The following is a 54037-nucleotide window of genomic DNA, read 5'->3' as shown; positions in this document are numbered from 1 at the left end:
GGGTGGCCGCGCTGGCGACGGCGAGCCGAGCTTGCGAGGCCTCGCCGTTGAGGGCGCCGTTGCAGCCCGCGAGAGGCTCGGGGTCTGCTACGCGCGCGGCCACCCGACCCGGACCACGAATGACCCGACGAATCAGACGTGGCTTCGAGGCTCGCTGCGCTCGCACCTCAGCCGACCTGCCGCCGACGTGCCGGCGTACGTCAGCCCTTGAGCTTGTAGTCCTTCAGCAGCGACCGCCCGATGATCATCTTCTGGATGTCGGCGGTGCCCTCGCCGATCAGCATGAAGGCGGCCTCGCGGTAGAGGCGCTCGATCTCGTACTCCTTGGAGTAGCCGTAGCCGCCGTGGATGCGGAAGGAGTCCTGGACGACCTCGTTGCAGTACTCGGCGGCGAGGTACTTGGCCATGCCGGCCTCGACGTCGTTGCGCTCGCCCTTGTCCTTGATGCGCGCGGCGCGGACCATCATCGCGTGCGAGGCCTCGACCTTGGTCGCCATCTCGGCCAGGCGGAACAGGATGGCCTGGTGCTCGGCGATCGGCTTGCCGAAGGTCTCGCGCTGCTGGGCGTAGGCGATGCCGAGCTCGAAGGCGCGGTTGGCGATGCCGCAGGCGCGGGCCGCGACGTTGACGCGGCCGACCTCGACGCCGTCCATCATCTGGTAGAAGCCCTTGCCCGGCTCGCCGCCGAGGATCTGGTCGGCGGAGACCTGGTGGCCCTCGAGCACCATCTCGGTGGTGTCGACGCCCTTGTAGCCCATCTTGTCGATCTTGCCCGGGATGGTCAGACCGGGAGCGGTCTCGCCGAAGCCGGCCTCCTTCTCGAGCAGGAAGGTCGTCATGTTCTTGTAGACCGAGTCGGCGCCCTCGTCGGACTTCACCAGCGTCGCGACCAGGGTCGAGGTGCCGCCGTTGGTCAGCCACATCTTCTGGCCGTCGATCGTGTAGCCACCGTCATCACCCTTGACGGCCTTGGTCTTGATGGCCGCCACGTCGGAGCCGAGGCCCGGCTCGGACATCGAGAACGCGCCACGCACCTCGCCGGTCGCCATCCGTGGCAGGTACTTCTTCTTCTGCTCCTCGGTGCCGTGCTGCATGAGCATGTAGGCCACGATGAAGTGGGTGTTGATGACGCCCGAGACGCTCATCCAGCCGCGCGCGATCTCCTCGACGCACAGCGCATAGGTCAGCAGCGACTCGCCGAGCCCGTCGTACTCCTCGGGGATCATCAGCCCAAAGATGCCGAGCTCCTTGAGGCCGTCGACGATCTCCTGCGGGTACTCGTCGGCGTGCTCCAGCTCGGTCGCGACGGGGAGGATCTTCTCCTCCACGAACGTCCGGACCGCCTTGAGGATCTCGGTCTGGTCTTCGGTGAGGCCTTCGGTCTCGCAGAGGCGACCCATCGTCGGGTCCTTTCGTCGTCGGGTACGTCGTGAAGTTGCTCGGATTGTCCTCGGACACCGTAGGTGCGCGGGTCATCCCCCTTGCGGCCGCGGACGGTGAGATACGTCACCGGCCCCACCAGTCTCCTACGATGACCGGGTGCCGGACCTCCCCACGATCTCGGTGGTCTCGGCGGACGACGACGGCATCACGTTCGCGACGCCGGACGACCAGGCCGACGTGCTGCTCGACGTCCGCTTCGACGGCCGGCGGATCGGCTCGTTCTGGGCCCTGCGCGACACCCGGTCCGGGCCCGACGGGCGCACCTGGCGCTGGCCGCGCACCCTCGCCCAGGTGCTCGACGGCCGGACGACGCTGAGCCTGGCCGCGCACGGCGCCGACGAGTCGCTGTGGTCGTCCGACGTCCGTTTCGGTACGTCGGACACCCGGCTCGACGTCGTGGACCCGCGGGGCAACCCGCTCGCCCTCGACAAGGACCTCCGGCTCGTCCAGCTCCTCGGCTCGCGCAGCCCCGAGCAGCTGGCGCCGCTCCTCGACAGCATGACCGAGGTCGTCGCCGCGCTGCGCCGCGCGGGCGTCGAGCCGTTCGTCGCCTACGGCACGCTGCTCGGCGCCGTGCGCGAGGGGACGTTCATCGGCCACGACTCCGACGCCGACCTCGGCTACGTCAGCCGGCTCGACCACCCGGTCGACGTGATGCTCGAGTCGTTCGAGCTGCAGCGACGGCTGACCGCCGAGGGGTACACCGTGACGCGCTACAGCGGGGCGGCGATGAAGGTCGCGGTCCGCGAGTCCGACGGCACGGTGCGCGGACTCGACGTGTTCGCCGGCTTCCTGCGTGCGGGCCGGCTCCACCTGATGGGCGAGGTCGAGACGGCCTGGCGCCCCGAGTGGCTGTGGCCGCTGGGCGAGGTCGAGCTCGCCGGGCGTCGCTTCCCCGCCCCGGCCGAGCCCGAGCGGCTGCTCGAGGCGATGTACGGCGGGCACTGGCGGGTCCCCGACCCCGCCTTCAAGTTCGAGACGTCGCAGGCCACCCGGCGCCGGCTCGGCGGGTGGTTCCGCGGCAACCGGTTCAAGCGCGAGTCGGTGTGGGTCCCCCACTACGGCCAGCCCCGCGCCCGCACCCGCACCGAGGTCGGCGACGTCGTCCGCTGGGCCCACGCCCGCGAGCCCGCCGGCACGACCCTCGTCGACGCCGGCTGCGGCACCGGCGCCGACGTCGTGTGGGCCGCCGAGCAGGGCCGGACGGCGTACGGATTCGACTACGTGCCCAAGGCGTTCGGCCCGAGCGCCACCCGGTCCACGAAGCTCGGCCTGCCCGCGACCTTCCTGTTCGGCAACCTCACCGAGCTGCGCTCCGTCGCGGCGACGACGGCGGCGCTGCGCACGGTCCGGGGCCCGACCGTGATGACGGCGGTGCACGTCGCCGACGCCACCAACGCCACCGGCCGGACCAACCTGCTGCGGATGGCCCGCACGCTCCTCGTCGGCGGCGGACGCCTCTATCTGCAGGTGCTCGTCGCGCGCGACCCCGCGGGGCGCCGCACCGGCCTCCGGCCGCTCGACCTCGACGCGTTCGTCGCCGAGGCCGCCCGCCACGGGGGCCGCCCGGCCCCACCCGACCCCGACCACGACCTCCCCGACCCGCCCGCCCACCTGCGCCGATTGGTGTTGCAATGGACCTGAACCCCCGCCGGGTGCTCGCGCAGCGGCGTACCGAGCGCGACACCGAGCGCGACACCGAGCGGAGGGCCCTCGAACGGCGACTCGAGGCCCTCGAGGCCGACGTCCAGGAGAGCCGCGCGCTCAACCTGCGCGTCGCCGAGCTCACCGACGTCGTCATGGAGCTGCTGGTGCCGCTGGCCGACAGCGACGACCCGCGGGTGGCGGCGATCGTCGAGCGCTACCGGCTCGCGATCAGCCCCGACCGTCGCGGGGGCGACTGACCGGCAGCGCGAGGAGGGCGGCCAGCCGGTCGACCGCGGCCGTCACGTCGTCGGGCAGCGGCGCGGCCAGTGACTCCGGCACGTCGACGCCTTGCTCTGCGCACAGGGCCAGCGCCCCGTCGTGCAGGGCGACGGCGGCGCGCATCACCTCGACCGCGGGCGGGGCGACCGGGAGGTCACCCGCGTCGAGGTCGTGCCCGGCGCCGACCGTCACCGGCAGGTCGGCCGGGTCACCGACCAGGGTCGCCCGCTCGGCGACGAGCGCGAGGGTGCGGGCGTTGAGGCCGACCGCGAAGGCGGCCGTGGCCTCGTCGACCCTCGGCCGGGTCTGTTGCTCGCGCAGCGGCAGCAGGTGGTCGCGGGTGAGGCGGCGGACGACCCGGCGGTAGGGCCGCGGGGCGCCCCCGTCACCGAGGCCCGCGCCGTTGACCAGGCGCATCAGCTCGCACGAGCCGTAGCCCAGCTGGGGGTTGTCGAACGCCGTCGCGTCGGTCGTGGCGGGGTCGACGCCGAGCAGGCCGCACAGCCGGGTCCACAGCAGGTCGCGCGACGCCGCCGGTCCCCTGGGGACGGTGACGACCGCGAGCCGCTCCGGGGGTACGACGTCGCCCCAGGTCCGCAGCATCCGCGGCACGTCCTGGGTGCGGCGGAACGCCCGCGCCCCCGGGAGCGGCGGGCGCTGCCGCGGCGAGCGTGCGCCCACGACGAAGTCGGGCCACGACACGTCCTGGCCGTTGCGGGTCAGGCTCTGCCACTGCGACGGCAGGGCCTGGACGGCGTCGCGCACCGTCAGGACCACCTGCAGGTCGAGGCCCGTCGCGCTCTCACGCACCAGGGCCGCGCCGCGCGGCACCATGAAGCTCAGGAACTCCATCGACAGCACGGCCCCGCGGCGTCCCGGCTCGGCGGTGCGAGCCCGCGCCTCGTCGAGCAGCGCCGTCCAGCGCGGGGCGCCGTCGAGGGTCGCGCCGCCACCGCCGCCCGACCCGAGCGCGACACCCTCGAGCTCGAGGAGCTCGCGCGTCGCCTGCACCACCCGCTTGTGCTCGGGCACCCACCAGCCGGCGTCCTCGAGCGCGCGCCGGTTGTCCTGCAGCAGGTGCTGGACGTAGGTCGTCCCGGTCTTCATCGCCCCGACGTGGAGCAGGAGGACGGGTTCCGGGGGCGGGTTCATCGGTCGCGAGTGTAGGGCGCGTTCGGGCTCCGCCCGTGGGCGCGCCACGTATCGTGAGGGCCGGCGGTCCACGCGCGACCCCGGAGCCCGCGGGAGGAACGTCCATGGACCCGAGCAGTCGCTCGACGGCGGCCGCGACCGCCGTGATCCTGGTGCTGGTGGGCCTGGCGATCGTCGTGCTGCTGACGGTCGGGGGCGGCGGAGGCGGCCCGGCGTCGGACCCGTCGGAGGCCGGCCCGTCCGGGACCTCGACGGGCGCCGTACCGTCCACGACCGCACCGCCGGCCAACCCGACCAACCCGACCGACCCGTCCGCACCCGCCACGACGCCCTCGGGGAGCCCGACGATCCGCCAGGACGGCACGGTCTGCGTGCCGCAGGTGACCGAGAAGACGATCACCGTGATGACCTTCAACATCAAGTCGGGTCGGGTGACCGGCCGGGTCGACATCGGCAAGGTCGGCGACCAGATCGCGGTCTACCAGCCCGACATCGTGATGATGCAGGAGGTCGAGAAGGGCCGGCCGGTGTCCAACTACATCGACGAGCCGGCGGTCCTCGCCGACCAGCTCAAGATGCAGTGGACCTTCGGCGGCAACGACCGACGCTCGGCCACCAACCAGCTCGGCAACGCGACCCTGTCGCGCTTCCCGATCCTCGACTCGGTCAACACCCAGCTCCCGGCCCGGCCGGGCAAGCACCGACGCGGGCTGCTGGCCACGACGATCGACCTCGGCGGCATCGAGGTCGAGGTCTTCAACACCCACCTCGAGCACACCTCGGGCGCCGACCGGGAGCGCCAGATCGCTGTAGTCGCCGGCATCGTCGGCGCCAGCAAGGCCCCCAAGTTCCTCGGCGGCGACTTCAACTCCGGCCCCGTCGGACCCGTCCTCGGCCGGGCCCGCACCGTGGTGCGCGACTCGTGGACCGAGGTCGGGTCCGGGGCAGGCCTGACGGCCCCGTCGGGCCGGCCCCGGGTCCGCATCGACTACCTGCTCTACTCCGGCGGCGGCGACGTCGCGGTGACGCCGCTGCGGATGGAGGTCCTGCCCACCAACGCCTCCGACCACCGGGCGGTGATGGCGAGCTATCGCATCACCAAGGACGAGGGCGAGATCTGCCTGCCGGTCGTCGCCGAGGACTGAGGTTCCCCAGCGACGTCAGGGGAAGATCGAGGCGAAGATCCGTCGGCCCTCGTCGATGCCGAACCGGCCCGTCGTCACCGTGATCCTGGAGACCTGGGTCAGCAGGGCCGACGTCAGCTGCCGGTTGGAGCTGTAGCGGGTCGTCCAGGTGCCGTTGGTGTCGCTGGTCATCATCAGCGCACCGAGCTTGGCCGAGCGCCACTTGGGGCGGCACGCCTTGGTGCAGGTCACGAGCCAGCTCGACGCGTCGCCGTCGTTCTTCACCAGTCGCTGCAGGGTCTTCTCGCGCTGGGTGAGGCGGGGGCCGACCTTGACCAGCTGGACGTGGACGCCCCGGGCCACCGCGCCACGCAGGTCGCGGGCGAGCTGGGGCGAGTCGAGCGTCGCCGTGGCGATCCGGACGGCGGCACCCGGCTTGGCCCGCCGTACGGCGGTCGCGAGGGTCGTGATGGCGGCGCGCTGCGCCGTCTTGGTGCCGGACGGGTCGCTGACGACCTCGCGCACGTCGGAGCCGACGTCGGTCAACCAGGTCCAGCCGCCGTAGACGGCGTCGTGGTCGGAGTTGAGCTCGACCGGGTACTGCTGGTCGGTGACGAGCTGGCCGTTGCCGCGGCCCATCACGTAGTCGATCGTCGCGCCGCGGTGGTCGCCGGTCGGGAAGTAGGCGCCGAGCGCCTGGTAGGTCGGGATGACCAGGTGCTGCTCGAGGATGTCCCGCGGGAACTTGGCCCCCGGGTAGTGGATGTTGAGGTCGCCGCCGATGAAGACCTGACCCTGGGTGGCGAGCTTGTCGACGAGCAGGCCGAGCCGCTTGGTCGAGGGACGCAGCAGGTCGGGCATCCCCTTGACCATCGGGGCGAAGTGGACCGACACGACCGACACCTGACGTCCGTCGACGCCGGCCAGGGTGACCCAGTTGGCGTAGCGGCGGCCGAGCTCGACCTGCCGGCCGGGCGGCACGCCGCGCCAGTCGGAGATCATCCAGGAGCCCTGCGCCACGGCCGTCCAGCGGTCCGTGCGCCACACGACCGGGGTCTCGGCGGTGTAGCGGTTGGTCGTGTCGCGGTAGATCGCGTAGCCGGCCGGGGCCATCACGGCGTCGGTCCGGCTGTGGGCCTCGTTGTAGGTGACGAAGTCGGATCCCAGCGACAGCACCGTGCGCACGTCGGCCTGGAACTTCGGCACGCTCAGGCCCGTGTAGAGGTTGGCCTGGACGAGGCTGATCGCGCTCGCCGTACGCGCCCGGGCCGCGTCGGTGCCGCTGGCCGTGCTCTGGGTGTCGTCGGCGCTGGCCGTCGCGGCCGGGCCGGCGGTGACCGTCCCGAGCGAGAGGGCGAGGACGGCGAGACCGGCGGCGAGTCGAGCTGGGGAGAACGAGCGGGGAGCGGCTCGTCGGGGCATGGAGGGACTCCTTTGGGGGGCGAGAAGGCCCCCGCGGGGCCGAGTCACATGAATCACACCATCACCATCGGCCCCACGGCCAGGGTTCTTGAGAACTACAATCTCGTAATTCGCAAGGAGGCGCGCCGGGGTGGGTGCGCTTGGTTTTTCCGAGGTTCGGTGGGTCTTGCTCGGCTCTGGGTCATTCGTTGTCGGGCTGTCCGCGCGCTTCAGGGCGCAGACAAGGGCGGGCTCCGCCGCGCCCTCGTCCATGCGCGGACAGCCCTCACCCGTCCCACCGGTCACCCTTGTCCGACGTTTCTCCCGGTTCTCGTACGAAGTCTCGGCACAGAACCGGGAGTTTCGTCGTAGAACCTCACCTCGCGAGCTCCCCGACCCGGGCCGGCGGTGCGCCAGCCACCGAACCGGCACCTCGGATCGTGCGAAACGGTGGCTCACGCACCGCCCACCCGCGTCGACCCGCCCGGGCGGTGAGCACGCCACCGAACCGGCACCTCGTATCGCCCGGAACGGTGGCTCACGCACCGCCGGGTCGGATGGCCGCGCAGGCGACGGCGAGCCGAGCTTGCGAGGCCTCGCCGTTGCGCGCCGAGAAGCAGACCGCGAGAGGCTCGGGGTCAAGGACGCCGCAGGCGCCGCGCAGCGGCGCGAGCGAAGCGAGCGTCCTTGACGCCGAGACGCGGTCTGCTACGCGCGCGGCCACCCGACTCGGACCACCAGTGACCCCACGGAAGTCACGTGGCTTCGAGGCTCGCTGCGCTCGCACCTCAGCCGACGTACGCGTCAGGCGTTCAGCACACCCACACCGAGCAGGATGAACGTCGCGACACCGAGGGCGACCCGGTAGAGCACGAACGGCGTGTAGGAGCGGGTGGAGACGTAGCGGAGCAGCCAGGCGATGGCGGCGTAGCCGACGACGAACGAGACGACCGTGCCGACGACGGTCGGACCCACGCCGTAGGGGTTGTCGCCGCCCGGGATGTCCTTGAGCTCGAAGAGCCCGGCGCCGACGACGGCGGGGATGGCGAGCAGGAAGGCGTAGCGGGTGGCGGCCTCGCGGTCGTAGCCCAGCGCGCGGCCCATGGAGAGGGTGGCGCCGGAGCGGGACACGCCGGGCACGAGGGCGAGGGCCTGGGCGGCGCCCATGAGGACGGCGTCGCGCAGGGTGATCTGCTTGATCTCCTTGTCGGTGCGGCCGAACCGGTCGGCGACACCGAGCACGATGCCCATGACGATCAGCATCGTGGCGATGATCCACAGGTTGCGGAAGTCCTTCTCGATGACGTCCTTGAGGAGCACGCCTAGCACGACGATCGGCAGCGAGCCGATGATGATGAACCAGCCCATCCGGGCGTCGAGGTGGCCGCGCAGCTCGGGCTTCACGAGCGACCGCAGCCACATCGAGGCGATCCGCAGGATGTCCTCGCGGAAGTAGATGAGCACCGCGAGCTCGGTGCCGATCTGGATGACCGCCGTGAAGGCGGCGCCGGGGTCACCCCAGCCGAACAGCTCGGGGTAGATCCTCAGGTGAGCACTGCTGGAGATCGGCAGGAACTCCGTCAGACCCTGGATGACACCGAGCACGACCGCCTGCAGCACGTCCCACACGGGGCAGAACGCTAGGGCACCGGCCCGCGTGCCCCCGCATCCGCGCCACACCGAGTCGTCTAGGTTTTCCGGCATGCAGCAGCGCACCCTCGGCAGCACCGGTCTCCAGGTGTCGCGCCTGGGGCTCGGCACCATGACCTGGGGGCGCGACACCGACGAGCACGAGGCCCGCGACGAGCTGATCGCCTACGCCGAGGCCGGCGGCACCCTGGTCGACACCGCCGCCGGCTACACCGACGGCGACTCCGAACGGCTCATCGGCACCCTAATCGGCGACGTCGTCTCGCGCGACGAGATCGTGCTGGCCACCAAGGCCGGCATCTCCCGCCGTTCCGGTGAGCGCGTCACCGACACCTCCCGCGGCTACCTGCTGCCCACGCTCGACGCGTCGCTGCGCCGGCTCGGCGTCGACCACGTCGACCTGTGGCAGGTCCACGTCTGGTCCGACCGCACCCCGCTCGAGGAGACGCTGACCGCCCTCGACGCAGCCGTGACGTCGGGGCGGGCGTCCTACGTCGGCATCTCCAACTACGGCGGCTGGCAGACCGCGCAGGCCGCCACCTGGCAGCGCGCCGTCCCCGGTCGGGCCACGCTCGCGTCGACCCAGGTCGAGTACTCGTTGCTCAACCGCGCCGTCGAGCGCGAGGTGCTGCCCGCCTGCGACGCCCTCGGGCTCGGGGTCCTGCCGTGGTCGCCCCTGGGCCGGGGCGTGCTCACCGGCAAGTACCGCGGCGGCACCCCGTCCGACTCCCGCGGCGCCTCGCAGGTCTTCGCCGGGTTCGTCAACGCCTACCTCGACGACAGCAGCGCCCGGATCGTCGACTCCGTCGCCCGCGCCGCCGAGGGGCTCGGCTGGACCCCGCTCGAGGTCGCGCTCGTCTGGGTGCGCGACCGCCCCGGGGTCACGGCGCCCATCGTCGGCGCCCGCACCGCCCACCAGCTGCGCGGCTCCCTCGACATCGAGGACAAGGAGCTGCCGCCCGAGCTCATCGCCGCGCTCGACGACGTGTCCCACGCCACGAGAGGAGCCGTCTGAATGTCCCGTCACGAACGCCGCCCACCGCGCCCCGGGGTCGAGTGGGAGTTCGACAAGGTCACGTTCTCGCGCGAGTTCCCGCGCGGCGTGGTCACCAAGCTGCTCGTCGAGCGCGCCGAGCACGGCGGCTGGGAGCTCGACCGGGTCCGCATCGGCGCCGACGGCGTACGCCGGGTGGTGCTGCGCCGCAAGATCATCCGCGCCGTCCGCACCGCCTGACCACGACCTGACCACCACGGCGCGAGACTGAGGGCGTGACCGACCCCGCAGCCATCATCCGCGCCCTCCTCGACCTCACGGTCTGGACGGTCCACGACGTCGACGAGGCGGGCCGGGTGCTCGCCGGCAACGACGCGTCCGGCAGCCAGCAGCTCGTCGAGATCGCCCCCGACGGGACGCGCACCCCGCTGACGGCGCTCCCCGGCAGCTGCTCGGGCCGCTACGTGCCCGGCGCACGCCGAGTCGTGGTCCAGCACGACACCGGCGGCGACGAGCGGGCGCAGCTGTCCCTGCTCGACCTCGGGGCGACCGCGCTGCCCGCGGGGCTCGTCGACCTCGCGCCGCTCGTGCACGACCCGGCGTTCATGCACCACGTCGGCGACATCACGGCGACCTCCCTCGTCTATGACACCAACCGCCGCAACGGCGTCGACTTCGACGTGGTCGTGCGTTCGTGGGTCGACGGCTCCGAGCAGGTCGTCTGGGACGCCGGCGCCTACGTCGTCCGTACGTCGCTCTCCCACGACGAGCGGTCCGTGGTCGCCGTGGTGCTCACGCTGCAGCCCAACGCGACGGCACTCGGGCTGGCCCGCGACGGAGCGACCAGCTTCCTCACGCCCGACGACGAGGCCGCCCTCCACCACCACGCGACCTTCACCGCCGACGACACGGCCGTGGTTCTCACGAGCAACCGCGACCGCGAGCACGCAGCCGTCGTACGCCTCGGCCTCGCCGACGGGTCCTGGGAGGTCCTCGTCGAGGACGACGCCCACGACGTGCTCCTCTGGGCCGCCCCCGACGGCTCCGCCCTGGTGGTCGGCACGCTCGACGACGGAGCCGTGCGGCTCGCGATCCACGAGCCCGACGGCGCGTTCCGCTGCCGCGTCGAGGTGCCCGACGACGGGCTGGCCGACGTCGTCTGGGCCCGCGACGCCGCCCACCTCGTCGTCACCACCTCGCGCCCGACCGACCCCGGCTCGCTCCACCTCGTCGACGCCGCCACCGGCGCGGCCCGGCTGCTGGTCGACGCGACCGAGGACGTCCCCGACGACCTGCGCGACGGCCTCGTCACCCCGACGCTCCACCGGGTCCCGACGCCCGACGGCGAGGAGGTCCCGCTCTTCCGCTACCCGCCCGCCCCCGGCTCGGACCCGGCCCTGGCCGGCGCGAGCGTGGTCGTCATCCACGGAGGACCCGAGTCGGCGGCCTACCGCTCCTTCGGCGCGATGACGCAGGTGCTCTGCTCGCTCGGCCTCACCGTGCTGGTGCCCAACGTGCGCGGGTCGACCGGCTACGGCAAGCGCTGGTACGCCCTCGACGACGTCGAGCTGCGCCTCGACTCCGTCGCCGACCTCGCGGCGGTCCACGCCTGGCTGCCGGAGCAGGGCCTCGCCCCCGAGCGATCGGCGCTGTGGGGCGGCTCCTACGGGGGCTACATGGTGCTGGCCGGGCTCACGATGCAGCCCGACCTGTGGGCAGCGGGCGTCGACATCGTCGGCATCTCGTCGCTGGTGACGTTCCTCGAGAACACCTCCGACTACCGCCGGGCCTACCGCGAGCGCGAGTACGGCTCGCTCGCCGAGCACCGCGACTTCCTCGAGAGCGCCTCGCCGCTCACCCACCTCGCCGCGTTGAGAGCACCGCTCTTCGTCATCCACGGCGCCAACGACCCGCGCGTCCCGCTGTCGGAGGCCGAGCAGATCAAGGCCGCCCTCGACGAGCGAGGGATCCGCTGCGACCTCAGGGTCTATGCCGACGAGGGCCACGGGCTGGCCAAGCGGCCCAACCGGGTCGACGCCTACACCGGCGCCGTCGGGTTCCTGCTAGACGTCCTGTAGGAACCGGTCGAAGACGCGCGCACCGAACTCGAGCGCGTCGACCGGGACCCGCTCGTCGACCCCGTGGAACAGCGCGGTGAAGTCGAGGTCGGCCGGCAGCCGCAGCGGGGCGAACCCGTAGGAGCGCAGTCCCAGCTTGCGGAAGTGCTTGGCGTCGGTGCCGCCGCTCATCGTGTACGGCGCCACGACGCCCTCCGGGTCCTCGGCGAGGATCGAGCGCGTCATGGCCCCGACGAGGTCACCGTCGTAGGGCGTCTCCCACGGCTGCTGGTGCGACAGGAACTCCCACTCGACGCCCTCGCCGCACAGCTCGCGCAGCGTCGTGAAGAACTCGTCCTCGAACCCGGGCAGGAACCGCCCGTCGACGTGAGCGGTGGCGTCGGTCGGGACCACGTTGACCTTGTAGCCGGCGCCGAGCTGGGTCGGGTTGACCGTGTTGCGGATGACCGCGCCGAGCATCCGGGCGGCGCCGCCGAACTCCTCGATAAGTGCTGGTGCGTTCTCCGGCGTCGCCTCGGTGCCGGCGAGGTCGGCGACGGTGGCCAGGAGGACCTCCATGGTGGGCGTGAGGCGCACGGGCCACTCGTGGGCACCGATCCTCGCCACCGCTCCCGCGAGCCGCGTGACAGCGTTGTCGGTGTTGATCATCGAGCCGTGTCCCGCGCGGCCCTTAGCGGTCAGCTTCATCCAGGCCATGCCCTTCTCGGCCGCCTCGATCAGGTAGAGCCGCTTGCCGCGCACCGTCGTCGAGAACCCGCCGACCTCACCCACGGCCTCGGTGCAGCCCTCGAGCTCGTCGCGGTGCTGATCGACGAGCTGCTCGGCGCCGTGGTGGCCGCCCGCCTCCTCGTCGGCGGTGAAGCACAGGACGATCGGCCGCTCGGGCACCGCGCCCGCCTGCTGGCGGGCCCGCACGACGGACAGCAGCATCGCGTCGAAGTCCTTCATGTCGACCGCGCCGCGACCCCAGACGTAGCCGTCCTGGACCTCGCCGCTGAACGGGTCGACCTGCCAGTCGTCGGCCGCGGCCGGGACGACGTCGAGGTGGCCGTGCAGCAGCAGCTTGTCGGTGCGTGCGCCGTCACCGCCCCAGTGCGCCACGACCGACGTACGACCGGGGGTCGTCTCGTAGAGCCGCGACTCTATGCCGACCTCGTCGAGGAGCGAGGCCACCAGCTCCGCGGCCTTGCGCTCCCCCGGCCCGCCCTGGCCGTCGGGCTCGCCGTAGTTGCTCGTGTCGATCCGGATGAGGTCGCGACACAGGTCGACGACCTCTCCGGCCGGGTCGTACGTCGGGCTCGTGGCGTCGGCGTCCATGTCCCCCATCCTGGCACCTGTCCGCACCACCCCCGATGCGGTCCGTCGGGCGTTGCCTTGCTAACGTTCGACCGCACTCGTCCGGGTGGCGGAATTGGCAGACGCGCTAGCTTGAGGTGCTAGTGCCCGTATTAGGGCGTGGGGGTTCAAGTCCCCCCTCGGACACTCAGAAGGCCCCGGCTCCACGGGGCCTTTTGTTCATCTCGGGTCCCGACACACCTCGATCGTTTTCTTGACTAGTTCAAGAAAAGGGGGCAGGGTCGATGACGTGCCCACCACTCCCGCGACCGAACCCGCGCGGCTCCTGCGCGAGGCCGGGCTCCGGGTGACCCGCCCCCGGCTGGCCGTGCTCGAGGCCGTCACCGCCCGACCGCACGCCGAGACCGACGCAGTGCTCGAGGCGGTCCGCGCCGACATCGGCGTCGTCTCCCACCAGGCCGTCTACGACGTCCTGAGGGCGCTCACCGAGGCCGGCATCCTGCGCCGCATCCAGCCGTCCGGCTCGGTCGCGCGCTACGAGACCCGCGTCGGCGACAACCACCACCACGTGGTGTGCCGCTCGTGCGGCGTCGTCGGCGACGTCGACTGCGCCGTCGGCGAGGCGCCGTGCCTCGACGCCTCCGACTCCCACGGCTTCGTCATCGACGAGGCCGAGGTCATCTACTGGGGCACCTGCCCCGCCTGCACGTCCCGCTGATCCCGACACCCCTACTCCGGAAGGACTCCCGTGTCCCAGCACGACCACGAGACCGTCGAAGCCGACATGAACACCGAGGGCGCCGCCGGCTGCCCCGTCCACGGGGGCCGGATGGGCCACCCCACCGAGAGCGCCAGCAACACCGACTGGTGGCCCAACCAGCTCAACCTCAAGATCCTGCGCAAGCACACGGCGTCCTCCGACCCGTTCGGCGGCGACTTCGACTACGCCAAGGCCTTCGCGACCGTCGACCTCGACGAGCTCGCCCGCGACGTCGACGCGCTGATGACCGACTCCCAGGACTGGTGGCCCGCCGACTTCGGTCACTACGGCGGCTTCATGATCCGGATGGCCTGGCACAGCGCCGGCACCTACCGGACCGAGGACGGTCGCGGCGGAGCCGGAGCCGGCATGCAGCGCTTCGCGCCGCTCAACTCCTGGCCCGACAACGGCAACCTCGACAAGGCCCGCCGGCTGCTGTGGCCGATCAAGCAGAAGTGGGGCGCCAAGGTCTCCTGGGCCGACCTCATGGTCTTCACCGGCAACCGCGCCCTCGAGACGATGGGCTTCAAGACCTTCGGCTTCGCCGGCGGCCGCCCCGACGTCTGGGAGCCCGACGAGGACGTCTACTGGGGTCCCGAGCGCACCTGGCTCGGCGACGAGCGCTACACCGGTGACCGCGAGCTCGAGAAGCCGCTCGGCGCGGTCCAGATGGGGCTCATCTACGTCAACCCCGAGGGCCCCAACGCCAACCCCGACCCGCTGGCCTCGGCCCGCGACATCCGCGAGACCTTCGGCCGCATGGCGATGAACGACGAGGAGACCGTCGCGCTCATCGCCGGCGGCCACACGTTCGGCAAGACCCACGGTGCGGCCGACCCCGAGCAGTACGTCGGCGCCGAGCCCGAGGGGGCCGGCATCGACCAGCAGGGCCTCGGCTGGAAGCAGGGCTTCGGCTCCGGCAAGGGCCGCGACACGATCACCAGCGGCCTGGAGGTCACCTGGACCTCGACGCCCGTCCAATGGAGCAACGGCTACTTCGACAACCTCTTCGGCTACGAGTGGGAGCTCACCAAGAGCCCCGCCGGTGCCTGGCAGTGGGAGGCCAAGGGCGACGAGGCCGCCAACACGATCCCCGACCCCGAGAGCGGCGAGCTCAACCGCCGTCCCACGATGCTCACGACCGACCTCGCGCTGCGCGTCGACCCCATCTACGAGCCGATCTCGCGTCGCTTCCACGAGAACCCCGAGGAGTTCGCCGACGCGTTCGCCCGCGCCTGGTTCAAGCTGACCCACCGCGACATGGGCCCGATCCAGCGCTACCTCGGCCCGTGGGTCCCCGACGAGGTGCTGCTCTGGCAGGACCCCGTCCCCGCGGTCGACCACCCGCTCGTCGACGACGCCGACGTGGCCTCCCTCAAGGCGACCATCCTCGCCTCGGGCCTCACGGTCCCGCAGCTCGTCAAGGCGGCCTGGGCCTCGGCCTCGACCCACCGCGTGAGCGACAAGCGCGGCGGCGCCAACGGCGGCCGCATCCGCCTCGAGCCGCAGCGCGGCTGGGCCGTCAACGAGCCCGACGAGCTGGCACGGACCATCGCGACCCTCGAGCAGGTCAAGGCCGACTTCGACGCTGCCGCCTCCGGCGGCAAGAAGGTGTCCTTCGCCGACCTCGTCGTCCTCGGCGGTCTGGCCGCGATCGAGAAGGCCGCGGCCGACGGCGGACACCCGGTCACGGCCGCGTTCACGCCGGGTCGCACCGACGCGACGCAGGAGCAGACCGACGTCGAGTCGTTCAGCTTCCTCGAGCCCGACTCCGACGGCTTCCGCAACGTGCTCGGCAAGGACGGGCGTCTTCCCGGCGAGTACCGCCTCGTCGACCGGGCCAACCTGCTCGGCCTCACCGCCCCGCAGCTCACCGCCCTCGTCGGCGGCCTGCGGGTCCTGGGCGCCAACACCGGTGACAACGCCAAGGGCGTGCTCACCGACCGCGTCGGCACGCTGACCAACGACTTCTTCACCCACCTGCTCGACATGGGGATCGAGTGGCACGGCATCGACGGCGACGACGACGGGTTCGAGGCCCGCGACCGCGCCACCGGTGCGGTGAGGTGGACCGGGAGCCGGGTCGACCTCGTCTTCGGGTCCAACTCCGAGCTGCGTGCGGTCGCCGAGGTCTACGCCAGCGCCGACGCTTCCGAGAAGTTCGTCCACGACTTCGTGGCCGCCTGGCTCAAGGTGATGGAGCTCGACCGCTACGACGTCCGCTGACCGCTAGCGCCTGATCACAGGACGGCCCGGCTCCTCCCACTGGGGGCCGGGCCTTCCTGTGTCCCCAAGCGTCAGACGCCGGCCCTCATCGGCGTCGTCATCGTCGCCAGACCGGGTCGCCGGCCAGCCGTACGAGCGCCTCGGCCGTGAGCGGCGGGCGGGCGAGGGTCGGCGGACCGTCGGAGTGAGGCCCGGCCCAGGCCTGGGCCCGCACCTCGACGTCAGCACTCACGACGGTCGCGGTGACCGAGGGCGGGGCGGGCGCCGCGCCCGTCGCCCGGACCACCTCGACGCACGAGGCGAGGACGCACTCCGAGGCGGTGGCCCGGCGTACCTCCACCCGGACCAGCGCCGGACCGCCCGGGGTCGCCAGCAGGACGGCGCCGGTCTGGACGGCGCGACGGAGCCGGCCCGGCTCGCGGAGGCTGCGGGTCTGCTCGCCGCGCGGCACGGCCTGTGCCGACGCGCCCGTGCTGGGGTCGAGCAGCTCGAGCAACGTCTCGTCCATCCGGTCGGCCGGTACGGCAAAGCCACCGGTCGGCGGGACCGCCGGGCTCGTCGTCGTTGCGGGCGATCCGTGGCCCTCGACCGTCTGCACGAGGGCGGCCGTGCTCGTGATCCCCACGGCCACGAAGGCGGCAGTCGCGACGAGCCTCGCCGCGCCGGCGGCGCTCGGCCGTTGCCGTCGGCGACGCGACCCCGGGCGCCGGACCGGGCCGGGGCGGGAACGGCGCCGGATCGGCACCTCGTAGCTGCCGTCGAGACCCAGGGTCGGCGACGGAGAGGTCGTCAGGAAGTCCTGCCCGAACGGGCGTTCCCGGGGGCAGACGTCGAGTCGTCTAGACGAAAGTGGGGCAGACGTGACTGTTGGGACAGATGAGGCAGATGAGGCGTCGGAAGTATGCGCCGAGAACGTCCTTTCCATAAAAAGCCTCATATTCTCGTCCGCAAACGGGGACGTTTGCCATTTTCTTTGACAGAATGTAACGACCACTCAGGCAGGCCAAAAGCGGCCAGCCTCACCAAGGGAGAAACCCATGTCGAAGTTCCGCGCCCTCCTCGTCTCGACCCTGCTCGCCACGGCCCTCGTCGGAGGAGCTGTGTCGACGGGTACCGCGACGGAGGCGAAGGCCCCGGCCAAGAACGTGGGCGGCTCCAGCTGGTGCTGCTGACCCGCTAGGAAATCTCCTTTCCTAGCCCATGGTCGGCGCGACTCGCGCCGTCGGGATCGACGATGGGGTCAGACCGGTCGAGGCGCCCGCCTTGCGGAACGCCTCCATCGCCTGGTCGACAGCCCCGTACTCGCGGAGCAGGTTGGCCAGCTCGAACCAGAGCTGAGCCGCTTCGCGATCGGCGCCGACACCCTCGAGCACGACCAGAGCACGCTGAAACCTGCCCACTGCTGTGTCGACCTCACCGCGCGTCGCGGCGATCTGACCCAGCACCGTGAGCGCCTCGGCGCTCAACATCAGGCTGGTCTCACGCATGCTCTGGAAGCAGTCCTCCGCCAGGCGCTCGGCCTCCTCGGCATCACCGATGAGCAGCCGACACCGCGCGCGACCGAGCTGGTTGCGCCCGAGGTCGACCGTGCTGGCGTCGTTGAACTCCATGTCGACCCGCGCTCGCTCGAGGTTGGCGAGCGACTCGTCAACCTGCGGCGGATCCATCTGCAGCTGCAGGAGACCGAGCTGGTTGCGCAGCCGGGCCATGCTGCGGGCGTCGTGCGTCTGCTCGAGCAGGACGACCGCCTTGTGGGCCAGCGGGAGGGCGTCGGTGATGTTGCCCTGGCGCTGGTGGACGATGCTGCTGTTCCAGTAGGCCGAGGCCCGGGCCATCGGCGACTCGAGACGCTCGGCGCTCTCGACCGCCCGCTCGCACATCCGCAGGGCGAAGTTGACGTCGCCCCGCTCGAAGTGGGCGGCGGCGACGGTCACCGCGAGCTGGATGCCCTCGGCGCTGCCCTCGAGGTCGGCTGCGCTGACGAGCACCGAGGCACGCTCGCCGATCTCGCAGGCGCGGGCCAGGTCACCCTCCTCGCGGTAGCACCGGCTCAGCGCGAGGAGCGCCCGGATGCGGAAGAGCGCGTCGGTGCTCAGCGTGAGCAGGTCCTCGAACGTCTTGATCGCCGTGGTGAGCTGACCGATCGACTCCAGTGCCTGCCCCCGGACGAAGCGCGCCTTGACCGTCAGCGACGTCGGGACGTCGGACTCGGCGAGCAGAGCGTCGACGCGGGTCAGCGCTTCCTCGGCCTGGCCGGTGCGCAGGTCGAGCTCGGCGTAGTCGAGCTCGAGGGTCAGCCGGTCGAAGTGTTCTCGTGCGGCGACGTCCTCGTCGGGGGCCAGGAGCTCCTCGGGGTCGCAGTCCAGCCGGTTGGCCAGGGCGACCAGGAGATCGGCGCTGGCGCGCCGTTGGCCCGCCTCGATCCGGGAGATGTAGGCCGTCGACATGTGGTCGCCGGCGGCCTCACCTTGGGTCAGCCCGGCCCGCTGACGGGCGAGCTTGATACGGGTGCCGACCAGGACGGCATCGATGTTCTTGGCCCTGACACGGAGGTCCGGAGTGACCTGTGCTGGCTCTCGTGATGTTTCCACTCCTACAGTATGCCCGAATATGACATGAAAGATGCACGATCTGTAGAGATCGGTCATATCCAGGCTGTTCAGGCAGCCTGACATGCTCGGTGTCATGACCTCAGAGACCAGCACCGCCAGCCTCGCCACGAGCCTCCTCGGGCTCCACCGCGACCCCGCCCTGCTCACCGTCGTCAACGTGTGGGACTCGATCAGCGCGACCGTCGTGACCGACATCCCCGGCACCCTCGCCCTGGCCAGCGCCAGCCACTCGATCGCCGCCTCCCGCGGCTACGAGGACGGCGAGAAGATCCCGGTCGACGAGATGATCGAGGAGGTGCGCCGGATCGTGGCGGCCACCAGCCTGCCGGTCACCGCCGACCTCGAGGGCGGCTACGGCGACGCCGCCGAGACCGTGCGCAAGGCCATCGGCGTCGGTGTCGTCGGCGCCAACATCGAGGACCAGCTCAAGCCGCTGGCCGAGGCCGCGGCCCAGGTCGAGGCGGTCATGGCGGCCGCGGCGGCCGAGGGCGTGCCCGACTTCGTGCTCAACGCCCGCACCGACGCGTTCGTCAAGGGCGCCGACAACCCGCTCCAGGAGGCCGTCACCCGCGGCAAGGCGTTCCTCGACGCCGGCGCGCCCGTCGTCTTCGTGCCGGCCCCGCTCGACGAGGAAGCGGTCGCCACGCTGGTGGACGCGTTCGGCCCACAGCGGCTGACGACGATCGGCCTGCCCGGGACGCCCTCCCTGGCGCGGCTCGAGGAGCTCGGCGTCGCCCGCGTCTCCTACGGCCCGATGTCGCAGCGCGTCGCGCTGACGGCACTCGCCGAGCTGGTCGAGGCCGTGCACGCCGGCGGCGGCGTGCCCGACACGATGCGCCCGCTCAACTGATCGTCGTACCGACCCAGTCCGGATCGCTGGCCGCCTCGCCCTGGACGTCGCCGTCGGCGGAGGTGGCCGCGGTGTCGCCGGCGAGCGAGCGCGACAGCGCCTGGTCGAGGGGCAGGTAGGGCACGCCCGGGGAGAGGGCCTGACGCACGTCGTCGTCGCGGCAGACCATGTCGTGCGTCAGGCTCTTGACCAGCGCGCGGATCGTCGAGCGCGGGATGCCGGTGAGCAGCGCGACGCCCTCGCCGACGACGCCCACCGGCGCGAAAAGCAGCGGCACCTGGGGCCGCTCGAGCCCGGCGGCGGTGGCGAAGCGTGACAGCAGCTCGGCGTAGGTGAGGACCTCGTCGCCGCCCACGTCGTAGGAGCGGTTGCGGGGCTCGCCGTCGAGCGCCGCCGTGAGCAGTCGGACCACGTCCTCCACCGCGATGGGCTGGATCCGGCTCGTCATCCAGATCGGCAGCGTCAGCACCGGGAGGCGCTCGGTCATCCGGCGCATGACCTCGAACGACATGGAGCCACCGCCGATCACCATCGACGCGCGCAGGACCGTGGTCGGCGTCGGGCCGGCCAGCAGGATCTCCTCGACCTCGAGCCGCGAGCGGAGGTGGTCGGACAGGTCCTCGGCCGGTACGTCGGGGACGAGGCCGGAGAGGTAGACGATGCGACCGGTGCCCGCGTAGTCGCAGGCGGCGACGAGGCTCTCGGCCGCGTCGCGGTCGCGCTTGAGGAACTCCCCCGCGCCCATCGAGTGCACCAGGTAGAAGACGGCGTCCAGGTCGCGCACCGCGAGGTGGACCGAGACGGTGTCCTCTACGTCGAGGTGACGCCGCTCGACGCGGTCGGCCCACGCGAACCGGTCGAGGCCGCCGGTGTCACGGGCGCTGACGACGACGTCGTGGCCGGCCGACAGGAGCGACGGCACGAGCCGGGACCCGACGTAGCCGGTGGCTCCGGTGACGAGGACGCGCATGCGACGAACGTACGCGAGACGCGTCCCGCGATACTTCACCCATGACGCTCCGCCTCGGTTTCGTGACCGGCGCCACCCCCGACAAGTGGGCGCGCACCTGGCGGGAGCGCCACCGCGAGCCGCTGGAGCTCGTGCCGGTCGCTGAGTCCGAGCAGCTCGACGGCGTCCGCGCCGGCGAGCTCGACATGGCGCTGGTGCGGCTGCCCGTCGACCGCGACGGCCTGCACTGCGTGACGCTCTACGACGAGGTGCCGGTCGTGGTCGCCGGCCGCGACCACCTCGTCGCCGCCGCCGACGACGCGGGCGTGACCCTGGCCGACCTCGTCGACGAGCAGCTGGTCCTCCCCCACGCCTCGGGCTGGACGCCGGCCGTCGAGCAGCTCGCCTGGCCGCCGATGACCCCGGCCGACGCCGTCGAGACCGTCGCCGCCGGCACCGGCGTCGTGATCTTGCCGATGTCGGTGGCCCGGCTCCACGCCCGCAAGGACGTCGTGACCCGCCCCGTCACCGACCTCGAGCCCACCTCCATCGGGCTGGTCTGGCTCGTCGAGCGCGACGACGACCGCACCCAGGCCTTCGTCGGCATCACCCGCGGCCGCGGCGCCAACTCGACCCGCCGCTGACCCGCCGCCGACCCGGTCTACCAGCTGGTGCTGAGCGGACGCCCCTCGTGGAAGCCGGCGGCGGACTGGACGCCGACGACCGCGCGGTCGTGCAGCTCGGCGAGGGTGGTGGCGCCGGCGTAGGTGCAGGCGGAGCGGACGCCGGAGCAGATCTGGTCGATGAGGTCCTCGACGCCCGGGCGGGCGGGGTCGAGGTACATCCGCGAGGACGAGATGCCCTCCTCGTAGAGACCCTTGCGGGCCCGGTCGTAGGCCGACTCGCCCGACGTGCGGGAGGCGACCGCGCGGGCGGAGGCCATGCCGAACGACACCTTGTAGGCGCGGCCGTCGGCGTCGGCCACCAGGTCGCCGGGCGACTCGTGGGTGCCGGCGAACCAGGACCCGACCATCACCGACGAGGCACCGGCGGCGAGGGCGAGCGCGACGTCGCGCGGGTGGCGTACGCCGCCGTCGGCCCACACGTGTGCGCCCAGGTCGCGGGCTGCTGCGGAGCACTCGAGCACCGCGGAGAACTGCGGCCGGCCGACCCCGGTCATCATCCGCGTCGTGCACATCGCGCCGGGACCGACGCCGACCTTGACGATGTCGGCGCCCGCCTCGACGAGCGCCCGCGTGCCCTCGGCGGAGACCACGTTGCCGGCGACGACCGGGACCTGCGGGTCGAGGGCGCGCACCGCGCGCAGGGTCTCGACCACCCGGTCCTGGTGCCCGTGGGCGGTGTCGACGACGAGGCAGTCGACGCCGGCCGCGAGGAGCTCCTTGGCGGTCACGGCGACGTCACCGTTGACGCCCACCGCGGCGGCGATCCGGAGCCCGCCCGCGGCGTCGGTGGCCGGGGTGTAGAGCGTGGCGCGCAGGGCACCGGTGCGGGTCAGCACCCCGACCAGCGTGCCCGCGGCGTCGACGGCGACGGCGAGGCCGGCCCGGGATGCGTCGAGCCGCTCGAAGACCGTGCGGGGATCGGCGTCGTCACCGACCACGACCGCCGGCGGACGCATCACCTGCCCGGCCTGGGCGAACCGGTCGACGTCGCGGCAGTCGGCCTCGGAGACGATCCCGACCGGGCGGCCGTCCACGACCACGACGGCCGCGCCGTGCGAGCGCTTCGGGATCAGCGACAGCGCCTCGGCGACGGTCTGCTCGGGACGCAGGGTGATCGGGGTGTCGAAGACCAGGTGCCGCGACTTCACCGACGCGACGACCCCCGCCACCACGTCGGCCGGGATGTCCTGCGGGATGACGGTGATCGCACCCCGCCGGGCGACCGTCTCGGCCATCCGCTTCCCGGCGATCGCCGTCATGTTGGCCACCACGATCGGCAGCGTCGCGCCGGTGCCGTCGGCGGTGGTGAGGTCGACGTCGTAGCGACTGGCCACCGCGCTGCTGCGCGGCACCATGAACACGTCGTCGTAGGTCAGGTCGTACGGCGGCCTCGCGCCCAGGAACTCCACGTGAGCACACTCTAGGGTGACGCGGGTGGACAGGACGCTGACGGTGCGCGCGCCGGGCCGGGTCAACCTCATCGGCGAGCACACCGACTACAACGCCGGTCTGTGCCTCCCGGTCGCGATCCCCGCGGCCACGACCGCCCGGGCGACGGTCCTCGACCAGGGTCCGACCCGGATCGCGAGCGCCCAGCAGGACGACACCTGGTCCGGCGTCGCTGCCGACGCGGCTCCGGGTCGGGTCGACGGGTGGGCGGCCTACGCCGCGGGCGTGCTGTGGGCGCTCGAGCAGGCCGGGTACGTCATACCGCCGCTCGACCTGGCGCTGGACAGCACGGTGCCGCTCGGTGCCGGTCTGTCGAGCTCGGCGTCGCTCGAGGCCGCCGTGGCGGTCGCGGCGGTGACGGCCGCCGGTCTCGACCTCGACGACGACCTCCGGCGCGCGCTCGTCGAGGCGTGCCGTCGGGCCGAGACCGAGGTCGCCGGCGCGCCCACGGGCGGGCTCGACCAGTCCGCCGTGCTCCTCGCCCGCGACGGGCACGCGCTGCTGCTCGACTTCGCCGACGGCTCCGCCGAGCACGTCCCGGTCGACGTCGGCGCCGCCGGCCTGCAGCTCCTCGTCGTCGACACCCGTGTCTCCCACGCCCTCACCGACGGCGGGTACGGGTCGCGGCGCGACCAGTGCGAGGAAGCCGCCCGCCGCCTGGGCGTGGGCTCGTTGCGGGAATCGACCCCGGCCGACGTCGCGACCCTCGACGACGACCTCCTGCGGCGCCGGGCGACCCACGTCGTCAGCGAGAACACCCGGGTCGAGAAGGCGGTCCACGCCCTGCGGGCCGGTGACTGGGCCGAGCTCGGCCGGCTGTTCACCGCCTCCCACCTGTCCCTGCGCGACGACTTCGAGGTCTCCTGCGCCGAGCTCGACCTGGTCGTCGACACCGCGCTGCAGACGGGTGCCCTCGGCGCCCGGATGACCGGCGGCGGGTTCGGCGGGTCGGCGATCGCGCTGGTCCCGGCCGAGCGTGCCGACGCCGTGCGCCGCGCCGTCGACGTCGCGTTCGTCCGCGGGGGCCTGGCCGCCCCCGGCCACCTCGACGGCACCCCGTCCGCCGGCGCCGCGCCGGTCTGAGAGCTGCACCAGGGGAGCTTGTCGCGACCGGTCGTTCAGGCGGTGGCGGTCACGCCGATCCGGCCCTCCCGGAAGGCCTGCACGAAGCAGGCGTGGTCGTCGCGCACCCGCACGGCGTACGACGCCCCGAACTCGGTCACCCAGGCGACGAGCTCGTCCTCGCGGCCGCGGACCGCCTCGGTGATGGCGTCCTCGACCTGGAACTCCACGAGGTCCTCGTCGCTGTCCTCGTCGGACGCGCAGTGGATCTTGGCCGTCGCGCGCCCGAGCAGCGACACGACCTGGGCGATGTCGTCGGGCTCGGTGAGGCCGGACCAGTCGAGGTCGACCTCGTAGGGCGAGACCTCGGCGACGACGTAGCCGACCCCGTCGAGGTCGGTGTAGCCGAGCATGGGGTCGGTGTGGACCTGCAGCGCCCGCTGGCTGACGACGGTGCGGTGGCCCTCGTGGTCGAAGTAGCGCTCGACCGCGCCGGCGTCGACGTAGCGGCTGATGGCGGGCACGTTGGCCTGCTTCATCGAGAGCACCACGTCGTTGTCGAGCGCCTGGCTGTAGCCCTCGACCAGCAGGTTGTAGGCCGGCAGTCCCGCGCTGCCGATGCCGAACCCGGACTTGCCGACGACGTCGCGCAGCTCGTAGAACAGGTCGCGCTCGGAGCGCCGCCGCGGCGGGATCGTGCCGAGGTAGGTCTCGAAGGCCGCGACGACCCGCTCCCGCTCGTCGTCCTCGAGGCGGCGTACGGACGGGTGGTCGGCGAAGCGACGGGCGCCGTCGACCTCGACGGTGTTGGCGTCGAGGAGCTCGGCCCGCCGGCGGCGGCGCGCTACGACGAGCGCGGCGAGGATCGGGCCTTCGGTGTTGTCGAGGTTGAGCGCGAAGTCGTCGGTCTCGCTGTCGACGTAGGCGCGGACCTGGTCGAGGTAGGCCCGCACGTAGGCCTCGGTCAGCGCAGCCACGTCGTTCTCGGGCAGCGCCTTCTGCCAGCCCATCAGCGCGAGCGACGCCGCGAAGCGCTGCAGGTCCCAGGTGAAGCGGCCGAGGTAGGCCTCGTCGAAGTCGTTGACGTCGAAGACCAGCCGGCCGTCGGCGTTGAGGTAGGTGCCGAAGTTCTCGACGTGCAGGTCGCCGTGCACCCAGATCCGGCCGGCGTCCCCGGTCGCAAACGGGTCGTCGCCGTCGTCGACCACGTCGTGGAAGAACAAGCACGCCGTCCCGCGGTAGAACGCGTGCGGGTCGCCCGCCATGGTCCTGAACTTGGCGCGGAACGCCGTCGGGTCCGCCTCCATGAGCGGCGCGAAGGCGTCGGCGAGGACGGAGACGATGACGTCGGTCCGGTCGGTGCTGTCGTGGGTGGCACTCATGCCCCCACCGTGCCAGACCCGGGTCGACCGGGCCCGGCTACTCAGTCCGGGTCGAGTACGCCGGTCGGTCGGCCCGGCCCGCCGGGCGGCAAGGGTTCTCGGCATGACGAACCCCACCAACGCCCCCGCCAAGAACACCGCCGCCTTCTTCGCCATGGCCGGCATCTCCTTCGCCGTCGCCCTGCTGTCGCTGATGATGGCCGTCCTCTACCTCGACGCCGAGCCGTGGGCCAAGGCCTTCCTCGCCCTCGGGACCCTGTTCCTCACGACGTCGGCGTTCACCCTCGCCAAGTGCGTCCGCGACAACCAGGAGAGCCAGTCGGTGGTCCACCGCCTCGACCAGGCCCGGGTCGACCGCCTCCTCGCCGAGCACGACCCCTTCCGCGCCGTCTCCTGACCCTCCACCGCTCCCCCACGACGGGCCCGTACCTCCGACCGAGGTGCGGGCCCGTCGTCGTGCTCGGGCTCGGGCGTTGCTCGGTGTGCTTGGATCGTCGGACCCGACCCGAGGAGCGAGCCCGCGTGCCCCACCCCGCGATCGACAAGCTCAAGCAGACCATCACCTTCGTGGCCAAGGCCGGCGACAAGGCCGTCCGCACCGCCGCGCCCGTCGTCCGCAAGGGGGTCGGCGAGGTCCGCAGCCGGGTCCGCGGCGCCGAGCCCGGACCCGCTGCCGCCAGCCCCACGTCTCCCCCGGCCGCCACGGCGTCTCCGGCCGAGGTCGGCGAGGTCGGCGAGGTCGGCGAGGTCAACCAGGGAGGCACGCCCTCCCCCGCCTCGATCGCCAAGAACGTGCCCCACCAGCGGCCGGTCGCCAGGCCCGCCCCCACGCCGGCGCCCTCGCCCGACGACGTCCCCGGCGGCAAGCTGCCGCCCCGCCGCTGACCGAGCCGATGGCCGGGTCGTCGGACGGGCCGCTCCCCGACCCCGCGCTCGTCGTCCTCGTCGGGCCGAGCGGCTCGGGCAAGACGACCTGGGCGGCGGCGCGCTACCGCGCCGAGGAGGTCGTGTCCTCCGACGCCCTGCGCGCGCTCGTCGGCAGCGGACCGGCCGACCTCGACGCGTCCACCGACGCGTTCGACCTGCTCGAGCGGATCGTCGCCGCACGCCTCGCCCGTGGCCTGTCCACGGTCGTCGACACCCTCGGCACCGACGACGACCGGCGTCTCCGCTGGCTGGGCCTCGGGCGTGCGGCCGGCCTGGCCTGCGTCGCGGTGGTGGTCGACACCCCGGTCGCCGAGGCCCGGCGGCGCAACGCCGACCGCGACCGCCCGGTCCCGGCCGCGGTGCTGGTGCAGCAGCAGCGACGCCACGCGGCCGTCGTACCGACGTTGGCCGAGGAGGGCTGGGACGCGGTGGTGACGGTGCCGGGCGGGGGTCGTGGGCCCGAGCCCGGTGCGGGGACCGTGGAGAGGCACACGACCCCGGCGCCGCGCGAGGACCGACGGAGCTCGCAGGGGCTGCGCGTGGTGCTGCAGCTCTCCCGCTTCCCGTGGGGTGCGGACCCGCGCGGGTGGCTGCGCGACGTGGCCCTGGCCGCCGACGACGCCGGGCTGGCGGGGATCGCCCTGATGGACCACCTCATCCAGATCCCGCAGGTCGACCGGGCCTGGTCGCCCATCCCCGAGCCCTGGGTGGCGCTCGGGCTGCTGGCGGGCCTCGACACCGGTCTCGACCTCGGCACCCTCGTGACGCCGGTGACGTTCCGGCCCGCCGGCGTGACCGCCAAGGCCGCCGCCACCCTCAGCGCCCTCACCAGCGGCCGGACGTTCCTGGGGGTCGGCGCCGGCTGGTGGGAGCGCGAGCACGCGGCGTACGGCCTGCCGTTCCCGCCGGCCCACGAGCGCCTGGACGCCCTGGAGACGGCGATCGAGACCATGCGGGCGCTCTGGTCGGCGGGCACCAAGGCGCACGCCGGCGAGCGCGTCACCCTCCCGGAGACGACGTGCTACCCGCGGCCGGCCGGGCCGATCCCGGTGGTCGTCGGCGGCACCGGCCCGCGCACGCTGCGGATCGCGGCCGCGCTCGGCGACGCGGCCAACGTCCCCTCGACGCTTCCCGCCCTCGACGACCACCTCGCGACGCTGCGACGACACCGGCCCGACGTGACCGTCACCGTGCTCGACCTGCCCACCGTTGGCACCGATCGCGACGACACCTGGGCACGGGTCGAGCGGCTGCGGGGGCGTTCCACCGCAGCGTCGTACGCCGCCCGCACGCACGCCGGCACCCCGGCCGAGCAGCGCGACCGCTACGGCCTGCTCGCCGACCGCGGCGTCGACACGGTCTTCGTGGCCCTCGCCGACCTCGAGGGCCCCGACGACCTCGCCCGAGTGGCGCCGCTCACCCGCTGAGCGGCGGTCACCCCACCGGGCGGCGTACGACGTCCCGCAGGGTGCGAAGGTGGGTTGCATGGCTCTCCTCCACTCGATCAGCTCCGTCGTCCGCCTCCCGCTCCGCACGGCAAGCCACGTTGCTGGCGCGGTCGTCGGGCTGCTCCCGGGTCACGGGAAGGCCTCGGCCACGCCGCCCGCGGCACCGCCCACCGACGTCAAGCCCACCTTTGCCCCCGACCCGGGGCCGGCCACGCGTCAGACGCCGGTGCAGAAGGCCCCGGCCAAGGGCCCGGTCGCCCCGGCCAAGAAGGCCCCGGCCAAGAAGGCCCCCGCGGCCAAGGTCGCGGAGCCGGCCACCAAGCCGGCCGAGCCCGCGAAGAAGGCACCCGCCCCGGCCAAGAAGGCCCCGGAGCCGGCCAAGGCCGCCGCGCCGGCCAAGAAGGCCACGCCCGCGAAGAAGGCCACGCCGGCCAAGAAGACCGCCGCTCCCACCCCGGACCCCCAGGCGCCCGCCGCGCCGGCCGCGCCGGCCGCGTCGGTCACGTCCGAGCCGGAGGCCCAGGCCCCGGTTCCGCCCGCCCCCGAGCCCGAGCCCGCCCCGGTGACCGACATCGACGCCGGCGCGCTCGACGACGAGGTCGACGTCACCCCGGCCGACATCGCCAAGGCCATGGGCAGCAGCCTCGAGGACCGGCCGCCCAGCCCCTCCTGACCCTGTCCGAAAGTCGGTGGGCGCGGCGACCACGCCGCCCTACCGTTCAGGCATGAGCACGACGCTGCCCGGCTCGCTCGACGAGGCTCTCCGCCTCGAGCGTGCCGGGCAGCGGCACAAGATGTTGACCTTCTGGGGCCACCGACCGGCCCGACCGGGACTGGTGGACCAGGCGTGCCTGAGCCAGTGGTGGCCCGCGGCGTTCGAGGTCGACGGCCAGCGGTTCCGGACCGCAGAGCACTTCATGATGGCCCACAAGGCGTGGCTCTTCGACGACCCGTCGACGGCCTCGCGCATCCTGGAGGCGCGCAGCCCAGCCCAGGCCAAGGACCTCGGCCGCCGGGTGGCGCGGTTCGACGACGCCGTCTGGGTGGAGCACCGTCACGGCATCGTCCGGCAGGCAAGCCTGGCCAAGTTCGGCGCCCACGCCGACCTGGCGGCGTACCTCCTCGGCACCCGTGACCGCGTGCTCGTCGAGGCCAGCCCCGTCGATCGCGTCTGGGGTGTCGGGCTCGCCTCGGACGACGAGCGCATCGACACCCCGAGCCGGTGGCGCGGGCTCAACCTCCTGGGCTTCGCCCTGATGGAGGCCCGCGGGGTGCTTGCTGCGGGGGGCGCCGACCGACGTGGAGATTCACCGCCTCAACGGTGAAACTCCTCCTTCTGCGACGAAACTTCGTGCAAGAAGGAGGAGATTCACCGGGTCAGCGGAGAATCTCCACGTCAAGCAGACCCCACAACCGGCGAACCGGCACTACTTCAGCTCACCACTGGACAGCCCGAGGACCCGACGAGCGACGATCAGCTGCTGGATCTGCTGGGTGCCCTCGAAGATGTCGAGGATCTTGGAGTCGCGGGCCCACTTCTCGAGCAGCTCGGTCTCGCTGTAGCCGACCGAGCCGGCGAGCTCGACGCACGACAGCGTGATGTCGGAGCCGACGCGTCCGGCCTTGGCCTTGGCCATCGAGGCCTCGAGCGAGTTGGGCTCGCGGTTGTCGGCCATCCACGCCGCCTGCATCATGAGCAGGTAGGCGCCTTCCCAGTCGGACTCCATCTGCAGGAACTTGGCCGCGGCCGCGCTCTGCAGGATCGCGGGCCGGTCGTAGTCGACCTCGATGCCGGCATCCTTGAGCAGGTCGCGGGTCAGGTCGAGCGAGGCGCGGGCGCAGCCGACGGCCATCGCGGCCACCAGCGGACGAGTGTTGTCGAAGGTCGCCATGGCGCCGGCGAAGCCCTGCTTGGTGTCGACCTCGGCCGAGCCCAGGAGGTTCTCCTTGGGCACCCGGCAGTTCTCGAAGATGATCGTCGCGGTGTCGGAGGCCCGGATGCCGAGCTTGTGCTCGAGCCGGTCGACCCGCATGCCGGGCGTGCCCTTGGCGACGACGAACGATTTGATGGCGGCGCGACCCAGGTCGCGGTCGAGCGTGGCCCACACGACGATGTGGTCGGCGCGGTCACCGGAGGTGACGTAGATCTTCTCGCCGTTGATGACGTACTCGTCGCCGTCGAGGACCGCGGTGGTCTTGATGTTGGCCGAGTCGGAGCCCACGCCGGGCTCGGTGATCGCCATCCCCGCCCACACGCCCTCGAGCCGCTTCTGCTGCTCGTCGTCGGCGACCGAGGCGATGGCCGAGTTGCCGAGGCCCTGGCGCGGCATCGACAGCAGCAGCCCGACGTCACCCCAGCACATCTCGGCGATGGACATCACCGAGGCGAGGTTGGCACCGTTCTTGACCGTCTTGTCCGTGTCCTTCTCGTCACGGCGTACGCCGGCCGCACCGGCCCCCTCGGAGGCGCCGGACTCGGACAGGCCGTCGATCATCGCCGCCAGCATGTCGAGCTCCTGGGGGTACGCGTGCTCGGCACGGTCGTACTTGCGGGAGATCGGGCGCAGCATGTTCATGGCGACCTGGTGGGCCTGGCCCACGAGCGGCTTGAACTTCTTGGGGTCGTCCAGGTTGATGGCCATTACACGAGCACCGAGCCTTCCATGATTCCGATCGCACGCAGGTCGCGGTACCACCGCTCGACCGGGTGCTCCTTGACGAAGCCGTGGCCCCCGAGCAGCTGGACGCCGTCGAGCCCGATCTGCATGCCCTTGTCGGCGCACGCCTTGCGGGCCAGGGCGACCTCGCGGGTGAAGTCCTTGCCGGCGGCGGCGCGGGCCGCGGCCTTGTAGGTGAGCAGGCGCATGGCCTGCAGCTCGATGGCGATGTTGGCGACCATGAACGCGACCGACTGGCGGTGGGCGATCGGCTCGCCGAAGGCCTGGCGTTCCTTGACGTAGGGGGTCACGTAGTCGAGCACGGCCTGGGCGGTGCCGACCGACAGCGCGCACCACGCGAGGCGCGAGAGCCGGACGCAGTCGGTGTAGGTCGAGCCGTCGGTCTCGCCGAGGACGGCCTCGGCCGGCACGGTGACGCCGGTGAGCGTGAGCTTGGCGTGGGAGGCCGCGCGGACGCCCATCGACGGGTCGCCCTCGACCTCGAGGCCGTCGGCACCCGACTCGACCAGGAACAGGACGGGCTTGCCGTCGAGTGCGGCGCCGACCACGAACAGCTCAGCCTGTGCGCCGCGGGGCACCAGGGTCTTGACGCCGTCGAGCACGAAGCCGACGGCGGTCCTGCGGGCGGTCGTCGAGGGGCTGAGCACGTCGAAGAGGACGGTCGGCTCGGTCAGCGCCAGTGCGGCGGCCGGTGCGTCGTCGCCGGTAAACGCCGGGAGGTAGGTCTGCTGCTGGGCGTCGGTGCCCCACAGTCCGAGGGCCGTGGCGACCGAGCCCGGGGCGAGGCTCGCGACGGCGAGCCCCATGTCGCCGTGGGCGAGCGCCTCGGCGACCAGGGTGCCGGCCATGGCCGAGCGCTCCTCGGAGATGCCGCCGAGTGCCTCGGGGATGCCGAGGATCGGGAGCCCGATCTCGAGCCCGGCCTTGAGCACGGCCTCGGGGGCCTCGCAGGTCTCGTTGGCCTCGGAGGCGGCCGGGCGGACGACCTCGACGGCGTAGTCGGTGACGACGTCGACGAGCATCTGCTCGTCCTCGGTCGGGGTGAGGTCGAAGACGCCCTTCGGGGCCGACGCGGGCACCGGGCGGGTGCCGGAGACCCCGGGCTTGCCGGCCCGGGCGAAGGTGCGGCTGGCGGCGGTGAGGACCTTGAAGCCGTCGCGGGTCACCGTGAAGACGGCCTGCTCGGCCGGCTTGCGGAGCCGGACCCGGTCGATGAGCTCGCTCTGGGCGAGCCGGTTGAGGCCGGCGACGAGGTAGCCGATCGGGTCGCGCGACTCCGAGCTCGGTACGCCGTGGCGACCGCCCTGGCGCAGCCCGTCGAGCCTGAGGCTGGAGATGAGGGACATGCCGAAACTGTAACTGAGAGTTACACACCGCGCTACAGCAGCCACCCGTGCGGCGGGTCACACGGGGTTCCCTATGATCCTGGGCATGCCCGACGACGCTCCTCACGCGCCCCACGGACCCCTTCCGACCGGCGGCACCGTCCGCCCGATCACCCGCTGGGGCACCCCGGTGATGCACCGCCCGCAGGCCCTCGTGACGTCGTACGACGACGACCTGCGAGCCCTGGCCGCCGACATGGTCGCCACGATGTACGCCGCCGACGGGGTCGGTCTCGCCGCCTGCCAGATCGGGGAGGACGTGGCGATGTTCGTGTTCGACTGCCCCGACGACGACCGCGAGCGCACGGTCGGTCTCGTCTGCAACCCGGTGCTCACGCTCCCCGAGGGCAAGGACCGCAACCTCGAGGAGGACGACGAGGGCTGCCTGTCCCTCCCCGGTGCCTTCGTCGAGTGCGCCCGCCCCGACCAGGCGTCGGTTTCGGGGTTCGGCCTCGACGGCCAGCCCGTCTCGTTCAGCGGCACCGGGCTCCTCGCCCGCTGCCTCCAGCACGAGAGCGACCACACGTTCGGCACCGTCTTCGGCGACCGGGTGCCCACCAAGCTCCGCAAGAAGCTCCAGAAGGCCCACGACGCCCAGGCCGAGGACTTCCCGCCCGACTGGCCCGTCGGCGAGAGCGGCGACCCCCACGACTGACCTTCGTTCAGGGGGGCGCCGGGTCAGTTGCAGGGACCGCCGACGATCCCGAGCCCCGAGACCACGTGGTAGGCCGCGACGGTGAGCAGGACTACGGAGAGGCCGGCGAGCAGCGGGAGCGGCATCCGCAGCCGCTCGGGCCTGCCCCGCTGGCCCAGGGCGCCGGCCACGACCAGCGCGACGGTGACGACGCCGAGCGCGATGGCGCCGACGTCGAGGTAGCTGCACTCGGTGACCCGGCCGTTGACGACGGTCTCGCTGCTGACCGAGAGGCTGGCCACGAACCCCAGGGCGGCCGTGACGACCGCGACCTTGAGCGAGGTGGGGACCACCTGCCACAGCGGTGGCCGGGTGTCCTGGAAGGACGCCGGCGGAGGCGGGTGGGCGGACGGCGGACCTTGAGGAGGCGTCGGGTTCGTCATGCGGGGAGCCTCCCCACGACCTCCGGCCGCCGAAACCCGTCGGTCCGTCAGCGGCGGGCGGTCACGTAGCAGGCGACGGCGCTGGCGGCCGCCACGTTGAGCGAGTCGATGCCCTCGGCGACCCCCCGGGCCATGGGGATGGTCGCGCGCCGGTCGGCTGCGCGCTGCCAGGCCGGCGAGAGGCCGTGGCCCTCGGAGCCGAGGACGAGCGCGACCTTGTCGAGGCCGCGTACGGCGTCCTCGATCGGCACGGCGTCGCCGGCGAGCGTCAGCGCGACGGTGGTGAAGCCGGCCGCGGACAGGTCGGGCAGCGCGGTGCGCCAGTCGGGCAGCCGGGTCCAGGGCACCGAGAAGACTGCCCCCATCGCGACCTTGACCGCACGGCGGTAGAGCGGGTCGGCGCAGCGGGGCGCGAGGAGCACGGCGTCGAAGCCGAGCGCGGCGCCGGAGCGGAAGATCGCGCCGACGTTGGTGTGGTCGACGACGTCCTCGAGCACGAGCACCGACCGGGCGCCCTCGAGCACCTCGGCGACCGACGGCAGCGGGCGACGGGCGAGCGAGGCGAGGGCGCCGCGGTGGACGTGGAAGCCGGTGACCTGCTCGGCCAGCGCCTCGGACAGCACGTAGCAAGGGGCGTCGGTGGTGGCCAGGACGTCGGCGAGGCCGTCGAGCCACCGCGGTGCCATCAGGAAGGACCGCGGCGTGTGGCCGCCCTCGACCGCACGGCGCACGACCTTCTCGCCCTCGGCGAGGAAGAGGCCGTGCTCGACCTCGAGGAGCTGACGCAGCTGCACGTCGCGGAGGTCGCGGTAGTCCCGCAGCCGGGGGTCGGCCGGGTCGGTGATGTCGACCAGCTCAACCATGCGCGCTCACGTCGGGCATCCTCCCGTATGTTCGCAGCATGGTTCTCGAGCGCCCCATCACCCCTGACCCCTATCCCCTGCTCCCGGCCGTGCCGTCCTTCGGCGTGACCAGCACCGACGTGACCGACGGTCAGCCCCTCAAGGACGACCAGGTCGCCGACGCCGGCAACACCTCGCCCCAGCTCTCCTGGGACGCCGTCGAGGGCGCCGAGAGCTACACCGTGACCTGCTTCGACCCCGACGCCCCGACCCCGAGCGGCTTCTGGCACTGGGTCCTCGTCGACCTGCCGGCCGACGTGACGTCGCTCGACACCGGTGCCGGGGCCGAGGGCGCCGCCCTGCCGGGCGCGGCGTTCCACTGCCGCAACGACACCGGTGGCTCCTCCTTCGCCGGCGCCGCGCCGCCCGAGGGCGACCAGGTGCACCGCTACTTCTTCGTCGTGCACGCGGTCACGGCGCCCGAGCTCGGTGTCGACCCCGACGCCTCTCCCGCGGTCGTCTCGTTCAACCTGGCCTTCAAGACCGCCGGCCGCGCGATCATCCACGGCACCTACGCCCACTGATCGACCGGTCGCGGCCCGGCGGCCTCGACACGCGCCATGTGGTCGTCTAGGAGTGTGGTCCGGGCGCCTCTGCCCGGGTGGGGCGAACTAAGTGTCCGAGCCCGGTCCGGAGGAGCGGACGCACCGCCAGGATGGCGGCATGACGCGCTGCCCGTGGTGGATCCCCGTTCTTGTCCTGCTCCTGACCGAGGCCCAGCTGGCCGTGGCCGAGTTCGTGCCCGGCATCGACCGGTTCGCCGACAAGGCGTTCGGGGCGCGGCTGGTGGCCTACCCGGTACTGATGCTGGTGGCGCCCGCGATCTGGTGGCTCCTGAGCCGCCGCCGCGGGCGCCCCACCGACGACCCGCCGTACGGCGCGTTCACGCTGATCATGCTCGGCTTCCTCGTCGACGTGACCGGCAACAGCCTCGACCTCTACGACACCGTCACCTGGTGGGACGACCTCAACCACTTCGCCAACTGGCTCCTCCTGCTCGGCGGCATCGGCCTGCTGCTCGCACCGTCGGTCCGGGAGCGGTGGGTCCTCGTGCTGCTGGTCGCCGGTCTCGGTGCGGCGCTGGCCATCGGTTGGGAGCTGGGCGAGTGGTTCACCTTCATCCGGCACGGCACCGAGATCGAGACGGCCTACGAGGACACCCTCGGTGACGAGGCGCTCGGTACGCTCGGCGCGCTGGTGGCCGGGCTGCTGCTCGCGTGGCGCCAGCCCGACCGCACGACGGCGGACCGGGTCACGTCGCGCGGCTGAGCAGCAGCACGGCGCGGTCGTCGTCACCGCGCGGCACCTGGCGCAGGACCCGTCGGGCGGCGCCGTCGGACCCCTTGAGGTAGGCCGCCGCCGCGGTCTCCTGCAGCCAGCCGATCCCGTCCTCGATGTCGTTGCCGCGGGACTCGACCACGCCGTCGGTGTAGAAGAGCAGGGCCTGGCCCGGCTGGAGGACCCCGGTGCTGGCCTCGAGGTCCGGGTGCGGCAGGACACCGAGGGCCAGGCCGCGGGCGTTGTCGACGATCCACGTGCCGGCGTCGGGCTCCCAGCGCAGCGCCGGCGGATGTCCCGCGCTGAGGATCGTGTAGGCGCCATCCGTCAGGTCGACGCTGACGTGGACCGCCGTCGCGAACGTCTCCTCGGTGTAGCGCTCGTCCTGGCGCAGGAGGAAGTCGTTGGCCGCCTCGAACAGCGCCGGTCCGCGCAGCGCGCCGACCAGGCCGCCGAGGGCGCCGGCCAGCAGCAGGGCGGACGGCGCGGCCTTGACGCCCTTGCCCACGACGTCGACCAGGACGAGGTCGAGCCGCTGGGTCTCGACGTCGAGGTCGGCGACCATGAAGTCGCCGGCGTAGCCCACCCCGTGGGCGGCGACCATGGCCGTCTCGCAGGTCCACGGTCCCGGGAGCGGCGGCACCCGGCCCTGCGCGTTGAGCCGGTCGCGCAGGTCGGCGAGCAGGGCCGAGCTGAGAGGGCCCGGGAGGCCGCTGCGCTGGCGGCTGGAGGCGTAGAGGACGAGCAGCGCCGCCAGGAGCAGGAGCACCACGCCCGAGACCCGGCCGACACCGTCGCCCTGTTGCACCCGGCTCGCGACCCCGGCAGCGACCACCAGGACCGAGAGCACGACGAGCTCGCGGAAGCGGAGCAGCAGGAGACCCAGCACCAGCCACAGGAAGAAGCCGGCGATCGGGAAGAGGGCGTAGCGCGCCAGCGAGACCGCCATCGTGAGCATCACCCCGACGACGAGCGCGGCGAGCACCAGCTGCTGGCTGCGCTGGGTGCCGGAGCGCCACCCGGCGACGACGTCGCCGACGACGCGCCTCACCCTGTCCACCCCGGAACCGTAGTGGGAGCCGACGGAGTCGGTGGACTCGACGCGCACCTGGGAGGATCGGCACGTGAGAGCCGACCAGACCGTCGACGTGCTCGGCGAGCCGTGGGTGGCCGAGACCATCGGTCTGCCCCCCGACGAGGAGGGGGCGGTCGTCGCGACCCTCGTGTCCCGGCGGGCCGCCGAGCCCAACGGCCGGGCGGTGCTGCACGTCCACGGGTTCGCCGACTACTTCTTCCACACCGACTACGCCGACTGGTGGCTGAGCCGGGGCTACGACTTCTACGCCCTCGACCTGCGCAAGTACGGCCGCTCGATCCGCCCCCACCAGACCCCGACGTTCGTCACCGACCTGCACGACTACTTCGCCGAGATCGACCTCGCCTGGTGGCGGATCACCGAGCGCGACGGCCACACGGCACCCGGCAGCGTGGTCGTCTCGGCGCACTCGACCGGGGGCCTCACCACTGCCCTCTGGGCCCACCACAGGCAGCCCGACGGACTGGCGGCGCTGGTGCTCAACTCACCCTGGCTCGACCTGCAGGGCGCCGCGTGGCAGCGCACCGCAGCCGCCGGACGGGTCCTCGACCGGGTCGGGCGCCGCCAGCCCACCCGCGAGCTCTCCCGCGACGTGAGCGGCGTCTACGGCCGCAGCCTCCACCGCTCCTACGCCGGCGAGTGGGACTACGACCTGGCGTGGAAGCCGATCGAGTCGTTCCCCGTGCGCTTCGGGTGGCTGCGGGCGATCCGTCAGGGCCACGCCGAGGTGCACGCCGGGCTGTCCGTGCTGGCCCCGGTGCTCATCCTCTCGTCGGCCGCCACCGTCAACGCGCCCGAGCTGACCGACGACGTCCACTCCCACGACATCGTGCTCGACGTGCCCCAGATCCGGCGGTGGGCGGCCTCGGTGGGACCGCACGTCACCTACGTCGCCGTCGACGGCGCCCGGCACGACGTGGTGCTCTCGCTGCCCCCGGTGCGCAAGCGGGTCTACGACGAGCTCGACCGCTGGGTGACGGCCTACGTCGGGAGATGAGGTCAGGCCCTGGCGAGCGCCGCGACGAGCCGCTCCTCGAGCCGGCGCAGCTCGGCGGGCGCGGTGAAGAAGGCCGGGCGACCCGGTGGCGGCAGGAAGCCGACGACGTCCATGACTTCCCAGTACCCGACGGCCGGGCGACCGGTCAGCGCGGTGTACGCCGCCGAGAACGCATCGGCGGCGGCCAGGTCCGCGCGGACCGCGAGGTTGGTGCCGGCGTGGGCCACGTCGAGCCAGGCCGGGCCGGTGGAGGTCTCGACCCAGTCGACGACGCCCGTGACCGACGTACCGGTCCAGAGCACGTTGTGGGGCCCGAAGTCGCGGTGCAGGAACGTCGGCTCGTGGGAAGGCGGCTCGCCGCGCAGCAGCTTGAACGCCGCGCTCCAGGCGCCGGGACGCTGCGCCCAGGACGGGACGACGTGCTTGGCCTCCCAGGCCCAGGACTGGTAGCCCCGCGGCCAGGCGGCGGGCCGCACCTCGTGGATCGACGCAAGGGTCGCCGCCAGGGCCCGCAGCGACTCGGCGCCGGTCCGGGACGCGTCGGCGACGCCGGGCAGCAACGTCATCAGGTGCGCGCCGGCCCGGGCGTCGAGCGCGAGCGACCGCGGGGCCGGTACGCCGGACCCGACCAGGCCCAGCTGGGTCTCGTGCTCGCGCGTCGCGAGCGCCGCCCGGTGGGTCAGCCACGGCTCGCGATCGATCACCCGCAGGACCGTCTCGGTACCGTCGGCGTGCGAGAGCACGCGCATCGACGAGGTCAGGCCGCCGACGAGCGGGCGCTCGGCGACCACGGCCGCGCCCACCTGGTGCGCGGCCCAGAGCACGAGATCCGTCACCGCAGGCTCAGAGCGGCGGTCCGTCGTAGCGCTCCCGCGTCACGAACTCCTCGATCGGCTGCCGCTTGAGCTTGGTGAGGACCTTGACCGGGGTACCGAGGGGGACGACGGCCGCCACGGCGAACGTGTCGGGCACGCCGAAGAGTGCCTTGACCGCCGGCTCCTCGACGGCGGCCATCGTGGTGATGGTGCCGCCGAGGCCCTCGTTGCGGGCAGCGAGCAGCACGTTCCAGACGAGCGGATAGACCGAGCCGCCGCTGATCACGCCGACCCGGTCGAGGTCCTGGTCCATCGAGGCCACGACCGAGAGGTCGACGAAGAACACCAGCACGACCGGGGGCGTGGAGCACCGGGTCGGTGAACCGGCCCGGCACCTCGGTGGCCGCGATCTCGTCGGTCGTCGGCCCGGGCGGGTCGATGCTGTTCCACGGGTTCTCACCGGCCTTTCCCTGCGCGACGTAGCGCCGCACCGCGCTCGGGTAGAGCGCCGCCAGGCGCTCCCGGGTCGCCTGCTCGCGGACCACGACGACGTGGGCGCCCTGGCGGTTGCCGCCGCTGGGCGCGAACCGCGCGTGCTCGAGGATCCGCCGCAGCGTCGCGTCCGGCAGCGGGTCGTCGGTGAACTCGCGGACCGCCGGGGTGGTGCGCATGACGTCGTAGAGCTCCATGCCGCCACGCTCTCACGCGCCCTCGAGCGCGGGTGCGGCCCACGGACCGTCCCGTCCGTCAGACTGTCGGGGTGCGCCGTCTCGCCCTCCTGACCTGTGCCCTCCTGACCTGTGCCCTGCTGCTCGCCGTGCCCGGCTCGGCCCGGGCCGACACCTGGTCCGGACCCGATCCGACAGGCGATGCCGTCACCTACGGCTACGATCCCGACCCGCCGCCGTGCGGCACCGAGACCGAGGGCCGTTCGCGCAACGGCGACATCCGGCGCCTCGCCGTCCGCCACACCGGCGACGACGTCACCCTGGTCCTCAGGGTCGTCGGTCTGGGCAAGCTCAAGCAGATCTACCTCTCGCTGCCGCTGCGGACCAACCGCCGCTCCTACGACGTCGTGGTCGACTTCCCCGGGAAGCGGCCGGTGCGCGCCTCGCTCTGGACGCCGACGACCTACGGCGAGCCCTCGGAGCCCGACGAGTGCGGCAACGTCTATGTCGGGGGTGGGGCGCAGGGGCTCGGGTGCCCGGAGATCGCGGCGTCCTTCGACCGCCCGACCGGGCGCGTCACCGTCACGCTCCCCCGCAGCTGCCTCGGGACGCCGCGCTGGGTGCAGGCCGGTGCCAGCGTCCAGGGCACCCACGGCAACGACGTCGTCGTGCTGGACCACTGGCAGCGTCCCGGCACCGGGGACGACGACTTCCGGACCCCGGACTACGGCGCCCGGGTCCGTCACAGCAACCACTAGGGTCACGGCCATGAACCCCGTGACCAGCCTCTCCCTCGGGCGCATCGGCGTCGGCATCGCCTCCCTCGTCAAGCCCGAGCTCGTCGCCTCGACCATGGGCGTCTCGCCGAGCCACCCGCTGCTGACCCAGTGGTTCGGCTCCCGCGAGATCGCCCTCGGCACCGCGACGCTGCTCTCGTCGGGATCCGGCCGCCGGACGCTGGTCCTCATCGGGGCAGCCGTCGACGGCGCCGATGCCGCCACGGCCTACGCCGCCGTCGAGGCCGACACGCTCCCGCGGAAGCTGGGGCTCGCCCTGGTCGGGGTCGCGTCCGTCGCCGTCGTCTCCGGCCTCCTCGGCCTGCGGGTCGAGAGGAAGACGACGCTGGCGGTCGAAGCCGTCTGACGTCCGGCCCGCTCAGCTGGCCAGGATCACGACGAACGCGGTCAGCCCGACCGCGACGATGACCGTGCGCAGGGCGAGCGGCGGCAGCTTCTTGCCGATCCGCGCGCCCAGCAGGCCGCCGACGACAGACCCGGCGCCGATGAGTGCCACGATCCGCCAGTCGACGTCGGCGACGACGACGAAGATCACGCCGGCGATGCCGTTGACGGCGGCGGCGAGGACGTTCTTGACCGCGTTGCTCCGCTGCAGCGACTGGGCGATGCCGATGCCGAGGACGCCCATCAGCAGCACCCCCTGGGCCGCACCGAAGTAGCCGCCGTAGACCCCGGTGAGCAGGACGGCGGGCCACACCCACCAGGCGCCCTCGTCCTGCTCGACGCCGCGCGCCTCGGCCCTCTTCCTGACCCAGGCCGACAGTCGCGGTTGGCCGATGACGAGGAGGACGCCGAGCATGATCAGGACGGGTACGACGGCCTCGAACGCACCGTCGGGCAGCACCAGCAGCAGCACCGCACCGATCGCACCACCGACGACCGACGCGCTGAGCAGCCGCAGCACGCGGCTGCGCTGACCGGTCAGCTCGTCGCGGTAGCCCACCGCGCCGGCCACGGATCCGGGCACCAGCCCGATGTTGTTGGAGACGTTGGCCGTCACCGGCGGCACGCCGAACGCCAGCAGCGTGGGGAACGTGATCAGCGTGCCCGACCCGACGACCGAGTTGATCGTACCGGCGGCCAGACCGGCGAGGGCGACCAGGACGGACTCGAGCGGGCTCACTCCTGCGTGGGCTCGGGTGGGGCCTCGGTCGGGACCTCAGGAGCCGGGGCCGGGGCCTCGGGCGGGACGTTGCTCGGGTCGATCGCCGGGTCGGTGCGCTCCGGGTGGGCAGCGCTCTCGGCGGCGGCGATCGCCTGCTTGACGGCGTCGTGGGCGTCGGACCCGGCGACCTGCGGGACCTGGGGCTCGGACGGACCCATGTCGACACGCGTCCGGGGGCCGTCGACCTCCTGGGGGATGCCGCGCAGCTCGTTCATCGTGGAGCCCAGGCCCTCGAGGGCCTTGCCGAGCTCGCTCGGCACGATCCAGACCTTGTTGGCGTCGCCCGCAGCGATCTTGGGGATCATCTGGAGGTACTGGTAGGCGAGCAACGACTGGTCGGGCTGCCCGTCGTGGATGGCCTGGAAGACGGTCTGGATGGCCTGGCCCTCACCCTGGGCGCGCAGGATCTGCGACTCCCGCTCACCCTGGGCGCTCAGGATCTGCGACTCCCGCTCGCCCTCGGCGGTGAGGATCGCGGACTGCTTCTGACCCTCGGCGGTGAGGATCGCGGCCTGCCGGCCGCCCTCGGCGGTGAGGATCTGCGCGCGCTTGTCGCGGTCGGCGCGCATCTGCTTCTCCATCGAGTCCTTGATCGAGGGCGGCGGGTCGATGCCCTTGATCTCGACGCGGTTGACGCGGATGCCCCACTTGCCGGTCGCGTCGTCGAGGACGCCTCGCAGCCCGGAGTTGATGGAGTCGCGGCTGGTCAGTGTCTCCTCGAGCGTCATCCCGCCGACGATGTTGCGCAGCGTCGTCATCGTCAGCTGCTCGACGGCCTGGATGTAGTTGGCGATCTCGTAGGTCGCCGCGACCGGGTCGGTGACCTGGAAGTAGATGACGGTGTCGATGGCGACCACGAGGTTGTCCTCGGTGATCACCGGCTGCGGCGGGAAGCTGACGACCTGCTCGCGCAGGTCGATCTGGTAGCGCACCTTGTCGACGAACGGCACCACCGTGTTGAGCCCGGCGGGAAGCGTCTCCTTGTACTTGCCGAAGCGCTCGACGATGCCCGCCCGCGCCTGCGGCACGATCCGGATCGTCTTGGACAGCAGCACCACCAGGAACACCAGCAGCACGCCCAGCACGATCAGAAACGCCATGTCTCAACCCTCCAGGCTCGGGACCGGGTGGACCAGGGCGGTCGCACCACGGATCTGCAGCACCTCGACGGTCTCGCCCGCCTCGATGGACAACGTGTCGTCGTAGGGCGTCGCCGACCAGATCTCGCCGCCGATGCGGATCCGCCCCGTCTCGTGCCCGGTCATCCGCTCGGTGACGACGGCCTGCTGGCCGACGAGCTTGCCGTGGCCCAGCCGCAGGTCGGGACCGGTGTGGAGCCGCTTGACCACCGAGGGGCGCACCAGGGTGAGCATCGCGGCCGCGGCGCCACCGGCGACCAGCAGCTGCAGCACGACCGGCGCACCGAGCACCGCCGTGACCATGCCGGCGAGCGCGCCGACGGCCAGCATGACGAGGACCAGGTCGAGGCTCATCAGCTCGGCGACGCCGAGGACGGCGGCGACGGCGAGCCACACGCTCCACGCGTTGTCGCTCAGCCACTCGCCCATGGCGTCAGCCTAGTGCGCGCCCCCGCACGGGTGCCGTCTAGCGGTGGCGGACGTCGCGCCGCGCGGCCCAGCGACCGTCGGCGTGCTGGAGCAGCAGCGGCATCCCGAAGGTCGCCGACAGCAGACGCTCGGTGAGCACCTCCTCGACGGGTCCCTCCGCGACCACGGCGCCCTGACGCAGCAGCAGCGCGTGGGTGAAGCCGGGCGGGATCTCCTCGACGTGGTGGGAGACGAGGACCGTCGCCGGGGCGTCGGGGTCGTGGGCCAGCGTCGACAGCGTGGACACGAGGTCCTCGCGGCCGCCGAGGTCGAGGCCCGCGGCGGGCTCGTCGAGCAGGAGCAGCTCGGGGTCGGTCATCAGCGCCCGGGCGACCTGGACCCGCTTGCGCTCGCCCTCGCTCAGGGTGCCGAAGGTGCGCTCGGCGAGGTGGGCCACGCCGACCTCGCGCAGCAGGTCGGCCGCGCGCTCGTGGTCGCGCTCGTCATAGCTCTCGCGCCACCGGCCGACGACGCCGTAGGCCGCTGAGACCACCACGTCGCGCACGAGCTCCTGCCGGGGGACCCGCTCGGCCAGCGCGGCGCTGGTCAGGCCGATCCGCGGCCGGAGCTCGAACACGTCGACGGTGCCGAGCAGCTCGCCGAGCACACCGGCCAGGCCGTCGGTCGGGTAGAGCTGGGCCGCGGCGACCTGGAGCAGCGTGGTCTTGCCGGCGCCGTTGGGGCCGAGCACGACCCAGCGCTCGCCCTCGCGCACCACCCACGTCACCCGGTCGAGGAGGGTGGAGGTCCCACGACGCACCGTGACGTCCGCGAGCTCGAGGACGGCAACCATGGCGTCACCCTAAGGCGTGCCCCGAGACGTAGGTGCAGCGCGCTACGTTCGGGCCGTGCCGACCGACACGACCAGCCCGCTCCCCGTCTCGGGCCGCCTGGCCTGGTGGGCCACAGCCTGGCTGCGCGGTCACGTCGGGCCCGACGACCTGCTCGACGGCGTCCTCGACGGCGACGTCACCCACCTCGTGCTCGGACCCGACACCGGCCTCGTCACCACGCTCGCGTCACTGCGCGCGGCCGGCGCCACGGCGTTCGGAGCGGCCTTCCCGGCCGAGGGTGACCCTGTCGGTCTGGGCGGGCCGAGCGAGCTCAACGCCGCCGCCCTCGAGGCCGGCGAGGCGGTCGTCGCGCTCGGCGCCGACGCGGCGCTCGTGCCCACCCGGGTCGGCCCGACGGTCGAGTGGACGCTGCTGCCGGCCCGGCGCCGACCGCTGCCCGACGTGGGCGAGGCCGACCGTGCGTTGCGCGGGGTGCTGCTCGACTCGGCCGACCGCCTGGCCGCGCTCGACGTCGCCCGCTGGCGCCCCGAGGTCGCCGACCGGCTGATGAACCTGCGTCACCGCCCGGCCGTGGCCGCCCCTCCGGGGATCCCGCCCCGGTGCGTGGACCTGGCGTCGCGAGGACTCCAGGCGCTCGGCATCGCCGAGCTCGCGCTGGAGGACGACGGGGGCGCCCTCACCGTCGTCGAGATGGAGCAGCGGCGCTCGGCGCTCGCGCCCCTGGCCCGGGCCGGCCGACGCGCGCTGGTGGCGGCCTGCTCGCCCGAGGTGTGGCCGCCCGACTGACCGCCCGTCATGCCGCCGTCCACGCCCCCAGCCGGTTGCCGTCGGGGTCGGTGAAGAGGAACCGCCGGCCGCCCGGGAAGTCGTAGGGCGCCTCTGCGGTGCCTCCGGCCCCGTCGACCGCGGCGACGGTCGCGTCGAGGTCGTCGGAGTAGAGGAGCACCAGGACTCCCCCGGCGCCCGACGGCGTGCCGACGCCGAGCCCGCCGACCTCGCCCTCGCCGTCGGACCAGCGGATCCCGGCGTAGTCGGGCCCGTAGTCGTTGAACGACCAGCCGAACGCCGCGGCATAGAACGCCTTGGCCCGCCCGAGGTCGGTGACGGTGATCTCGACGTAGTCGATCGCGTGGTGGACGTGGTGCTGCTGGTCGCTCATGGTGGGTTCCCTCCGGTCGTGGCGATGGTGTCGTGGTGGTCCTGGTGTCGCGTCCATGCTGAGGACGCCACCAGCATGGACGCGACCACCGACAGTCCGGGGCCGACCGATAACCTGCACCGCGATGAGCACGCGGCCAGGCGCACCGGACGGGCGTCCCGACACCCTCCTGGTCACCCTGACCGGCAAGGATCGTCCGGGCGTGACCTCGTCGGTGTTCAGCGCACTGACGTCGGCCGGGGTCGAGGTCATCGACATCGAGCAGATCATCTTGCGGCGCCGGCTGATCCTGGGTGTCCTCGTGACCGCGCCGCGGGACTGGAAGAAGGTCGCCCGGGCCGTCGAGCAGACCGGAGCCGACCTCGGCATGCTCGTCGAGATCGAGCGCGGCACCGGCGACAACCGCGCCCGGGCCGCCGGCCGGGCCCACGTCACGGTGATCGGCAGCCCGCTCAAGGCCGGTCACATGGCTGCCGTCGCGGGCCGGATCGCCGACACCGGCGGCAACATCGACCGCATCGAGCGGATGGCGCGCTACCCGGTCACCGCGATCGACCTGCACGTCTCCGGCGCCGACCCCGACCACCTGCGCACCCTGCTGGCGGCGGAGGCGTCCGCCCAGGGCATCGACATCGCGGTCCAGCCGGCCACGCTGCTGCGCCGCGGCGTGCGCCTGATCGTGATGGACGTCGACAGCACGCTCATCCAGGGCGAGGTCATCGAGATGCTGGCCGCCCACGCCGGCCACGAGGCCGAGGTGGCGGCGGTGACCGAGGCGGCCATGCGCGGCGAGCTCGACTTCGAGGCCTCGCTGCGCGAGCGGGTCAAGCTGCTCTCGGGGCTCGACGCCTCCACCCTCGACCGCGTGTACGACGCCATCGTGGTCACGCCGGGCGCCCGCACCATGGTGCGCACGCTGCGCCGGCTCGGCTACCGGTTCGCGATCGTGAGCGGCGGGTTCAGCCAGATCACCGACCGCCTCGCCGCCGACCTCGGCATCCACTTCGCCCGTGCCAACGAGCTCGAGATCGTTGACGGCAAGATCACCGGCGAGATCGTCGGCGCCGTGGTCGACCGGGCCGGCAAGGCCCAGGCGCTGCGCGAGTTCGCCGACGAGGTCGGCGTACCGATCGCCGCGACGATCGCGATCGGCGACGGCGCCAACGACCTCGACATGCTCAACGCCGCGGGTCTCGGGGTCGCCTACAACGCCCGCAAGATCGTGCAGGAGGCCGCCGACACGACGGTCAACGTGCCCTACCTCGACTCGATCCTCTACCTGCTCGGCATCTCCCGCGAGGAGATCGAGGCGGCCGACGCCGAGGCCGGCATCGTCACGCCCTCTCCGCCGGTCTGACCTCGCTGCGGCCGCGGCTCCTGAGCCGTGGCAGCACGACGCCGAGGAGGACCACGAAGACGATGACCACCACGATCGCGACGACCGGGTCGGGGATGAGCGCGTCGCCGACGACGCCGATCGCGCCGTAGACGGCCGCCCAGAGCAGCGCCGCGCCCACGTCGGCGCTGGCGAAGCGGCGCACGGGGTAGCCGCCGAGGGCGGCCGCCAGCAGGACGGGCACCCGCCCACCGGGCACCAGCCGCGAGAGCAGCAGCGAGCGCACCTCGTCGGCCTCGAGGCGTGCCCGTAGGTGCTGCAGGGTGCCGTCGGGGTCGTCGGCGTGCAGCCAGCCGACGCGTTGGGCCAGGGGCGCCCCGGCAGCGCGCAGGACGGCATAGGTCACCAGGTCGCCGGTCCAGGCCCCGGCTCCCCCGACGAGGAGCACGAGGACGAGCTCCCAGGGGTGGTCGCCCCGGGCCAGGACGGCGGCGGCGCTGACCGCGGCCCCGGTCGGGACGACCGGGATGACGGCACCGAAGGCGACGACGCCGAAGAGCGCGAGCAGGCCGGTGACGCCGAGGTCGCCGCTCACGCGGTGCCGGGGAGGGAGTCGGAGGCGGTGCCGGTCGGGCGGGTGGTGAGCGGGACCCGCTCGCCGAAGGCCGGTGTCAGCGTGACGGCGTCGAGCCCCCGCTCGGCGGCCGCCCGGTGGAAGCGCTGCGGGGGCGTCACGAACAGCTGGTGGTGGTTGGCCGGCTTGAGGCGTCGGAGCGCGAGCGGCCAGTAGGTCCCGTAGTGCACGGCGACGGCCCAGCGGGCGCCGACCGCGGCGACAGCGGCCACGGCCTCCTCGGGGTCGAGGTGCTCGTCGCCCAGGGTCGGGCCCCAGCCGCCGATCGGGACGGCGGCCAGGTCGACCGGGGCGATGTCGGCGAAGTCGGGCCGGACGCCGGTGTCGCCGGGGTACCAGACGCTGGTCTCGCCGTCGGTGAAGCGGAAGCCGATGGCGGGGACGTCGCGGTGGCTGCGGGTGAACGTGTCGCGCCGGCCGTCGTGGGTCGCCGGCAGCACCTCGACGCGCACGCCGGCCACCTCGACGGTGTCGCCGGGCTCGACCTCGACCAGCTCGCGCGAGGAAAGGCCCCTGACCGCGGCGCCGGACCCGCGCGGCACGACGACGGGTACGTCGGCGGCGAACCGGCGCAGCGACGGGAGGTGCAGATGGTCGTGGTGGAGGTGCGAGATGAGCACCACGTCGGCCTGCGAGGCCGCCTCCGGGGGCTCGGGCACGGCGCGTCGCAGGTGGTAGAGACGTCGGGTCATCAGCGGGTCGGTGGCGACCTTGGCCGAGCCCAGCTCGAGGGTCATCGACGAGTGGCCCCACCAGGTGACGGCGCTCAACGCCCCGACCCCACGAGCTCGTCCGACGTGACCGGCTCGGACCGACGCAGCCCGAGCTCGACCAGCCGGCCGACGAGCAGCCGGTGGACGTCGAGGCCGGTGAGCGGGCCGTCGGGGACCGACCAGCCGGCCGGGTGGACGAGCAGCGCCTCGGTCTGCCAGCCGCCGAGCCCGCCGTGGGAGCCCACCAGCTCCTCGAACGCCGCGACCTCGCCCAGGGACGGGTCGTAGCGGCCGAGCACGACGACGTCGCCCACGTGGCGGCGGGTGTCGAGGAGCAGCAGGTCGGCCGCCGCCCCGTCGCCGTAGGGCGCCAGCGGATCGGCGCCCTCGCCGTCGAGCTCGCCCGCGGCACTCAGGACCCGGTGGCCGTGGGCGTTCTCGACGACCACGGCGCCGTCGGCGCGCCGGGTCAGCACGACCCCGACGTGCTCGAGGTCGCGGAGCCCGGGGAGCAGCGTCGGCAAGGCCGCGTCGACGTCCTCGCGGGTCAGGCGACCGGGACGGTCGGGCAGGTAGAGGTGGGCGATGCTGCCCGAGGCGACGACCTGCACGGCCGCCTGGCCGTCCTGGGGGGCGTCGGCCTGACGCGTGCGACGGTCGATGAGGCGGCGTACGGGCTGGGCGGCACCGCTGGCGGTCAGCAGGTTGGCCGGGCCCATCACCTCGGCGGACTCACCGCCGGCGTCGACCTCGCACTCGACGATGTCGCGGACCGCGTCGGCGAGCGATCGCCCCGAGAGCTGGAGGTAGGTGCTGCCCTGGGTCTGACCGTGGTCGGAGACGACGGCGATCTCGTAGTCGCGGCCGACCTCGCCGGCGAGCTCGGCGAAGAACTGCAGCACGCGGTCGAGGCTCTCGAGCGTGCGCATCGTCTCCGGCCGCGTCGGCCCGGCATGGTGGGCGACCTCGTCGTAGTCGACGAAGTCGACGTAGACGACGGGCACGCCGCGCGCCATCTGCTCGGCGACGATGGCGACGCTGAGGTCCTTGAGGACGACGGTCGTGAGGCCGCGCAGGAAGACGAACGACCCGCCGCGGTGCACGCGCGGCAGCACGTCGCGGTAGCGCTGGCGACGGCCCTGGTACCACTCGGCCACGATCTGGCCGGCGAACAGGACGACCGAGCGCACGAAGCCGCTGCGCGACGCGGCGAACTGTGCGGCTCCCGGCTCGCTCCCCGGCAGCCGGGCGTGGCTCATCGTCAGGGCGCGCAACGGCGCGTCGCCCGAGAACAGGTTGGCGACGCTGGCTCCCCCGTCGGCGAGCAGGCCGCGTCCGTCGCTGAGGTCGGCCTCGGCCTCGGCGGCGTCGGCCGGCCGGCTGCACTGGAGCACCCGACCACGCGTCTTGTCGTACCAGCGGAACGCCGGGATCGCGAGCTCCGCCCCGTGCAGGAGCACGGCCTGGCCGGCGGGGGTCGTCGACGGGACCCCGGTGTGCCAGCCGCGCAGGCGGTGACTGCCCGAGCGCAGGGTCCGGGTCAGGAACGGGATCGCGCCGGAGGCGGCCGCCTGGCGCAGCAGCGGCTCGGCGACGCCGTCGAGCTGGACGACGAGCAGGCCCGGTCCGCTGACGTCCGTACGTCGGGCCGTGCGGACGGCCCGGCCCAGCACCTGCCCGAGGTGGACCTCCTCGCTCGACGCGTCGACGGTCCAGTTGAGGACCGCGGCGACGACGGCGACCAGCCAGGCGACGACGACGATCTCGGGGAAGTCGATGGGCTCGATCGACGGCACCAGTGCCAGCGCGACGCCGAGGACCAGGCTCTGGGCGAGGAACCCGGTCAGCAGCAGGCCGAAGACCCCGGTGATGACGGTCAGCCGGGTGAGCAGCGGGCGCAGCAGCGCTCCGACCAGGAGCACGACCACCACGAGCGAGGCGACCGACACGGTGCCGTCCTCGGGCACCTGCTGCCCCGGCACGAGCCAGAGGGTGAGGGCCAGGGCCAGGAACGAGACGAGGAACGACCGCAGCACGCCCCGCAGCCAGGCCACCGACGGCCGGAAGCGGGTGATCTGGCGGGCGGCGAGGGTGCTCCGCCTGCTCACAGATCCGCGTCCACCCACGGTGCGCAGCCTAGTTGGGGCTCGACCGACCCACCCCGGAGGCCTTCGCGGCATGCTGGCGGCATGGAGATCTCACTGCAGGGCAGGACCGCCGCGGTCACCGGGTCGACGCAGGGCATCGGGCTCGCCATCGCGACCGGGCTCGCCCGCGCCGGCGCCCGGGTCGTGGTCAACGGCCGGTCGGAGGAGCGGTGCGCCCGGGCCGCCGAGGCCGTCCGCGAGGCCGGGGCGGACGCCGACGTCCTGGCGGTGGCTGCCGACGTCGCGACCGCCGAGGGCGCTGACGTCCTGGTGGCGGCGGCCCCCGACGTCGACGTCCTGGTCAACAACCTCGGCATCTTCGGCGCCAAGCCGGTCCTCGAGGTCGACGACGACGAGTGGCGCCGCTACTTCGAGGTCAACGTGCTGTCGGCCGTGCGCCTGACCCGTGCCTACCTGCCGCGGATGATCGAGCAGGGCTGGGGCCGGGTGCAGTTCATCTGCAGCGACTCCGCGGTGGTGATCCCCGAGGAGATGGTCCACTACGGGATGACCAAGACCGCGCTGCTGGCGGTCTCGCGCGGCTACGCCAAGGCGGCGGCCGGCACCGGCGTCACGGTCAACGCCGTCATCGCCGGACCGACCCACACCGAGGGCGTCGAGGACTTCCTCGCCGAGCTGGTCGGTGACGAGCTGCCGTTCGACGAGGCGCAGCGCGAGTTCATGCGCAAGCACCGCCCGCAGTCACTGATCCAGCGGCTCATCGAGCCCGATGAGATCGCCCACCTGTGCACCTACCTGGCCTCCGACCTGGCGTCGGCGACGACGGGCGGGGCGCTCCGCGTCGACGGCGGGTACGTCGACGCGATCCTGCCCTGAGTCGCGGCGGGTCCGCCCGCGTACGGACGGTCGGTCGCCGAAGCGTCAGCCGGAGCGTCAGCCAGCCCGGCCGACGTGGTAGGCGGCCAGGCTCGCGGTGCCCTGGCCCAGGTCGGCCCACGGGCCCGCGAAGGTGAGGACCGCGGCCGCGGTCGTCGGGAAGGTGCCGATGGTCATCTCGGCGGTGGCGTCGTCGTCGCCCTCACCGTCGTCGAGCAGCTGGGCCAGCGACGCCATCGTCGGGTTGTGCCCGACCACGACGGCGGTCGTGACGTCGTCGGGCAGCAGGCGGACCAGGTCGAGCGCGGTGTCGACGTCGGCGGCGTAGAGCCCCTCGTCGAGCTCGGGCGCCAGGTCCCAGCCGGCGCCGTCGCTCAGGTGCTGCCAGGTCTCGCGGGTGCGGAGGGCCGCCGACACGAGGGCCCTGTCCGGGACGATCTCGTGGTCGCGGAGCCAGGAGCCGGCGTCCACCGCGTCGTCGTGCCCGCGGGCCGAGAGGGGGCGCTCGAAGTCGGTCGCCGCCGCCGGCTCCGCCTTCGCGTGACGCATGACGACCAGGGTCCGGAGGGGCTCAGCCATGGCGCAGACCCTAGTCGCCGATCCGGGCGCGCAGTGACCCGACGAAGACGTCGGCGTCGACGAGGCCCGTCTCGTCCCACAACGTGATGACGACGCCGCCCTGGACCTGGGCGATCTGCACGTAGGGGTCGCTGGGCTGGCGGGGGTGGAGCAGCAGCACTGCGTTGGTCGGGTCGCCGGCGGCCCAGAAGGACGCCGGCAACCGAGCCGGGAGGATCGAGATCCCGAGGTCGAAGCTGCTGCGGCCAGGTGCCACGGGAGGGCCGGTCAGCGGGTGGCGGACCCGACCCCGGACGTAGCCGACCAGGTTGGCCACCACGGCCCAGAGCGGCGCCCGGGAGTCGAGGACGCCCTTGAGCTCGGCACCGAGCGCGGAGGGGTTCGTGTCGATGGTGCGCAGGGTGCCCACCGGGTAGGGCGTGGCGAAGGGTCCCAGGACCTGCCGGCCCGGCGGGGCGTAGCGCCGGGCGTCGATGTTCATCCGGACCCGCAGGTCGAGACCGGGCTCCACGGCCTCGGCGACCGCCTCGAGCACGAGACCGGTGAGCCGCATGTGCAGGGTCTGGCGTGGGCGTCCGGTGGCCTCGTCGGAGGGCTGCAGGGCGCCCAGGAGCCGTTGGCGCTGCCCGGCGTCGATCCAGACGGTGTGCAGGCCGTCGACGCGTCGCTGGTCGTCGATGAGCAGCGGCGGGTCGGCCTGCGGTGCGACGGTCGTTCCACGCTCCGCAGCGCGCCGGGTCGCCCGCACCTCGCTCTGCGCCGCCCCTCGGAGCAGCCCGCTGTGACGCAGCGAGGCGGCCACCGGGAACGCCAGCCGTGGAGGTTGCTCGCCCCGCGGCGTCGCCGTGGCGTGCTGCACGATGCGCTCGACCTGGTCCCAGCCGGACGCGCCGTCGAACAGGTCGTGCGGGAGCATGACGGCCACCGTGTCGCCCGCGACGTGGATGGCGATCGGGAGGCCGACGTAGCCGCGGCGCTGCGCCGTCAGGGCGAGCTCGGCCGGGCCCATCGGCCCGGGGTGGATGACGACGCACCCGCGGGCGAGCGACACGGCACCGACGCGGCGGTGCCCCCAGCGTCGGCGGCGGGCCGGTCGGCGCCACAGCGGCTTGCCTGCGGGCTCGGCGACGTGCGCGGCCAGCGCGTCCGGCAGGGCCGCGATCGCGTCAGGCGACACGGGGTGGAACACCCCGACCATGTCGAGGCCGTCGTACAGCATTTCACGTAGGGACACGGTGCTCACGTTCGAGGAGGTGGAGGAGGGACTCGCTCGGCCGGCCCTGTCCCGTTGGCTGGACGATCGGAGCGCATCCTAGCCAGTCGCCGACGCGTCCCGGGCCGCCGTCGCGGGCGCCGGACAGCCACGCCCGGCCGGTCGTCCGCCGCGGCGGTCACTAGGGTGGTCGCCATGCCTTCCGGTCCACTCATGATCATCGGCGGCGCGGAGGACAAGCTGCGCCGTCGGACGATCCTCAAGGAGTTCGTCACCGCCTCCGGCGGTCCCGAGGCCCGGATCGCGGTGGTGCCGACGGCCTCCTCCCTCGGTCCGGAGGTCGTCGAGGTCTATGACGCCCTCTTCCGCCGCGAGGGCGCGGCCGAGGTCGTCGCCATCCGCCCGGAGTCCCGCGAGGACGCCCACGACCCCGACCTGGTCAAGAAGCTGGACGACGTGACCGGGATCTTCATGACCGGTGGCAACCAGCTCAAGCTCTCGGCGATCGTCTGCGGCACCCCGCTGGGCGACGAGATCGTCGCCGCCCGCGAGCGCGGCGTGGTCATCGCCGGAACGTCGGCGGGCGCGAGCATCCAGTCGAGCCACATGGTCGCGTTCGGCGGCCCGGGGGCGACGCCCAAGCAGCGGATGACCCAGGTCGCGGCCGGCCTGGGGCTGCTCGAGTCGTCGGTGATCGACCAGCACTTCGACCAGCGCAACCGCTACGGTCGCCTGCTGATGATCGTCGCCCAGTCGCCCCAGCTGCTCGGCATCGGCGTCGACGAGGACACCGCGGCCGTCGTCGAGGCGTTCCCGGCCGGGACCGACGACCAGCCCGACCACGAGGTCCTCCGGGTCCTGGGCCGGGGTGCGGTCACGATCATGGACCCGGCCCGGATCACGACCAACGCCTTCGAGGCCCGGCGGTCCTCGCCGATCCTGGCCAGCGGGGTGGTCCTGCACGTGCTCCCCGCCGGGTCCGCCTTCGACCTCACGACCCGCACCCTGGTCCCCCCGGCTGCGACGGTCGACCCGACCGAGGCCGCCGAGATGGCCGAGGCCGGCCAGGACCTGCGCCGACTCGCCCGCGACATCGCCGCCGCGGACGCCGACCCCAGCACCCTCAAGCGCCGGCTGGCCCGCAGCAGGGGCCCCCGCGACAAGAAGGACGGAGCAACGACATGAGCGAGCGCCCCACCCCCGACCTGTCGATCGTCGAGACCCGCGTCTACCGCGGCGCCAACGTGTGGTCCTACGACAAGGCGATCCACCTCGTCGTCGACCTCGGCTCGCTCGAGGACTACCCCACCAACACCATCCCGGGCTTCACCGACAACCTCCTCACGATGCTGCCCGGCCTGCGCGAGCACTCCTGCTCGCGTGGCAAGCGCGGCGGCTTCGTCGAGCGGCTCAACGAGGGCACCTGGCTCGGCCACGTCGCCGAGCACACCGCGCTCGCCCTCCAGCAGGTCGTCGGCCACGACATCCGCCGCGGCAAGACCCGCGGGGTCAAGGGCCGGAAGGGGCTCTACAACGTCATCTTCGGCTACGCCGACGAGAAGGTCGGGCTCGCCGCCGCCCGCCTGGCGATCCGGCTGGTCAACCACCTCGTCGAGGCCGACCCCGAGTTCGACTGGGACGCGGCGCTCGAGGAGTTCATCAAGCGGGCCCAGCGCTCGGCGTTCGGCCCCTCGACGCAGGCGATCCTCGACGAGGCCGTCTCGCGCGACATCCCGTGGATCCGGCTCAACGAGTACTCCCTGGTCCAGCTCGGCCAGGGCGTCCACGCCAAGCGCATCCGCGCCACGATGACCTCGGCCACCAGCGCCATCGCCGTCGACATCGCCTCCGACAAGGACCTCACCACCTCGCTGCTCGGCGCGGCCGGCCTGCCGGTGCCCAAGCAGGAGGTCATGCGCACCGTCGAGCAGGCGATCCGCGCGGCCGAGCGGATCGGCTACCCCGTCGTGCTCAAGCCGCTCGACGGCAACCACGGCCGCGGAGTGATCCTCGACAACGAGAACGAGGACGACGTCCGCGCGGCCTTCGAGATCGCGCAGTCGGAGTCCAAGCGCGGGCTGATCCTGGTCGAGTCGCAGATCGTCGGCAAGGACTACCGCTGCCTGATCATCGACGGCCGCGTCGCCGCGATCGCCGAGCGTGTCCCGGCCTCGGTCACCGGTGACGGCAGCGCGACCGTCGAGCAGCTCGTCGACACCGCCAACGCCGACCCGCGCCGCGGTGTGGGCCACGAGAAGGTGCTGACCCGGATCAAGGTCGACGACGCCGCCGTGCTGCTGGTGCGCGAGCAGGGCTTCGAGATGACCGACGTGCCGCCCGAGGGCATCCACATCAAGCTCGCTCTGACCGGCAACATGTCGACCGGTGGAATCTCGATCGACCGCACCTTCGAGGCCCACCCGGAGAACGTCGAGATCGCCGAGGAAGCAGCCCGGATGGTCGGCCTCGACATCGCCGGCATCGACTTCATCTGCCCCGACATCACCGAGCCCGTGCGCGAGACCGGCGGCGCGATCTGCGAGGTCAACGCGGCACCCGGCTTCCGGATGCACACGCACCCGACCATCGGCGAGCCGCAGTTCATCGCCAAGCCGGTCGTCGACATGCTCGTCCCGCCCGGTGCCAGGAGCCGGATCCCGATCGGGGCGGTGAGCGGCACCTACGGCAAGACGACCACGTCGCGGATGATCAGCCACGTCTTCAAGGGCATGGGCCGCAAGGTCG

Annotated in this window: 55 protein-coding genes, 1 tRNA gene and 1 pseudogene; 29 read left to right on the top strand and 28 right to left on the bottom strand. The window is 72.9% G+C overall.

Annotated features, from left to right (window positions below; all coding sequences use genetic code 11):
- Window positions 1-200 precede the first annotated feature (200 nt).
- Window positions 201-1400: an acyl-CoA dehydrogenase family protein gene (locus tag Q7T52_RS13225; RefSeq protein ID WP_304803216.1), complete on the bottom strand. Its 1200-nt coding sequence runs from the start codon at window positions 1398-1400 to the stop codon at window positions 201-203.
- Between the two features lie 139 nt (window positions 1401-1539).
- Between Q7T52_RS13225 and Q7T52_RS13220 the strand changes: the two genes are divergently transcribed.
- Together Q7T52_RS13220 and Q7T52_RS13215 are read left to right on the top strand one after the other, a co-directional pair.
- Window positions 1540-3087, top strand: coding sequence for a class I SAM-dependent methyltransferase (locus Q7T52_RS13220; protein ID WP_304803215.1), 1548 nt, complete (start codon window positions 1540-1542; stop codon window positions 3085-3087).
- A complete protein-coding gene (locus tag Q7T52_RS13215; RefSeq protein ID WP_304803213.1) occupies window positions 3078-3347 on the top strand; it encodes a DUF6752 domain-containing protein in 270 nt (89 codons plus the stop codon). The genes Q7T52_RS13220 and Q7T52_RS13215 overlap by 10 nt, the downstream gene beginning before the upstream one ends.
- Here Q7T52_RS13215 and Q7T52_RS13210 read toward each other — a convergent pair.
- Window positions 3319-4521 carry a hypothetical protein gene (locus Q7T52_RS13210; RefSeq protein WP_304803212.1) on the bottom strand — a complete coding sequence of 401 codons (1203 nt, stop codon included), beginning with the start codon at window positions 4519-4521 and terminating at the stop codon, window positions 3319-3321. The genes Q7T52_RS13215 and Q7T52_RS13210 overlap by 29 nt on opposite strands.
- 104 nt (window positions 4522-4625) lie before the next feature.
- Between Q7T52_RS13210 and Q7T52_RS13205 the strand changes: the two genes are divergently transcribed.
- Window positions 4626-5666: an endonuclease/exonuclease/phosphatase family protein gene (locus Q7T52_RS13205; protein WP_304803210.1), complete on the top strand. Its 1041-nt coding sequence runs from the start codon at window positions 4626-4628 to the stop codon at window positions 5664-5666.
- Window positions 5667-5681: 15 nt separating this feature from the next.
- Here Q7T52_RS13205 and Q7T52_RS13200 read toward each other — a convergent pair whose 3' ends face one another.
- Together Q7T52_RS13200 and Q7T52_RS13195 are read right to left on the bottom strand one after the other, a co-directional pair.
- Window positions 5682-7067 (bottom strand): hypothetical protein, encoded by a 1386-nt coding sequence (locus Q7T52_RS13200; RefSeq protein WP_304803208.1) that lies wholly within the window; start codon window positions 7065-7067, stop codon window positions 5682-5684.
- 783 nt (window positions 7068-7850) lie between these two features.
- Entirely contained in the window at window positions 7851-8675 is an 825-nt protein-coding gene (locus tag Q7T52_RS13195) for an undecaprenyl-diphosphate phosphatase (protein WP_304803206.1), read from the bottom strand.
- Between the two features lie 73 nt (window positions 8676-8748).
- Between Q7T52_RS13195 and Q7T52_RS13190 the strand changes: the two genes are divergently transcribed.
- From Q7T52_RS13190 to Q7T52_RS13180, 3 genes are read left to right on the top strand one after another with little or no spacing between them, the layout of a single operon-like run.
- Entirely contained in the window at window positions 8749-9711 is a 963-nt protein-coding gene (locus Q7T52_RS13190; protein WP_304803205.1) for an aldo/keto reductase, read from the top strand.
- Window positions 9712-9930 carry a DUF5703 family protein gene (locus tag Q7T52_RS13185; RefSeq protein ID WP_304803203.1) on the top strand — a complete coding sequence of 73 codons (219 nt, stop codon included), beginning with the start codon at window positions 9712-9714 and terminating at the stop codon, window positions 9928-9930.
- Between the two features lie 35 nt (window positions 9931-9965).
- Window positions 9966-11768 (top strand): prolyl oligopeptidase family serine peptidase, encoded by a 1803-nt coding sequence (locus Q7T52_RS13180; protein WP_304803201.1) that lies wholly within the window; start codon window positions 9966-9968, stop codon window positions 11766-11768.
- Here the strand turns inward: Q7T52_RS13180 and Q7T52_RS13175 are convergent.
- Window positions 11754-13085, bottom strand: coding sequence for a M20/M25/M40 family metallo-hydrolase (locus Q7T52_RS13175; RefSeq protein WP_304803199.1), 1332 nt, complete (start codon window positions 13083-13085; stop codon window positions 11754-11756). The two genes, Q7T52_RS13180 and Q7T52_RS13175, sit on opposite strands and share 15 nt — an antisense overlap.
- Before the next feature lie 79 nt (window positions 13086-13164).
- On the opposite strand from Q7T52_RS13175, the gene Q7T52_RS13170 reads away from it, so the two are divergent.
- The 3 genes from Q7T52_RS13170 (at window position 13165) to katG (ending at window position 16050) form a co-directional block, all read left to right on the top strand.
- Window positions 13165-13250, top strand: a tRNA-Leu gene (locus Q7T52_RS13170).
- Between the two features lie 103 nt (window positions 13251-13353).
- On the top strand, window positions 13354-13782 hold the full coding sequence (locus Q7T52_RS13165) for a Fur family transcriptional regulator (protein ID WP_304803197.1): 429 nt from the start codon (window positions 13354-13356) through the stop codon (window positions 13780-13782).
- A gap of 66 nt (window positions 13783-13848) precedes the next feature.
- On the top strand, window positions 13849-16050 hold the full coding sequence (gene katG, locus Q7T52_RS13160) for a catalase/peroxidase HPI (protein ID WP_304803218.1): 2202 nt from the start codon (window positions 13849-13851) through the stop codon (window positions 16048-16050).
- Window positions 16051-16147: 97 nt separating this feature from the next.
- Here the strand turns inward: katG and Q7T52_RS13155 are convergent, their stop codons facing one another.
- The gene (locus Q7T52_RS13155) at window positions 16148-16681 is read right to left on the bottom strand and encodes a hypothetical protein (protein WP_304803195.1); all 534 of its coding nucleotides are present in this window, start codon (window positions 16679-16681) and stop codon (window positions 16148-16150) included.
- A 406-nt stretch (window positions 16682-17087) separates the two neighbouring features.
- Between Q7T52_RS13155 and Q7T52_RS13150 the strand changes: the two genes are divergently transcribed.
- Entirely contained in the window at window positions 17088-17222 is a 135-nt protein-coding gene (locus Q7T52_RS13150; RefSeq protein ID WP_304803193.1) for a hypothetical protein, read from the top strand.
- A gap of 21 nt (window positions 17223-17243) precedes the next feature.
- Here the strand turns inward: Q7T52_RS13150 and Q7T52_RS13145 are convergent, their stop codons facing one another.
- On the bottom strand, window positions 17244-18641 hold the full coding sequence (locus Q7T52_RS13145) for a helix-turn-helix domain-containing protein (RefSeq protein ID WP_304803191.1): 1398 nt from the start codon (window positions 18639-18641) through the stop codon (window positions 17244-17246).
- 94 nt (window positions 18642-18735) lie between these two features.
- Between Q7T52_RS13145 and Q7T52_RS13140 the strand changes: the two genes are divergently transcribed.
- On the top strand, window positions 18736-19512 hold the full coding sequence (locus Q7T52_RS13140) for an isocitrate lyase/phosphoenolpyruvate mutase family protein (RefSeq protein WP_304803190.1): 777 nt from the start codon (window positions 18736-18738) through the stop codon (window positions 19510-19512).
- On the opposite strand, the gene Q7T52_RS13135 is transcribed toward Q7T52_RS13140, so the two are convergent.
- Window positions 19505-20482, bottom strand: a complete 978-nt coding sequence (locus Q7T52_RS13135) for an NAD(P)H-binding protein (protein WP_304803188.1) — start codon at window positions 20480-20482, stop codon at window positions 19505-19507. The genes Q7T52_RS13140 and Q7T52_RS13135 overlap by 8 nt on opposite strands.
- Window positions 20483-20523: 41 nt before the next feature.
- Between Q7T52_RS13135 and Q7T52_RS13130 the strand changes: the two genes are divergently transcribed.
- Window positions 20524-21105, top strand: coding sequence for a LysR family substrate-binding domain-containing protein (locus tag Q7T52_RS13130; protein WP_304803186.1), 582 nt, complete (start codon window positions 20524-20526; stop codon window positions 21103-21105).
- Window positions 21106-21122: 17 nt separating this feature from the next.
- Here the strand turns inward: Q7T52_RS13130 and Q7T52_RS13125 are convergent, their stop codons facing one another.
- Window positions 21123-22556 carry a GuaB1 family IMP dehydrogenase-related protein gene (locus tag Q7T52_RS13125; RefSeq protein WP_304803184.1) on the bottom strand — a complete coding sequence of 478 codons (1434 nt, stop codon included), beginning with the start codon at window positions 22554-22556 and terminating at the stop codon, window positions 21123-21125.
- Window positions 22557-22581: 25 nt separating this feature from the next.
- Between Q7T52_RS13125 and galK the strand changes: the two genes are divergently transcribed.
- A complete protein-coding gene (gene galK / locus Q7T52_RS13120; RefSeq protein ID WP_304803182.1) occupies window positions 22582-23679 on the top strand; it encodes a galactokinase in 1098 nt (365 codons plus the stop codon).
- 35 nt (window positions 23680-23714) lie between these two features.
- On the opposite strand, the gene Q7T52_RS13115 is transcribed toward galK, so the two are convergent.
- The gene (locus Q7T52_RS13115) at window positions 23715-25040 is read right to left on the bottom strand and encodes a DUF2252 domain-containing protein (protein WP_304803180.1); all 1326 of its coding nucleotides are present in this window, start codon (window positions 25038-25040) and stop codon (window positions 23715-23717) included.
- A 103-nt stretch (window positions 25041-25143) separates the two neighbouring features.
- Between Q7T52_RS13115 and Q7T52_RS13110 the strand changes: the two genes are divergently transcribed.
- The 5 genes from Q7T52_RS13110 (at window position 25144) to Q7T52_RS13090 (ending at window position 28740) form a co-directional block, all read left to right on the top strand.
- Window positions 25144-25437: a YiaA/YiaB family inner membrane protein gene (locus Q7T52_RS13110; protein WP_304803179.1), complete on the top strand. Its 294-nt coding sequence runs from the start codon at window positions 25144-25146 to the stop codon at window positions 25435-25437.
- A gap of 125 nt (window positions 25438-25562) precedes the next feature.
- The gene (locus tag Q7T52_RS13105) at window positions 25563-25925 is read left to right on the top strand and encodes a hypothetical protein (protein WP_304803178.1); all 363 of its coding nucleotides are present in this window, start codon (window positions 25563-25565) and stop codon (window positions 25923-25925) included.
- Window positions 25926-25933: 8 nt separating this feature from the next.
- Window positions 25934-27394: an LLM class flavin-dependent oxidoreductase gene (locus tag Q7T52_RS13100; protein WP_304803177.1), complete on the top strand. Its 1461-nt coding sequence runs from the start codon at window positions 25934-25936 to the stop codon at window positions 27392-27394.
- Between the two features lie 58 nt (window positions 27395-27452).
- Window positions 27453-28088, top strand: coding sequence for a hypothetical protein (locus tag Q7T52_RS13095; protein WP_304803175.1), 636 nt, complete (start codon window positions 27453-27455; stop codon window positions 28086-28088).
- Between the two features lie 52 nt (window positions 28089-28140).
- Window positions 28141-28740 carry an NADAR family protein gene (locus Q7T52_RS13090; RefSeq protein ID WP_304803173.1) on the top strand — a complete coding sequence of 200 codons (600 nt, stop codon included), beginning with the start codon at window positions 28141-28143 and terminating at the stop codon, window positions 28738-28740.
- A 102-nt stretch (window positions 28741-28842) separates the two neighbouring features.
- On the opposite strand, the gene Q7T52_RS13085 is transcribed toward Q7T52_RS13090, so the two are convergent.
- The gene (locus Q7T52_RS13085) at window positions 28843-30057 is read right to left on the bottom strand and encodes an acyl-CoA dehydrogenase family protein (protein WP_304803171.1); all 1215 of its coding nucleotides are present in this window, start codon (window positions 30055-30057) and stop codon (window positions 28843-28845) included.
- A complete protein-coding gene (locus Q7T52_RS13080) occupies window positions 30057-31439 on the bottom strand; it encodes an acyl-CoA dehydrogenase family protein (protein WP_304803169.1) in 1383 nt (460 codons plus the stop codon). Before Q7T52_RS13080 ends, Q7T52_RS13085 begins: the two co-directional genes overlap by 1 nt.
- An 85-nt stretch (window positions 31440-31524) precedes the next feature.
- On the opposite strand from Q7T52_RS13080, the gene def reads away from it, so the two are divergent.
- Window positions 31525-32133: a peptide deformylase gene (gene def / locus Q7T52_RS13075; RefSeq protein WP_304803167.1), complete on the top strand. Its 609-nt coding sequence runs from the start codon at window positions 31525-31527 to the stop codon at window positions 32131-32133.
- Between the two features lie 23 nt (window positions 32134-32156).
- Here the strand turns inward: def and Q7T52_RS13070 are convergent, their stop codons facing one another.
- Window positions 32157-32555 carry a hypothetical protein gene (locus tag Q7T52_RS13070; RefSeq protein ID WP_304803165.1) on the bottom strand — a complete coding sequence of 133 codons (399 nt, stop codon included), beginning with the start codon at window positions 32553-32555 and terminating at the stop codon, window positions 32157-32159.
- A 47-nt stretch (window positions 32556-32602) separates the two neighbouring features.
- On the bottom strand, window positions 32603-33418 hold the full coding sequence (locus Q7T52_RS13065; RefSeq protein ID WP_304803163.1) for an RNA methyltransferase: 816 nt from the start codon (window positions 33416-33418) through the stop codon (window positions 32603-32605).
- Window positions 33419-33456: 38 nt separating this feature from the next.
- Here Q7T52_RS13065 and Q7T52_RS13060 point away from each other — a divergent pair, with 38 nt between their 5' ends.
- Window positions 33457-33981 (top strand): YbhB/YbcL family Raf kinase inhibitor-like protein, encoded by a 525-nt coding sequence (locus Q7T52_RS13060; RefSeq protein WP_304803161.1) that lies wholly within the window; start codon window positions 33457-33459, stop codon window positions 33979-33981.
- A 139-nt stretch (window positions 33982-34120) separates the two neighbouring features.
- Window positions 34121-34726: a hypothetical protein gene (locus Q7T52_RS13055; RefSeq protein WP_304803159.1), complete on the top strand. Its 606-nt coding sequence runs from the start codon at window positions 34121-34123 to the stop codon at window positions 34724-34726.
- Here the strand turns inward: Q7T52_RS13055 and Q7T52_RS13050 are convergent.
- Window positions 34710-35795, bottom strand: a complete 1086-nt coding sequence (locus Q7T52_RS13050) for a PP2C family protein-serine/threonine phosphatase (RefSeq protein WP_304803157.1) — start codon at window positions 35793-35795, stop codon at window positions 34710-34712. The genes Q7T52_RS13055 and Q7T52_RS13050 overlap by 17 nt on opposite strands.
- A 64-nt stretch (window positions 35796-35859) precedes the next feature.
- On the opposite strand from Q7T52_RS13050, the gene Q7T52_RS13045 reads away from it, so the two are divergent.
- Window positions 35860-36828: an alpha/beta hydrolase gene (locus tag Q7T52_RS13045; protein ID WP_304803155.1), complete on the top strand. Its 969-nt coding sequence runs from the start codon at window positions 35860-35862 to the stop codon at window positions 36826-36828.
- A gap of 2 nt (window positions 36829-36830) precedes the next feature.
- Here Q7T52_RS13045 and Q7T52_RS13040 read toward each other — a convergent pair whose 3' ends face one another.
- From Q7T52_RS13040 to Q7T52_RS13030, 3 genes and pseudogenes are all read right to left on the bottom strand, one after another.
- The gene (locus Q7T52_RS13040) at window positions 36831-37664 is read right to left on the bottom strand and encodes an aminoglycoside phosphotransferase family protein (protein ID WP_304803153.1); all 834 of its coding nucleotides are present in this window, start codon (window positions 37662-37664) and stop codon (window positions 36831-36833) included.
- A 7-nt stretch (window positions 37665-37671) separates the two neighbouring features.
- On the bottom strand, window positions 37672-37995 hold the full coding sequence (locus Q7T52_RS13035; protein WP_304803151.1) for a nitroreductase family protein: 324 nt from the start codon (window positions 37993-37995) through the stop codon (window positions 37672-37674).
- A gap of 169 nt (window positions 37996-38164) precedes the next feature.
- A pseudogene (locus Q7T52_RS13030) lies at window positions 38165-38314 on the bottom strand (nitroreductase family protein); the annotation flags it as partial.
- Window positions 38315-38403: 89 nt separating this feature from the next.
- Between Q7T52_RS13030 and Q7T52_RS13025 the strand changes: the two are divergent.
- The gene (locus Q7T52_RS13025; RefSeq protein ID WP_304803149.1) at window positions 38404-39069 is read left to right on the top strand and encodes a hypothetical protein; all 666 of its coding nucleotides are present in this window, start codon (window positions 38404-38406) and stop codon (window positions 39067-39069) included.
- 10 nt (window positions 39070-39079) lie between these two features.
- Entirely contained in the window at window positions 39080-39454 is a 375-nt protein-coding gene (locus tag Q7T52_RS13020) for a hypothetical protein (RefSeq protein ID WP_304803147.1), read from the top strand.
- A 12-nt stretch (window positions 39455-39466) separates the two neighbouring features.
- Here the strand turns inward: Q7T52_RS13020 and Q7T52_RS13015 are convergent, their stop codons facing one another.
- The 4 genes from Q7T52_RS13015 to Q7T52_RS13000 are packed head-to-tail and all read right to left on the bottom strand — an operon-like array spanning window position 39467 to window position 42673.
- Window positions 39467-40231 carry a sulfite exporter TauE/SafE family protein gene (locus Q7T52_RS13015; protein ID WP_304803145.1) on the bottom strand — a complete coding sequence of 255 codons (765 nt, stop codon included), beginning with the start codon at window positions 40229-40231 and terminating at the stop codon, window positions 39467-39469.
- Window positions 40228-41373, bottom strand: a complete 1146-nt coding sequence (locus Q7T52_RS13010; protein ID WP_304803143.1) for an SPFH domain-containing protein — start codon at window positions 41371-41373, stop codon at window positions 40228-40230. Before Q7T52_RS13010 ends, Q7T52_RS13015 begins: the two co-directional genes overlap by 4 nt.
- A 3-nt stretch (window positions 41374-41376) precedes the next feature.
- Window positions 41377-41841: an NfeD family protein gene (locus tag Q7T52_RS13005; RefSeq protein WP_304803141.1), complete on the bottom strand. Its 465-nt coding sequence runs from the start codon at window positions 41839-41841 to the stop codon at window positions 41377-41379.
- 37 nt (window positions 41842-41878) lie between these two features.
- The gene (locus Q7T52_RS13000; RefSeq protein WP_304803139.1) at window positions 41879-42673 is read right to left on the bottom strand and encodes an ABC transporter ATP-binding protein; all 795 of its coding nucleotides are present in this window, start codon (window positions 42671-42673) and stop codon (window positions 41879-41881) included.
- Between the two features lie 55 nt (window positions 42674-42728).
- Here Q7T52_RS13000 and Q7T52_RS12995 point away from each other — a divergent pair, with 55 nt between their 5' ends.
- On the top strand, window positions 42729-43460 hold the full coding sequence (locus Q7T52_RS12995) for a hypothetical protein (RefSeq protein WP_304803137.1): 732 nt from the start codon (window positions 42729-42731) through the stop codon (window positions 43458-43460).
- A 7-nt stretch (window positions 43461-43467) separates the two neighbouring features.
- Here the strand turns inward: Q7T52_RS12995 and Q7T52_RS12990 are convergent, their stop codons facing one another.
- Complete coding sequence (locus Q7T52_RS12990) at window positions 43468-43833, bottom strand: VOC family protein (RefSeq protein WP_304803135.1); 366 nt, start codon at window positions 43831-43833, stop codon at window positions 43468-43470.
- A gap of 124 nt (window positions 43834-43957) precedes the next feature.
- Here Q7T52_RS12990 and serB point away from each other — a divergent pair, with 124 nt between their 5' ends.
- Window positions 43958-45190: a phosphoserine phosphatase SerB gene (serB, locus tag Q7T52_RS12985; protein WP_304803133.1), complete on the top strand. Its 1233-nt coding sequence runs from the start codon at window positions 43958-43960 to the stop codon at window positions 45188-45190.
- Here serB and Q7T52_RS12980 read toward each other — a convergent pair.
- The 3 genes from Q7T52_RS12980 to Q7T52_RS12970 are packed head-to-tail and all read right to left on the bottom strand — an operon-like array spanning window position 45168 to window position 48624.
- Window positions 45168-45764: a DedA family protein gene (locus Q7T52_RS12980; protein WP_304803131.1), complete on the bottom strand. Its 597-nt coding sequence runs from the start codon at window positions 45762-45764 to the stop codon at window positions 45168-45170. The genes serB and Q7T52_RS12980 overlap by 23 nt on opposite strands.
- A complete protein-coding gene (locus tag Q7T52_RS12975) occupies window positions 45761-46573 on the bottom strand; it encodes an MBL fold metallo-hydrolase (protein ID WP_304803129.1) in 813 nt (270 codons plus the stop codon). Before Q7T52_RS12975 ends, Q7T52_RS12980 begins: the two co-directional genes overlap by 4 nt.
- A complete protein-coding gene (locus Q7T52_RS12970; RefSeq protein WP_304803127.1) occupies window positions 46570-48624 on the bottom strand; it encodes an alkaline phosphatase family protein in 2055 nt (684 codons plus the stop codon). The genes Q7T52_RS12975 and Q7T52_RS12970 overlap by 4 nt, the downstream gene beginning before the upstream one ends.
- 81 nt (window positions 48625-48705) lie before the next feature.
- Between Q7T52_RS12970 and Q7T52_RS12965 the strand changes: the two genes are divergently transcribed.
- Window positions 48706-49500 (top strand): SDR family NAD(P)-dependent oxidoreductase, encoded by a 795-nt coding sequence (locus Q7T52_RS12965; RefSeq protein WP_304803125.1) that lies wholly within the window; start codon window positions 48706-48708, stop codon window positions 49498-49500.
- A 57-nt stretch (window positions 49501-49557) separates the two neighbouring features.
- Here Q7T52_RS12965 and Q7T52_RS12960 read toward each other — a convergent pair whose 3' ends face one another.
- Together Q7T52_RS12960 and Q7T52_RS12955 are read right to left on the bottom strand one after the other, a co-directional pair.
- Window positions 49558-50079, bottom strand: coding sequence for a histidine phosphatase family protein (locus tag Q7T52_RS12960; RefSeq protein WP_304803124.1), 522 nt, complete (start codon window positions 50077-50079; stop codon window positions 49558-49560).
- 10 nt (window positions 50080-50089) lie between these two features.
- Window positions 50090-51313, bottom strand: a complete 1224-nt coding sequence (locus Q7T52_RS12955; RefSeq protein ID WP_304803123.1) for a hypothetical protein — start codon at window positions 51311-51313, stop codon at window positions 50090-50092.
- 174 nt (window positions 51314-51487) lie between these two features.
- Between Q7T52_RS12955 and Q7T52_RS12950 the strand changes: the two genes are divergently transcribed.
- Together Q7T52_RS12950 and Q7T52_RS12945 are read left to right on the top strand one after the other, a co-directional pair.
- Window positions 51488-52477: a cyanophycinase gene (locus tag Q7T52_RS12950; RefSeq protein ID WP_304803122.1), complete on the top strand. Its 990-nt coding sequence runs from the start codon at window positions 51488-51490 to the stop codon at window positions 52475-52477.
- On the top strand, window positions 52474-54037 hold a 1564-nt coding region (locus Q7T52_RS12945; protein WP_304803120.1), incomplete at its 3' end, for an acetate--CoA ligase family protein. The genes Q7T52_RS12950 and Q7T52_RS12945, both read left to right, overlap by 4 nt.

It is taken from the genome of Nocardioides sp. (genome assembly GCF_030655615.1).
Classification (GTDB): Bacteria; Actinomycetota; Actinomycetes; order Propionibacteriales; family Nocardioidaceae; genus Nocardioides.
This window is presented reverse-complemented; position numbering and strand designations above follow the sequence as displayed.

Coding starts and splice junctions, on each gene's coding strand:
- Q7T52_RS13225 (WP_304803216.1), bottom strand. CDS start 1,400: ATGGGTCGCCTCTGCGAGACCGAAGGCCTCACCGAAGACCAGACCGAG.
- Q7T52_RS13215 (WP_304803213.1), top strand. CDS start 3,078: ATGGACCTGAACCCCCGCCGGGTGCTCGCGCAGCGGCGTACCGAGCGC.
- Q7T52_RS13210 (WP_304803212.1), bottom strand. CDS start 4,521: ATGAACCCGCCCCCGGAACCCGTCCTCCTGCTCCACGTCGGGGCGATG.
- Q7T52_RS13205 (WP_304803210.1), top strand. CDS start 4,626: ATGGACCCGAGCAGTCGCTCGACGGCGGCCGCGACCGCCGTGATCCTG.
- Q7T52_RS13200 (WP_304803208.1), bottom strand. CDS start 7,067: ATGCCCCGACGAGCCGCTCCCCGCTCGTTCTCCCCAGCTCGACTCGCC.
- Q7T52_RS13190 (WP_304803205.1), top strand. CDS start 8,749: ATGCAGCAGCGCACCCTCGGCAGCACCGGTCTCCAGGTGTCGCGCCTG.
- Q7T52_RS13185 (WP_304803203.1), top strand. CDS start 9,712: ATGTCCCGTCACGAACGCCGCCCACCGCGCCCCGGGGTCGAGTGGGAG.
- Q7T52_RS13175 (WP_304803199.1), bottom strand. CDS start 13,085: ATGGACGCCGACGCCACGAGCCCGACGTACGACCCGGCCGGAGAGGTC.
- katG (WP_304803218.1), top strand. CDS start 13,849: ATGAACACCGAGGGCGCCGCCGGCTGCCCCGTCCACGGGGGCCGGATG.
- Q7T52_RS13150 (WP_304803193.1), top strand. CDS start 17,088: ATGTCGAAGTTCCGCGCCCTCCTCGTCTCGACCCTGCTCGCCACGGCC.
- Q7T52_RS13140 (WP_304803190.1), top strand. CDS start 18,736: ATGACCTCAGAGACCAGCACCGCCAGCCTCGCCACGAGCCTCCTCGGG.
- Q7T52_RS13135 (WP_304803188.1), bottom strand. CDS start 20,482: ATGCGCGTCCTCGTCACCGGAGCCACCGGCTACGTCGGGTCCCGGCTC.
- Q7T52_RS13130 (WP_304803186.1), top strand. CDS start 20,524: ATGACGCTCCGCCTCGGTTTCGTGACCGGCGCCACCCCCGACAAGTGG.
- Q7T52_RS13115 (WP_304803180.1), bottom strand. CDS start 25,040: ATGAGTGCCACCCACGACAGCACCGACCGGACCGACGTCATCGTCTCC.
- Q7T52_RS13110 (WP_304803179.1), top strand. CDS start 25,144: ATGACGAACCCCACCAACGCCCCCGCCAAGAACACCGCCGCCTTCTTC.
- Q7T52_RS13100 (WP_304803177.1), top strand. CDS start 25,934: ATGGCCGGGTCGTCGGACGGGCCGCTCCCCGACCCCGCGCTCGTCGTC.
- Q7T52_RS13095 (WP_304803175.1), top strand. CDS start 27,453: ATGGCTCTCCTCCACTCGATCAGCTCCGTCGTCCGCCTCCCGCTCCGC.
- Q7T52_RS13090 (WP_304803173.1), top strand. CDS start 28,141: ATGAGCACGACGCTGCCCGGCTCGCTCGACGAGGCTCTCCGCCTCGAG.
- Q7T52_RS13085 (WP_304803171.1), bottom strand. CDS start 30,057: ATGGCCATCAACCTGGACGACCCCAAGAAGTTCAAGCCGCTCGTGGGC.
- Q7T52_RS13080 (WP_304803169.1), bottom strand. CDS start 31,439: ATGTCCCTCATCTCCAGCCTCAGGCTCGACGGGCTGCGCCAGGGCGGT.
- def (WP_304803167.1), top strand. CDS start 31,525: ATGCCCGACGACGCTCCTCACGCGCCCCACGGACCCCTTCCGACCGGC.
- Q7T52_RS13070 (WP_304803165.1), bottom strand. CDS start 32,555: ATGACGAACCCGACGCCTCCTCAAGGTCCGCCGTCCGCCCACCCGCCT.
- Q7T52_RS13065 (WP_304803163.1), bottom strand. CDS start 33,418: ATGGTTGAGCTGGTCGACATCACCGACCCGGCCGACCCCCGGCTGCGG.
- Q7T52_RS13060 (WP_304803161.1), top strand. CDS start 33,457: ATGGTTCTCGAGCGCCCCATCACCCCTGACCCCTATCCCCTGCTCCCG.
- Q7T52_RS13055 (WP_304803159.1), top strand. CDS start 34,121: ATGACGCGCTGCCCGTGGTGGATCCCCGTTCTTGTCCTGCTCCTGACC.
- Q7T52_RS13020 (WP_304803147.1), top strand. CDS start 39,080: ATGAACCCCGTGACCAGCCTCTCCCTCGGGCGCATCGGCGTCGGCATC.
- Q7T52_RS13010 (WP_304803143.1), bottom strand. CDS start 41,373: ATGGCGTTTCTGATCGTGCTGGGCGTGCTGCTGGTGTTCCTGGTGGTG.
- Q7T52_RS13005 (WP_304803141.1), bottom strand. CDS start 41,841: ATGGGCGAGTGGCTGAGCGACAACGCGTGGAGCGTGTGGCTCGCCGTC.
- Q7T52_RS13000 (WP_304803139.1), bottom strand. CDS start 42,673: ATGGTTGCCGTCCTCGAGCTCGCGGACGTCACGGTGCGTCGTGGGACC.
- Q7T52_RS12990 (WP_304803135.1), bottom strand. CDS start 43,833: ATGAGCGACCAGCAGCACCACGTCCACCACGCGATCGACTACGTCGAG.
- serB (WP_304803133.1), top strand. CDS start 43,958: ATGAGCACGCGGCCAGGCGCACCGGACGGGCGTCCCGACACCCTCCTG.
- Q7T52_RS12965 (WP_304803125.1), top strand. CDS start 48,706: ATGGAGATCTCACTGCAGGGCAGGACCGCCGCGGTCACCGGGTCGACG.
- Q7T52_RS12960 (WP_304803124.1), bottom strand. CDS start 50,079: ATGGCTGAGCCCCTCCGGACCCTGGTCGTCATGCGTCACGCGAAGGCG.
- Q7T52_RS12950 (WP_304803122.1), top strand. CDS start 51,488: ATGCCTTCCGGTCCACTCATGATCATCGGCGGCGCGGAGGACAAGCTG.